Raw genomic sequence first — 57,671 nt, forward strand, 5'->3', positions numbered from 1 at the left:
GCCACTCGCTACGACAAGACCCGCGAGTCCTACCAAGCCGCCGTCACCATCGCCTCAATCCTGCTCTGGATCTGACCTTTGAAGACGATCTCTAGGGCCTGTCCGGCGGATTCGGGTCGCGGGAAGGCGACGTCGCCTCGCCTGGGCGGGTCAGCGGGGACCGGTGCGTCCAGCCGCACGGCGGAGGAGGGCGCCGACGCGGAGCGTCGGCAACCCGCGACAACGCCGCGGACGAGCGGACCGGCCCCCGCGTCCGCATCCGCTGCATCCGCATCCGCATCCGCATCCGCGGCATGCTCCGCCGGACCGGCCTAGGGCCGGGCCAGCAGGGTGCGCACGCCGTCCGACGTGAGCGTGAGGCGGTGCTCCGAGCCCGCGTCGATGGACAGGGACAGGTCGTCGGCCGGCCACTGCGCGGCGAGGGCGCCCAGCGGCACCATGCGGTAGCGGGAGACGTACGGCAGCAGGTCGGCCATCTCCAGCTCCGAGGTGAACACGGGCACCACCTGACGGCCGCCCTGCTGTTCCAGCACCGGCAGTGCCAGCATCCCGGGGTCGGCGGCGTCCTGGCCGTTCGCGTCGTCGGGTACCGGGACGAGGACGTCGCTGCTCGCGAGTGTGTCGAGCGCCGCCGTGTCCTCGGTGTTCTCGGCAAGTGCGTCCAGCGCCCGCTGGGCGGGCGAGACGGTGTTGTCGTTCGCGGGTGTTTCCATGGCAGATCCCTGGTCGCGGCGGTGGTGGGGCCCGCCCCGGTGGTCGGCACGGGGGCGGTCCAGCCTCGCGTACCCGATCGTCCTGGGCGCAATCATGTTCGACTCCAGGCGCTGCCGCGACCGGGTCCGGTCGGGGTCGGCTTCGATCCGGACGATGGAGAAGGAAACGGTATGCGCGGGATGTGAGTAGTGGGGCGCATGCGGTTACCCGGGAGGTTCCGAAGGCCCCGGAGGTCCGCCGGACGGACCCCGGGAGTCGAGCCACCGACTGGGAGCAGTGCTCATGTCCCACACCATCAGCGCCCGAGAGGTGGTCGACGCCATCAAGGACGTCGGCTTCCCCGCGGGCAAGGACGATCTGATCCGGGCGGCGCGCGAGTCGGGCGCATCGCAGGACGCGGTCGCCGCGCTGCGCGGCATTCCGCCCGAGAGCTACGCCAACCGCGAGGAGGTGGCCCGGTCGGTGCGCGTCGACCCCGCCTCCGACCTCGGCACGTCTTCCGCGCAGCGTGCCGAGCAGGCCCGCGCGGGCGGCAAACCGGGCCAGTCACAGCATTTGCGCGAGGTGCCCAAGCCGCCCGTGGAGGAGGAACTGGACCGGGACCGCTGACGCGGCCGGCACCGCGGAGGCAAGCGGCCCCGGCCCGGCCCGGACGCCGGGTCCTCTCCGCCGTGCCGGCCGGGACCCCGGGCCGGTGCGCGGCCGACGCGTCGCGCCCCGTGGGAAAATCCGAAGTGCCCCCCACACCGCAACCTTTCGGTCAATCCACTCGTCTCACCCAATACCGGAACCCGCATATCCCCGGGGGGACACGATGCGACGAGGCAGGGCGGCATGGGCGGCGGTCGTGCTGACGGGCACCGCCTTGGGGATGGTCACGGTGGCGGCCGACGCGGCCCCGGTCACCGACGCACGGAGCACCGTGCGGGTCACCGCACACACCACCACGGGGTGCCCCACCGGCTGGGGGAGCCGTGACAAGACCCGCGTCGCGGGCACGACGACTCCGGTCAACGACGTCCGGACCGGTCGCCACGCGTGCTTCGACCGGATGGTCGTCGAGGTGCCCGGGGCGACCGCCGGCCGCCTCGGTTACTTCGTCCGGTACGTCGACCGGCTGCACCAGGACGGCTCGGGCCGCCCGATCGCGGTGGGCGGCGGGGCCGTCCTGGAGGTCCGGGTCGCCGCGCCGGGTTACCGCCCCGAGACCGGTGCTCCCACCTATCCGGGCCGGGCCGGCCGGCCTCTGCCGGGCGTCGACCTCACGGGGTACCGCACCTTCAAGGACACCCGGTTCGCCGGGAGCTTCGAGGGCGAGACACAGATCGGGCTCGGCGTCCGTGCCCGACTGCCCTTCCGGGTGCTGGCACTGGACGGCCGTGTCGTGGTGGACGTCGCCCACTCCTGGAACGGCGCACGCTGAGACGCTGGGCCGGGCGGCCTCACCGCGGGCGCTCGCCGGACTCCACCAGCGCGGCCGGTTCGGCCAGGGCCAGGCGCGTACCCGTTCACGCGACGGGAGACCGGGCCGAGTGCATGACCACCACCCCGCTGGCACTCATCTGATCAGCAGGGGGCCCACTTGATCGATCAGAAGTGCGGTCGGGTTAGCATATGAGCGCCGCCTAGCTCGAAAGATAGAGACGTGACTGCCAACGAGGACTCGTTCACCAACTGGAAGAACCGCGAAGAGATCGCGGAATCGATGATCCCGATGATCGGGAAGCTGCACCGGGAGCAGGACGTCACGATCCTGCTGCACAGCCGTTCCCTGGTGAACAAGTCTGTGGTCAGCATCCTCAAGACCCACCGCTTCGCCCGCCAGATCGCCGGTGCCGAACTGTCGGTCACCGAGACGATGCCCTTCCTGCGGGCCCTCACCACGCTCGACCTCGGTCCCTCGCAGATCGACATCGGCATGCTCGCCGCCACCTACAAGAGCGACGACCGCGGGCTGACGGTGGAGGAGTTCACCGCCGAGGCCGTCGCCGGGGCCACGGGCGCCAACAAGATCGACCGGCGCGAGGGGCGCGACGTCGTCCTGTACGGCTTCGGCCGCATCGGCCGGCTCGTGGCCCGCCTGCTCATCGAGAAGGCCGGCTCGGGCAACGGCCTGCGACTGCGTGCCATCGTGGTGCGGGGCGGCGGCGAGCAGGATCTCGTCAAGCGCGCCTCGCTGCTGCGCCGCGACTCCGTGCACGGCCAGTTCCAGGGCACGATCACCGTCGACGAGGACAACAGCACGATCCTCGCCAACGGCAACGCGATCAAGGTGATCTACGCCGACGACCCGACGCAGGTCGACTACACGGCGTACGGCGTCAAGAACGCCATCCTCATCGACAACACCGGCAAGTGGCGCGACCGCGAGGGCCTGTCGAAGCACCTGCGCCCGGGCATCGACAAGGTCGTCCTGACCGCGCCGGGCAAGGGCGACGTCCCCAACATCGTGCACGGCGTCAACCACGAGACCATCAAGCCGGACGAGCGGATCCTGTCCTGCGCGTCCTGCACCACCAACGCGATCGTCCCGCCGCTGAAGGCGATGGCCGACGAGTACGGCGTGCTGCGCGGCCACGTGGAGACCGTCCACTCGTTCACCAACGACCAGAACCTGCTGGACAACTACCACAAGTCGGACCGCCGCGGCCGCAGCGCGCCGCTGAACATGGTCATCACCGAGACCGGTGCCGCCTCCGCCGTCGCGAAGGCCCTCCCGGACCTCAAGGCGAAGATCACCGGCAGCTCGATCCGCGTCCCGGTGCCGGACGTGTCGATCGCGATCCTCAACCTGCAGCTGGCCCGCGAGGCCACCCGCGAGGAGATCCTCGACCACCTGCGCGACGTGTCACTGACCTCGCCGCTCAAGCGTCAGATCGACTTCATCAGCGCCCCCGACGCGGTCTCCAGCGACTTCATCGGCTCGCGCCACGCCTCGATCGTGGACGCCGGCGCCCTGAAGGTCGAGGGCGACAACGCGATCCTCTACCTCTGGTACGACAACGAGTTCGGCTACTCCTGCCAGGTCGTGCGCGTCGTGCAGCACGTCTCCGGGGTGGAGTACCCGACGTACCCGGCCCCGGCGGCCTGATTCTCAGGCGGAACGGGTGTGCGAGGGGCGGTGGGACGTCGTGTCCCACCGCCCCTCGCGCGCGCCGGGTCAGGACGTGCGGCCGTCCACGAGGACCGGGGCCCGCCGCGGTGCGTCGTGACCCGGCACCTCGCGGTCAACCGCGCGGCGCCGGTCCTGGTGTTCGCGGCCGTCGTGGTGGCCGGCTCGGTCATCGAGGGGGGCGGGGCGCCGCCCAGGCCTCCGGCACCTCGCGCCACCCGTGCACCGAGGCACCCTCGGCAGGGCAGTGACGTGGCGGAGGCGGCCCTGGACGGGGACCGGCCCGCATCGGCCGACCGGGCCGGGGCATGAGTGTCCTGGTGTTCCCCGGACGCCGTGTCGCGCGACGGTCGGCCGGAACGAGAACCCGGATGCCGTGTCGCGCGACGGTCGGCCGAAACGAGAATGGGGCCATGGACGAACTGGTTCGGCGCTCGCCCTGGCGCTCGCCCTGGGGCGAGGTGCTGATCTGGTGCGTCGCGGTGCTGAGCCTGACCGTCCTGGCCGCGGCCGCCGTGGTGCGCAGCACCGTGCTCGATCCGAAGTTCTACGGCCAGGTGCTGGAGGACGAGCGGGCCTACCAGCGGTTCTACGACGAGGTGCTGGTCGACCCGGACAGTACGCCACTGGCCCGCGAGCTGCTGGACCGGCTGCCCGTGCCGCAGTCCACCATCACCTCCAACCTCAAGGTCGTGATCCCTCCGGAGACGCTGCGGGCCATGGGCGACCGGCAGATCGCCGAGATGATCCACTATCTGGAGGGAGACCGCGACCGACTGCGGGTCACCGTCGACCTGGAGCCCGTCGTCGCCAACGTCGAACGGCTCAGCCAGGCCTACTTCGGTGATGCCGTCGCCGCCGTGCAGCAGCGGTCCGAGCCCGATTTCCAGGCCTTCGTGCAACGCCTGTCCGAACTGGCCGGGCGGGTGGTGGCCGGTGAGGCGCCGCTGGAAGGCCTGCCGTCGCTGCCGCTCAGCCACGCCCAGGCGGTCGCGGCCACGGACGCGCTGATGCGACTGGTGCCTCCAACCGCGCGCGCCGACGCCAGACCCACCGTGCAGACGGCGCTGGACCGGGGGGACGTCGTCTCGGCCCTGGCCGCGATCGCGCCGGTCGCGCTGACGGACCAGGTCCGGGCGGCCGCCGCCGAGCTGCTGCGCGAGGCGAACCGGGGCACCTGGGTCATCACCGTCGACCTCGACCCCTCGCGGGAGGCGCTGGCCCCGGTGGAGCGCGCGCGTGCCGTCACCCGGCTCTTCCAGGAGGTGGTGGAACCGGCGGCCGCGGTGCTCTGCGCCGCCGCGCTCACCCTGCTGTGGTTGTCCACACCCTCACCCGCCGGACGCCGGCTGATTCCCCTCGGCTGGGTGCCGGCCGCCGCCGCCTCCCTGATGGCGCTGACGGTGCTCGTCCTGCGTCTCACGCTGGGGGACGCGCTGTTCACCACCCCGTCGTCGTGGCCCCCCGCGGCGTCGGAGCTCCTCGGTGACGTCCAGGCCACCGCTGTCGACCGGCTGCTGACCACCGCCACCGTCGTCGCGGTGATCCTGCTCGCCGCCGGCGCCCTGCTGATCACCGTCGGGTGGGTCTGGCAGACCAGGCCCGGTGTGCCGGTCCTGACCGATCCGCGGCACGGTCCGAGCCTGACCTTCGCCGTCACGGCGTGCGCGCTCGTCGGCACGATGCTGGCGCCGGTGGCGATCACCGGCTCGTCACCGCGCATCTGCCAGGGCAGCGCCGAGTTGTGCGACGCCCGCTACGACGAGATCGCCCAGCTCGCGTCGCACAACGCGATGGCCACGACGGCGGACCGGTTCATCGGTCCCTTGCAGGACCCGGACATCATCGGACAGCTCAACGCCGGGGTACGCGTGCTGCTCCTCGACACCCACCGCTGGGAGCGGCCCGAGGAGGTCGCGGACCGGCTGAGCACCTCGGACTTCTCCCCGGCCCTGCGCCGCCGGCTCACCGCGATCCTGGAGCGGGTGAACCCGCCCCACCCCGGCCTGTGGCTGTGCCACTCGGTGTGCGGCGCCGGCGCCCTCGAGCTGGTGCCGGCCCTGCGGCAGATCGGTGACTGGCTGCGCGCGAACCCCACGGAGGTCGTCACCCTGGTCCTGCAGGACGGCGTCGACTCCGTGGCGAGCCGGAACGCCTTCCTGCGCGCCGGACTGGCCGACCTGCTGTACGAGCCGGACGCGGACCCGGACCGCCCGTGGCCGAAGCTGGGGGACATGATCGACAGCGGCCGGCGCCTGGTCGTCTTCGCGCAGAGGGCCGACGGGCCCGCGCCGTGGTACCGGAACTTCTACCGGTACGGCATGGAGACGCCGTTCGCCTTCCGCAGTCCGGACGAGATGTCCTGCCTGCCGAACCGGGGCGGGACGGACAAGCGGCTCTTCCTGCTCAACCACTTCGTGACGGCCGGCGGCGGACTGCGACTGGACGCCGGGCTCGTCAACTCCCGGCAGCGGGTGCTGGAGCGGGCGCACACCTGCGAGCGGCAGCGCGGCAGACCGGTCAACTTCATCGCGGTGGACTACGCCACGATCGGCGACGCGCTCGGCGCGGTCGACGAACTCAACGCCGAACGCCTCGAGGACGATTCCCGCTTCCCCGCCGGACGATCACCGGACAGGCTCCGCGACGCGCGGGGAACGCGCACGTCAGACGGGGGGCGGGAGAGATGGCGGACGATTCCGCGAGACCCGGGAAGGGCATGAGCGCGGCGGCCCAGGCGATCACCGCGGTGGTCCTGGTCGGCGCGCTGGCGGGCGGTATGTGGACCCTGGCGCGGGCCGACGCGCAGAGCTCCGCCGAGCGCGGGCCGGCCACCTGTTCCACGACGGAGGACGCCCCGCCGTCGGAGCGCGTGTCCGGGGCCCAGTTGTGTACGGCGCTGAACCGGCCCGGCCTGCCGGTGCTCCTGGGAACGCCCGGGGAACCGGCGCAGAACGCCTACGGCAGCGAGAGCTCGACCACCCTCGCCGGCGGCGGGAAGACCGAGACCTCCGAGGCGACCGTCAGGTTCGAGACCTACACGGTGAAACTGTCGGCGGCCTACGACGGTCTCTCGGTCGCCGGGACGGCGGACCTGCTGGGAAAGACCGCGCGGGAGCAGAAGGTCCTGGGACGCACGGCGGTCCTCTACTCGAACCGGACCATCTCGATCTCCTTCGGCGGCGCCGGTGCGGACACCGGCCCGGGCGGCATCGCCCACAGCCTGCCGGCCGCCCTGGACGCGAAGGACACCGGCGGCTCCTGCGAGCTCTCGGTCTGGCGGGAGGACGGCATGCCGCCCGACGACGCGGTGGTGCGCCGCGTCGCCGAGGGGGTGCTGCCGGCGGTCCCGGGCTGGACCGCCGGCTGACCTCACCGGTTGATCTCGAACTGGGACCCCGGTTCGATCCGTACGTCCTCCTCGGCCGAGCCGGTGATCGTGACGTCGGTCAGGGTGGCGCTGCCGCGGGCGCCGCCCATCGCGAGGATGCCGGAGCCGTTGTTCGACTTGTCGATGCGGACATTGGTGATCTTCACGTCCGGCATCGCACCGCCTCCCGTCTTGAACTGGATGCCGTCATAGGTCGAGTCGAGGATGTCGGTGTCCCGGATGGTCACGCCCGGGATGTCCTGGCCCTGCGCGAAGAGGGTGATGGCGCCGAACTCCTGCGCCTCGCCCCAGAACGCGCCCCCGGTCCGGTGCAGGGCGTTGCCCGCGATGAGGGTCTGCCCGGAGAAGGGCAGCGGGTCGTGGTCGGTGGCGAGCATGATGCCCGGGTAGTTCATCGTGTCGGAGATGACGTTGTTCTCGATGGTGTTGCCGTAGCCGCCGTAGACCGCGATGCCGTTGGCCCGCCACGGGAGCTGGATGGTGTTGTTGCGGAAGTGGTTGTCGTGGCCGACGTCCACGGAGGTGTCCTTCACGTACTTGCTGGCCCAGACCGCGAGCGAATCGTCGCCGGTGTTGCGGAAGGACGAGTTGTAGACCGTGGAGTTGCGAGTGCCGTTGGCGAAGTTGATGCCGTCGGCGTACGTGTTGCGGATCCGCATGCCGGTGAACTCCAGCCCGTCACCGGGACCCCACAGCTCGGGGATGTTCGAGTAGTCGCGGCCGGCCCAGACGCCGACGTTGGCGTGCTCGATCCACACGTTGGTGATCTTGGTGTCCTTGCCGAAGCGGCCGTTGAGGCCGACGCCGCCCTCGTGGTTGCCGTCGCCGCCGCGGATGGTGCCCGAGCCGAAGATGGCGATGTCGGAGATCCGGGTGTTGTCGTCGATGTCGAAGCCGAAGTTGCCCTCGTGCGGGTGGTTGATGCCGCCGGCCTCGTGCGGCGGCGTCAGCGTGTGGAGCTGGGAGTGCCACATGCCCGCGCCGCGGACGGTGACGTCGCGGATGCCGACCTGGTTGAACTGGCCGCGGTTCTGCGGGTCGTCGGTGAGGATCTTCTGCTCCTGGCGCCACTGCCCGGCCGGGATCCACACACAGGCGATGTCGCCGTTCTGGTCGGCGGTGACGGCACGCTGGATGGCGTCGGTGTCGTCGAGTCCGTCGCCGGGGACGGCGCCGTACTCGGTGATCGAGGTGCAGTTGGCCGGCCTGGGCGCCGGGGGCGCGACCTGCTCCAGGTCGATCAGGTCGATGACGTGGAAGGCGGCCGAGTCGTCCGCGTCGCGCTGGAGGCGGAACTCGGTGCCCTGTGGGAAGGTCCGGTCCAGCAGTGCGTGGGACTCGTCGAACAGCCGCCGCGCGTCACCGCCGGGCCGGTTGGTGAGGCCCTCGGGGTCGTCGGTGTTGCCGTACAGCCAGCTGTGCTTGGACGACAGGGTCAGCTTCTGTACGAACTCACCGTCGGCGTAGAGGCTGATCGTGGCCTCCGCTCCCCCGCCGCCGGGGGCGTCCGGGACGGAGTTGCGCACCACGATGGAGTTGGTGGGCGTGGTGGAGGTGAACTCGACGTACTCACCGGTGGAGTCGAGCCGGACGGACTCGCGGCCGGACGACTCGGTGCCGAAGTTGGTGTGGCCGAAGGTGCGCTTGGCGTCGGTGGTGAGCAGGGTGCCGTTGTGACGGCCGTCCTCCGCCTCGTACTCGGTGTACGGCACGGCGGCGCCGCGCCCTACGACAAGGGACTTGGCGAGCACGTTGTTGTTCTCGTTGGTCTCGGTGACGACGCCGGTCGCGTCGGCCGTGGCGGAGAGCGTGACGCCACCGCCGGTCGCCGTCCAGGTGCCGCTGATCGGCACGTTCACGGTGGCACCGGCGGCCACCTCACCGGTGGTGCCGTCCAGGGTGGTGGAGCCGGCCTGGACCCGGGTCACCGAGCCGGCCTCGACGGCGCTCGTGCCGCGGTTGTGCACGGCGACGGTGAAGGAGACCTTCGCGCCCACGGCCGGGTTGGCCGGGCTGGTGGTGAGGGAGCGCACCTCCAGGTCGGGTCCGGGGGCCCGGCCGACGACCAGCCTGCCGGAGGCGGTGCGGCTGTTGTTGGAGTCGTCCAGTTCGGCGACCGTGTCGCGCGGGTCGGCCACCGCGGCGACGGCGTAGCTGCCGGCCGCGTGGGTGCCGGTGGCGACGGCGACCTCGGCGGACTCACCGGGGTCGAGGGCGGGTACCTCGGCGCCGCCGGCGGCCGTTCCCTCCACGGTGACGTCCGCGGTCGTCGCGGCCGAACGCGCGGTGCCGGCGTTGCGGACCGTGGCGTTGACGGTGACCTCGTCCCGCTCGGAGGGGGCGGCGGGTGACCAGTCGAGGCCGGTGACGGTCAGGTCCGGCGCGGGCGCGGCGGTCCCGACGACCTGGAACTCGGCGACCTGGCCGCCGGGCGCGCCGGTGTTGGAGAAGAACCGCAGCCGTACGTCGGACACGCGGCCGGTGACCGGGATGGTCACGGTGTTGTCCTTGCCGGGGCTGAAGGAGTAGTCGGTGCGGGCCCGCAGTGAGGTGAAGGCACTCTCGCCCTGCGCACGGCCGAGCACCTGGATGCCCTGGGTCCGGGCGGACCAGACCGGGTCCGGGTTGAGCTTGACGGCCACGGCGCTCACGTCCGCGTCGGCGCCGAGCTTCACGGTGAGGTCGGCGGGGTGGCCGGCCGCCTCCCAGTAGGTGGAGGTGGAGTCGTCGGTGGCGTTGGCCGCGACGTAGGAGTGCACCGACGAGGTGGCCTCGACCGGCTTGTTGCGGGCCAGGTTGGTGCCGGTGGGCGGCGGCTCGGTGACCACGTCCTCGCCGTACACCTCCAGTTCGGCGAGCTGTGCGGCGTTCCAGCCGGTGTTGCCGGTGACGTGGACGCGGACGTAGCGCGCGTCGGAGGGGGAGGCGAGGTCGACGGCGACGGTGTTGGCCCGGTCGGGGCTGAACTCCCGTGCGGCCGATCCCGCGAGGGCGCGGAAGGTGGAGCCGTCGGTGCTGCTCTGGAGGGAGAGGGTCTGGCTGCGGCTCTCCCAGCCGGCGGGCAGTTTCAGGACCACCCGTTCGACGTCGCGGGCCTCGCCGAGGTCGACCTGCACCCACTGGGGGAAGGAGCCGGCCGGGCCCTCCCAGTAGGACGCCTGGGCGCCGTCGGTGGTGTTGCCCGCCGGGTACGCGCCGTGCGAGCCGCCCGCCGTGGCCGGACGGCCGAGGGCGAGGTTGACGTCGGCGGCGGCCGTCGCGGCCTGCGCACCGGCGGCGAAGGGCAGCGGGAGCAGCCCGGCCGTCATCAGCCCGGCCACGACGGCGCCCGTCAGCGGCAGTCGGCCGAGGGATCTCCATCTCATGGGGGTCCTCTGTTCCGTGGGGAGTCGGGGAACGCGACGGGCCGGCGGGGAGCGGAAGTACCGACCATGCGCGCCAATTGAGCAGGACAGTCGATTCTTTGCGGAAAGTGCGTCATCAGATTTCTATCGCGTCACCTGCTTGTCAACGGTCCTTGTTGCGGTGGAATTTGACACGTAAACAGCTTGCGTCGCTTGCAGACCCCTTGCGTTCACGTTGAACTGGGAAGTAGCCGCCATCGAGACAGGAAGGTGCCGTGCGAACCTCATCGCGCACGCAAGTCATGCACCGGCACGAGAAACAGAAGGGCCGGCCCGACACCCGTAGGCGTCGAGCCGGCCCTTGCCGGTGAGGGGTCCCGCGGGGGACGGATCAGTCCGTGCCGAACTCCATGGCGGCGCGGTCCAGCAGCTCGTCGTCGCCGGAGACCTCGCCGCGCGAGGCGATGGCCTGCGCGCCGCCCTCCGGCATGGCGCCGATCAGCCCGGTCGAGGCGGCCTGGGCGGCACCGATGGCGGGGTTGGCGGTACCGATCAGCCCGAGCCCGGCGTACTGCTCCAGCTTGGCGCGGGAGTCGGCGATGTCGAGGTTGCGCATGGTGAGCTGGCCGATCCGGTCCACCGGACCGAACGCGGAGTCCTCGGTGCGCTCCATCGACAGCTTGTCCGGGTGGTAGCTGAACGCCGGGCCCGTGGTGTCGAGGATCGAGTAGTCCTCACCGCGCCGCAGCCGCAGGGTGACCTCACCGGTGACCGCCGAGCCGACCCAGCGCTGCAGCGACTCACGGATCATCAGCGACTGCGGGTCCAGCCAGCGGCCCTCGTACATCAGCCGGCCCAGGCGCCGTCCCTCGGCGTGGTACTGGGCGAGAGTGTCCTCGTTGTGGATCGCGTTGACGAGGCGCTCGTAGGCCGCGTGCAGCAGGGCCATGCCGGGCGCCTCGTAGATGCCGCGGCTCTTGGCCTCGATGATCCGGTTCTCGATCTGGTCGGACATGCCCATGCCGTGCCGGCCGCCGATGGCGTTGGCCTCCATCACCAGGTCGACGGGGGAGGCGAACTCCTTGCCGTTGACCGTCACCGGGCGGCCCTGGTCGAAGCCGATCGTGACGTCCTCGGCGGCGATCTCGACCGACGGGTCCCAGAACCGCACGCCCATGATCGGCTCCACGGTCTCCACGCCGGTGTCGAGGTGCTCCAGCGTCTTGGCCTCGTGGGTGGCGCCCCAGATGTTGGCGTCGGTGGAGTACGCCTTCTCCGCCGAGTCCCGGTAGGGGAGCTCGTGGGCGAGGAGCCACTCCGACATCTCCTTGCGGCCGCCGAGCTCGGTCACGAAGTCGGCGTCCAGCCACGGCTTGTAGATCCTGAGCTGCGGGTTGGCGAGCAGGCCGTACCGGTAGAACCGCTCGATGTCGTTGCCCTTGAACGTGGAGCCGTCGCCCCAGATCTGGACGTCGTCCTCGAGCATCGCGCGGACCAGGAGCGTGCCGGTGACGGCACGGCCCAGCGGCGTGGTGTTGAAGTAGGCCCGCCCGCCCGAGCGGATGTGGAACGCCCCGCAGGTGAGCGCGGCCAGGCCCTCCTCGACCAGCGCCGCCCGGCAGTCGACCAGGCGCGCGATCTCGGCGCCGTAGGTCTTCGCGCGGTCGGGCACCGAGGCGATGTCGGGCTCGTCGTACTGGCCGATGTCGGCGGTGTACGTGCAGGGGACGGCGCCCTTGTCACGCATCCACGCGACCGCGACCGAGGTGTCGAGGCCGCCCGAGAAGGCGATACCGACGCGCTCGCCGGTGGGAAGGGAGGTGAGGACCTTGGACATAGGAAGAGTATGCATGACAACGCATGGCCATGCAAAGCCTGGGTGGTCACCAGGTCGGCATCGCGAGGCGAGCCCGTGCGCTCACCGGGCCGGCATCGCGACGTACTGGTACTCCAGGAACTCCTCGATCCCCACCGTGCCGCCCTCCCGGCCGAGCCCGGACTGCTTGACGCCGCCGAAGGGCGCGGCCGGATTGGAGACGAGACCGGTGTTGAGGCCGACCATGCCGACTTCGAGGCGCTCGCTGACGCGCAGGGCTCGGTCGAGGCCCTCGGTGAAGACGTAGCCGACAAGCCCCCAGGGAGTGTCGTTGGCGCGGCGCACCACCTCGTCCTCGTCGTCGAAGGTGAGGATCGCCGCCACGGGGCCGAAGATCTCCGTACCCATCAGGCGGCTGTCCGGACTGACGTCGGTGAGTACCGTGGGCGGGTAGAAGCAGCCGGGGCCCTCGGGTGTACGGCCGCCGCAGAGGATCCGCGCGCCGCGCTCCACCGCGTCGGACACCAGGTCCTCGACCTTGGCGCGCCCGGTGGCGTCGATCAGCGGACCGACGTCGACACCGTCCCGGGTGCCGGGGCCCACTGCCAGCGCTTCCATCCTCCGGGCGAGGCGCCGCGCGAACTCCTCGGCCACCGAGCGGTGGACGAAGAAGCGGTTGGCGGCGGTGCACGCCTCGCCCATGTTCCGCATCTTGGCGATCATCGCGCCGTCCACGGCCACGTCCAGGTCGGCGTCGTCGAGGACGATGAAGGGCGCGTTGCCGCCCAGCTCCATCGAGGCGCGTACGACCGTGTCGGCGCACTGGGCGAGCAGGAGCCGGCCGACCTGGGTGGAGCCGGTGAAGGACAGCTTGCGGATCCGTCCGCCGCGCAGGAGCGGTTCGCACACCTCCCCCGCCCGGGAGGTGGTGACCACGTTCAGTACGCCGTCCGGCAGTCCCGCCTCCTCGAGGATCGCGGCCAGGGCGAGGCTGGAGAGCGGGGTCTGCGGGGCGGGCTTGAGCACCATCGTGCAGCCGGCCGCGATCGCCGGGCCGATCTTGCGGGTGCCCATGGCCAGCGGGAAGTTCCACGGCGTGATGAGCAGACAGGGCCCGACCGGGCGCCGGGAGAGCAGCATGCGGTTGCGTCCGTCGGGAAGGATTCCGTGGCCGCCGCCGATGCGGACGGCCTCCTCGGAGAACCAACGGAAGAACTCCGCCGCGTACGCCACCTCTCCCCTGGCCTCCGCCAGCGGCTTGCCCATCTCGGACGTCATCAGGCGGGCCAGCTCGTCGGTGCGGTCGAGGATGATCTCGTAGGCGCGGCGCAGGATCTCGCTGCGCGCCCGCGGTGCCGTACCGGCCCACTCCTCCTGCGCCTGGAGCGCCGCGTCCTGGGCGAGCCGGGCGTCCTTGGGGCCCGCGTCGGCGACATGGCAGAGGATCTCGCCGGTCGCGGGGTCGTCCACGGGCATGACGGCGCCGTCCGCGGCGTCCGTCCAGGCGCCGCCGATGAACAACTGTGTCGGTGTGTCGGTCATGAGGTCCTTCCTCGCCGTGTTCATCGGTCCGCCGCTCCCGACGTGCCCGCCTCGACGGCCGCCGTCCACGCCCGGAGCCCCGCGTCGACCTCCGACTCGCCGATCACCAGTGCCGGGATCATCCGGACCACCTGGTTCCAGGCCCCGCAGAGCAGCAACAGCAGCCCCTCGTCCACGGCGGCCCGCTGCACCCGGGCGGCGGTCTCCGGGTCCGGGTCCCCGTCCTCGGTGACGAACTCACTGGCCAGCATCAGCCCCATCCCCCGTACGTCCCCGATGGCGGGGGTCCGGGCCGCCACCGTCTCCAGCCCGTGGCGCAGCCGCGCCCCCATGGCCTCGGCGTTGTCGACGAGCTTCTCGTCGCGTACCACGTCGAGCGTGGCGCAGGCCGCCGCGCACGCCACCGCGTTGGCGCCGTACGTGCCGCCCTGCGAGCCCGCCCACGCCTTGCGCATCAGCTCCTCGGACGCGGCGATCCCGGACAGCGGGAATCCGCTGGCCAGGCCCTTGGCGGTGACGAGGATGTCAGGGGTGACGCCGAAGTGCTCGTGGCCCCAGAACCGGCCGGTGCGGCCGACGCCGGTCTGCACCTCGTCCAGGATCAGCAGGAAGCCGTGCCGGTCCGCGCGCTCCCGCAGGCCTTCCATGAAGGCGCGGGTCGCGGGGACGTACCCGCCCTCGCCGAGTACCGGCTCCACGATGACGGCCGCGGTGTCGGCGGGCGAGGAGATCGTCTGGAGGGTGTAGTCGAGCTCCCGGAGGGCGAACCGGGTGGCGGTCTCCTCGTCCCAGCCGTAGCGGTAGGCCGTCGGGAACGGGGTGACGACCACGCCGCTCATGAGCGGTGAGAAGCCGGACCTGAAGCGGGTGCCGGAGGTGGTCATGGATGCGGCGGCGACGGTACGGCCGTGGAAGCCGCCGTGGCAGACCAGGACGTTGGGCCGGCCGGTGGCCTGGCGGGCCAGTCGCAGCGCCGCCTCCACCGCCTCGCTGCCGGAATTGGTGAAGAACAGGCTGTCCAGGCCGGCCGGCAGCACCTCGCCGAGCTTGTCGACGAGGTGTCGCAGCGGCTGGTGCATGACGGTCGTGTACTGCCCGTGGACCAGCGTGCCCACCTGCTCCCGGGCAGCCGCCACGACCCTGGGGTGGCAGTGCCCGGTGCTGGTGACTCCGATGCCGGCCGTGAAGTCCAGATAGCGGCGGCCGTCCTCGCCATGGATGTGGACGCCCTCGCCCCGGACGGCCACCACGGGCGTGGCCTGGCGAAGGTGCGGCGACAGTGCGGTCATGCTCGTCTCCCGGACTGGTCGTGGGTTCTCCTGCGGTCTTCGGAGCATGCCCGTGGTCCCGCCTCCGGCAACGCCTGATCTGTCCGGCGGGGCCGCGGTGTCCGGACGTTGTGTCAGCCGTCCCGGTCCGTGCGTGCCTCCGGGCGGGCGCCGGGTGTGCCACCCGGGCGCTCTTGCGCAGGTCAGGGAGGCTTGTCAGAGTGACAAGGGCGCGCGCAGGGAGGCACCGTGAGCGAGAACCGGCACCCGGCTCCGGAGTGCGGCCGCGACGGCCCGGACGGCCCCGGCACCCCGGCGAGGGTGCGGTGCCCGGACCCGGCAGGCCGTCCGCTCACCGTGGCGGACGTCCTGGCACTGCCCGTGCTGGCCGGCGGAGATCCGCGGGTGGTCGCCGGCCAGGACCGCACCGACCGTCCGGTCCGCTGGGTCCACATCACCGAACTGACGGACCCGGCCTCCTTCCTCAAGGGCGGCGAGCTCGTCCTCACCACCGGCATGCCCCTGCCCGACGACGCCGCCGGTGTGCGCCGCTATGTCGACGAGCTCGCCGCCGTCGGCGCGGCGGCCCTCGTCATCGAGCTCGTCCGCCGCTACCACCGGCCGCCCGACGCCCTCGTCCAGGCCTGCCGGACGCGTGGCCTGCCCCTCGTCACGCTCGCCAAGGACGTCAACTTCCTGGAGGTCACGCAGGTCGTCCACACGCTGATCCTCGGCAACCAGGCGGAAGCGATGCGCAGGACCCAGCGCGTCCACGACGCGTTCACCGCCCTCACCCTGCGCGGCGCCGGTCCCGAGGAGGTACTGCGCGCCGCGGCGGAGATGAGCGGACGCACGGTCGTGCTGGAGAACCTGGTCCACCGGGCACTGGTCTGCGAAGCCTCCGGTGGCACGGCGGAAGCCGCGCTCACCGGCTGGGAACGGCGCTCCCGGGCCACCCAGCCGGCCGATCACACGGCAGTCCTCGGTCCGGAGGGCTGGCTCGTGTCCCCCGTCGAGTACCGGGGCGAGCCCTGGGGGCGGGTGGCCATGCTCCCCGGACCGTCCGGCGCGACCGCCGCCCCGGCGTTCGGGCCCGAGGACGTCACCGTGCTGGAGCGAACCGCGATGGCCCTCACCATCGCCCGGCTCACCCACGCCGCCCCGTGGGAGCGCACGGCGCACCGGAACGCCCTGCGGGACCTGGTCGAGCAGCGCCACCGCTCCCCCGCCGACGCGCGCGCCCGGGTGGCGGCGCTGGGGCTCCCCACGGACCACACCCGCTTCGTCGCCGTCCTCGTGGACGTACCGGCGCAGGGGGACACGGCGAGAGCCGAGGCCCGCCTCTCCGAGGAACTGGACACGACGGGACACCAGGCACTCGTCGGCCTCCTCGCCCCCACCCGCCTCGGCGTACTGCTGGCGCTGCGCCCTTCCCGGCCCTGGCGGCAGGCCGTCGAGCGGCTGAGCCGTGCCGCGCTCGCCCCGGCCCCGGGCACGAAGGTGAGCGTCGGCTCCCCGGCCCCGGACCTCGCCGACGTCGCCCGCTCCTTCCGGGAGGCGGCCCGGGTGGCCGAGGCCACCGGGCCCGGCGAACCGCTGCCGCCGGACCGCTCCTTCCACGAACGGTCCGACATCGGCCTGCGCCGCCTGCTGTTCGCGCTCCGCGACGACACCCGGATCCAGGAGTACGCGCAACGACAGTTGGGCCCGCTCCTCGACCACGACGCCCGGCACGGCACCGACCTGGTGACGACCCTGCGCGGATACCTGGAGGCCGCCGGCAACAAGACCGACACCGCCCGCCTCGGCGGTCTCTCCCGGGAGACCGTCTACCAACGGCTGCGCACGATCGAGCGGCTGCTCGGCCGGGACCTCGACTCCGGCGACCAGCGCACCGAACTGCACGTGGCGCTCCAGGCACTCGACGTCCTGCGGGGCCGCTGACGCCGGCACGGCGGACGGCCGGCGAACACGTCGGGCGATGACCGATGAGTTTCCCTCCGCCTCCCGGTCGGACATGATGCCGGTGCACCGCGACCGCCAGAGCGGGCGGGAGGCGTACCGGCCCGGCTCGTGGCCCGACATGAACAGTGAGGAACCTTGGATGCGTACCCTGATCAGCACCGCTTTCGTCTCGCTCGACGGCGTCGTGGAGGCCCCGGGCGGGGAGCCCGGCTACCGGAATTCCGGGTGGACGGTCAAGCACGTGGACTTCCTCCCCGAGGCCTACGACATCAAGGGCCGGGAACAGAAGGAGGCCGCGGCGCTGCTGCTGGGCCGGGTCAGCTACGAGGCGTTCAGCCCCGTGTGGCCGGACATGGAGGAGTTCCCCGACTACAAGGTGATGCCGAAGTACGTCGTCTCCACCACCCTCGGCGAGGGTGACCTGGTGTCGAACTGGGGCGAGACCACGATCCTGCGCTCACTCGACGAGGTCGCCGCGCTCAAGGAGACCGAGGGCGGCCCGATCATCGTCCACGGCAGCGCCACCCTGAACCGGAGCCTCTCGGACGCCGGCCTGATCGACCGCTACCACCTGCTCGTCTTCCCGCTCCTGCTCGGCGCGGGCAAGCGGCTGTTCAGCGCCACGGACAAGGACGCCCAGAAGTTGCGGCTCGTCGAGCACGAGGCGTACGCCAACGGAGTGCAGAAGAACGTCTTCGACGTCGTCCGCTGACGGGAGCGCCCGGCGGCCGGCCGCGGGGCTCAGCGGCGCAGGGACCTGCGCAGCAGGAGGCCGCCGAGCCCCGCCAGGGCGGGGAAGCCGCCCTTCGGCATGGCCGCGGTGCCCGCCACCCCCACGGCGGTCAGCACGACGCCCGCGGCGCGCTGGGCCGGGACGTCCCCGTGTTCCTCGGCGGACCGCAGCAGCCGCCCGCCCATCCACAGGGCGGGCGCGGCGGCCAGGAACCAGAAGGCGGTGGCACGGTCGCCCCGGTCGGGCACGGAGCCGAGCAGGTTTCCGCGCGCCATGTCGGCGAGCACGTCTCGGTAGAGCACGGCTCCGACGGCACCGTGCCCCACGCCGACGACCTGGAGCCAGGATCCGGCTGAACGTCGCTTCATGCCTCCATCGTACGAGTGCCCGGGAGGCGGAGCCGCCCCGCACGCCCGGGGGCCGCCGTCCCCAGCGAGCGGTGCTCCCGCCGGAGTTGCCGGGAGCACCGCTCGTCGTACCGCCGGCGGATCAGGTGCCGGCGGTGTCCGCCCGGCCGAAGACGGCGTGCAGGCGCCGTGTGTGGTCGACGTGGCGTTCCGGGCCGGTGAGGGTGACCGTCGCCGTCAGGCGCGGGTCGGTGCTGGAGGCGGCGAACCGCAGCTCCAGCTCGCCCGGTTCGACGACGCGGCGGCCGTCACGGCCGGTGAAGGAGGCGAGGTCGGCCGGGACCGTGACCCGCAGCCGACGGGCCTCGCCGGGGGCGAGCGGCACCCGCGTGTAGCCGATGAGGCGCTGCACCGGCTGGACGACGGAGGCGACCGGGTCGTGCAGGTAGAGCTGGACGACCTCGGTGCCGTGCCGGTCACCGCAGTTGCGGACGGTGATTCCCAGCGCGAACTCGCCGTCCGTGGACACCTCCTCGGTGTCCACCGCGAGGTCGCTCCAGGCGAACGTGGTGTACGTGAGGCCGTGCCCGAAGCCGAAGGCCGGCGTCGGGTCGACGCTGGACACCTCGCTGGCGTGCGCGAGCCGCGCACCGAGGTAGGTGGTCGGCTGGGTGCCCGCGCCGCGCGGCACGCTGACCGGCAGCCGGCCGGAGGGGCCGGTCCGCCCGCTGAGCACCCCGGCGATGGCGGCGGTGCCCTCCACACCCGGGAAGAACGACTGCACGATCGCGGCGGATTCCGCCACGGCCCGCCCGAGGGCGTAGGGGCGGCCCGCGAGCAGTACGGTCACGACCGGCGTGCGGGTGTCGAGCAGCGCGTCGAGGAGCCGCTGCTGGGCACCGGGCAGGGCCAGCGACTCGGCGTCGCAGCCCTCGCCGCTGGTGCCGCGGCCGAACAGCCCGGCCCGGTCGCCCAGGACGGCGACGACCACGTCGGCCTCCCTGGCCGCGCGGACGGCCTCGGGCACCCCGGAGACGTCCGCGTCGTCGACGCCCGTGCCGCGCACCACCGTGAGTTCGGCGTCGGGGAACTCCGCGGCCAGGGTGTCCCGCAGCGTGGGCAGTTCGATGCCGACCGGCGTCCCCGGGTGCTGGACTCCGATGTGCTGGGGGAAGGAGTAGCAGCCCAGTACGGCGGTGGGCTCGTCGGCGTTGGGCCCGACCAGCGCGATGCGGCGCGGCCGGTCCAGCGGGAGGGTGCCGTCGTTGCTCAGCAGCACGACCGCTTCCTCGGCGACCGTGCGGGCCAGCTCGCGGTTCTCGGGGCCGTCCAGGTCGATCCTGCCGCGCAGGGCGTCGGGGTCGTCCAGGTCGGCGCCCTCCAGCGCGGGCGGCAGCGGCTCCCAGTCCGGGTCGAGGAGCCCGAGCGCCGCCTTCTGGGTGAGCACCCGGCGCAGTGCGCGGTCGATCACCGACTCCGGTACGCGGCCGGCCGTGACGGCCTCCACCAGGGGCTCGCCGAAGGTCTTGACGGTGGGCAGTTCGACGTCGACGCCCGCCCGCAGCGCCGCGTCGGCGGCGCCCGCCCAGTCGGCGGCGACGCCGTGCAGCGTCTTGAGGAAGGCGATGCCGAAGTAGTCGGCGACGACGGTGCCGTCGAACCCCCACGTGTCGCGCAGCAGCCCGGTCAGCAGGGTCTCGTCGGTCGCGGCGGGCACACCGTCGGTGTCGGTGTAGGAGTGCATCACCGACCGGGCTCCGCCCTCGCGGACCGCCATCTCGAAGGGCGGCAGCAGGACGTCGGCGCGCTCGCGCGGCCCCATGGGCGAGGGGGCGAGGTTGCGTCCGGCGCGGGATGCGGAGTAGCCGACGAAGTGCTTGAGGGTGGCGACGATCCCGGCGCCCTGCAGCCCTCGGACGTAGGCGGTGCCGATGGTTCCGACGAGGTAGGGGTCCTCGCCGATGGTCTCCTCGACCCGGCCCCAGCGGGCGTCGCGCACCACGTCCAGGACGGGCGCCAGGCCCTGGTGGACGCCGACGGACCGCATGTCGCGGCCGATGGCCGCGGCCATGTCCCGCACCAGGTCCGGGTCGAAGGTGGCGCCCCAGGAGAGCGGGACGGGGTAGGCGGTCGCGCCCCAGGCGGCGAAGCCCGCCAAGCACTCCTCGTGCGCGACCGCGGGGATGCCGAAGCGGTTGGCGGAGGTGATGCGGGACTGGGTGCGCAGCAGGGAGAGCGCGCCGAGCGCCGGGTCGACGGGCGCGGTGCCGAAGGGGCGGGTGAGCTGGCCCAGTCCGCAGGGCAGCAGCGCGTCGAGGTCGACGGCCTCCTCCATGTCGTGCTGGTGCGGGGCCACTTCACCGCCGTTGGCGGACGCGCCGACCCACACGCCGTACAGCTGGGCGATCTTCTCGTCCAGGGTCATCGCGCCGATGAGCGCGTCGACTCTGGCGGCGAGGGGGCGGGCGGGGTCGTTCCAGAGGGGGATTTCGGGGGTGGTCTCTACGGCCACGTTGGGGGTCACTTTCCTCCGACACCCATCAGACCCTGGACCAGGGCACGACGGGCGAACAGGTAGACGAGCAGGATGGGCACCATGGACAGCACCACGGCTCCCAGCAGACCGGGGATGTCGATGCCGTGTTCGGTCTGGAAGTTGTACAGACCCAGGGTGACCACCTTGGTGGAGTCGGACTGGGTCAGGACGAGCGGGAACAGGAAGCCGTTCCACGCCTGGAGTGCGGAGAAGACCACGATCGTGGACAGTCCGCCCCGGGACAGCGGCAGTACGAGCTGGAAGAACATGCGCCGCGGGCCGGCGCCGTCCATGGCCATGGCCTCGTACAGCTCCGGGGAGATGTCACGCATCGCGCCGCTGAGGATCAGCGCCGACATCGGGAGGCAGAACGCGGCCGTGGGCAGGATGACGCCCAGCAGGTTGTCGTACAGCCCGGCTTCGCTGATGAGGTAGAACATCGGCACGATGACGGCCTGGGCGGGGATGGCGAGGCCGAGCAGGAACAGCCGGAAGATCGCCGACGTGGTCCGGCCGCGGCTGCGGACGATCGCGTAGGCGAGCGGCGGGACCAGCAGCAGTACGATGCCGATCACGCAGCCGGTGACGACCAGCGTGTTGAGGAAGTACTGGCCGAAGCCCGAGTCGAAGGCGCCGGTGTAGTTGTCCAGGGTGAAGCTGTCCGGGATCGAGACCGGACCGTTCTCGGCGTAGTCCTGGCGGGTGCGCAGGGTCGCGGCGAGCATCACGTACAGCGGCAGGCCGACCAGGAACAGCCAGAGGAGCGAGCCGGCGCCGGCCACGTAGTTCGGTCGGCGCCTCATGACACTCCCTCCATGGAGCTGCGCATCTTGTCGTAGCCGGAGACCCGGACGACGATCAGCGAGATGACGGTGGCCGCGACGACCAGGGCCAGGGCGATGGCGGATCCGGTGCCGAAGTCGAAGCCCTTGAACGCCTTGTCGTACATGTAGTAGGCGCTGATGGTGGTGTCGGTGCCGGGGCCGCCCTGGGTCAGGATGAGGACGGTCTCGAAGGTGGTCAGACCGCCGACGATCATCAGGATCATCGAGGTGACCATCGAGGTGCGCAGCTGCGGCAGTGTGATGTGGAAGAACTGCCGGTAGCGGCCCGCTCCGTCGATCTCCGCGGCCTGGTAGAGCACCTGCGGGACGGCTCGGGCGGCGCCCTGGTAGATCAGTGTGTGGAAGGGGGTGAACTGCCAGGTGCTGACGAACGCCAGCACCCCGATGGCGGTGGCCTGTTCACCGAACAGGTTGCCGTCGCCGAACAGCCAGGCGGCTTCGGCCGGGATGCCGAAGTTCGGGTCGAGCAGCGCCCGCCACAGCACGGAGACGGCCGTCGCGGACAGCAGCAGCGGGATGAAGTAGATGACGGACAGCACGGCCCGGTTGCGCTGGTGGCCGGCGGCCCAGACGCCGAGCATGATGCTCAGCGGCGTCTGGATGACCACGCCGAGCACGGTCAGGAGCAGGGTCAGCCAGATGCTGTTGAGCATCACCGGGTCGTCCATCAGGCGCGACCAGTTGTCCATGCCGACGAACCGGGGCGAGCCGAGCCCGTCCCAGCTCATGAAGGACAGCACCGCGACCATGATCAGCGGGGTGATCGCGAAGAGGGCGAAGAACACTGCGGCGGGCAGCGCCCAGGCGAAGCCGGGGCGGCCCACCGTCGTTGCGGACGAGGCGGGCGGCCGCCGCCAGGACCCCTCGCGGGGTCCGGCGGCGGGCCGAGCGCTCGTGGTCTTTGTCGTCATGAGCCGTTCGTCACTCGGTCGGGAGGGCCTGCATGGCCTTGATGAAGCCGTCCGCGTCGAGCTGTCCGTTGAAGAACTGCTGGATGGCCTTGTGCATGTCCGAACTCGCCTTCTGCGGGTACGCCTGGTCCCAGGAGAGCTGGAACGACGGGGCGTCGGCGACCAGTTCGTACTGGAAGCGCGAGTACTCGGGGGTGGACGAGGTGTCGATGAACTCGTCGGTGTTGGTCGTGGTCGGCAGGTTGCCGATGTCCAGCTGCGCCTTGACGAAGTCGTCGGAGTACATGAGCTTCAGGAACTCGGCGACGGCCTCTGGGTGCTTGGTCTTCTTCATCACCGAGTAGTAGTTGTTGGTGTTGCCCGCGACGTTGGCCGCGTCTCCCTTGCCGCCTTCGACGGTCGGGAAGGCGGTGTAGCCGAGGTCCTTCTCGGCGAACTCCTTGTGGTCCGTCAGCTGCTGGGAGTAGTACCAGGAACCCATCAGCTCGAAGCCGGCCTTGCCCGAGGCCACCAGCTGGACCGAGCCGCCGTTGGTGTACTTGACGGAGTCGTAGTTCTTGCCGAAGGCGCCGGCGTCGACGAGCTCCCTGATCATGTCCAGGGCCTTCTTGCCGTCCGCGCTCTCCCAGGCGCTCTCGTCGCCCCCCACGGCCTTCTCGAACAGCCCCGGTCCGGCCACGCGGTCGAAGAGGTACTGGAACCACATCTGCGTCGGCCAGATGTCGCCGCCGCCGAGCGCGATCGGCGTGACGCCCGCGTCCTTGAGCTTCCCGACCGCGTCGAGCAGTTCCTCCCAGGTCTTCGGCGGCGTGACGCCCGCCTCCTCGAGGACCTTCTTGTTGTGGAAGAGCAGGACCGGCTGGGTGCCGCGCATCGGGATGCCGTAGGGCTTGCCGTCGACGACGGCGTTGTCGAAGACGGACGGCAGGAAGTTGTCCTTCAGGCCCGGGTCCTTCTTGATGAAGTCGTCCAGCGGCAGCAGCAGATCGGCCTTGACGAACGGCTTGATGCTGCCGCCGCCCCAGTTGAAGAAGACGTCCGGGGCCTGGGGCGTGCTGATGATCGTCTGAAGCTTCTTCTGGTAGTCCGCACCCGGGATGGTGTCGAGGACGACCTTGACGTCGGATGTCTTGTTGAACTTGTCGACGAGTTGCTTCTCGACCTTGTTGGTGGCGTCCCCGTAGACCAGGACATGGATCTTGCCGTCGTCCGACGACGCCCCGCCGTTCCCGCCGCCGCAGGCCGCGAGGCTCAGCGCCAGGGTGAGCGTCGCACCGCAGGCGACCAGTCTGGGCAAGCGCGCACGTGTCTTCATCGTTCGCCTTTCGAAAGTTTCGGCGCCATCACCGAAAGTCCATGCTGTCGGACAGTAAAGTCAGACGGGAATTTTGGTCAATGGGCCTGCACGTGCCGACTCAAAACGTTATCCACGGCGTGGCCTATCCTGCCGGTATGCACGACGAAGCTGAGGTGGACGCGAGGGTGACCCTGGCAGAGGTGGCGAAAGAAGCGGGAGTCTCGCCTTCGACAGTTTCGAAGGTCCTCAACGGTCGTTCGGATGTCGCCAGCTCCACCCGGGCCAAGGTCGAGAGCCTTCTGGAGGTCCACGGCTACCGTCGCCGGACCTCCGCCCCACCGCGCTCCCGACTCGTCGAGCTGGTCTTCCACGAGCTGGACAGCGTCTGGGCGATGGAACTCGTCCGGGGCGTGGAGAGCGTCGCCAGGGCGAACCGGGCCACCGTGGTGCTCACCAGGAGCGGCACCCGGCACGCACCCGCGCCCGACTGGATCGAGGGTGTGCTCCGGCGCAGGCCGCTGGGGGTCGTGCTGGTCTTCTCGTCACTCCCGGCGGAGGTGAAGCACCGGCTTGGATCGCGGGACATCCCCTTCGTCATCGTCGACCCGGTCGGCGACCCCGACCCCGACGTGCCGTCCGTGGGCTCCGCCAACTGGGCCGGCGGCCTCGCGGCGACACGTCATCTCACCGACCACGGACACGAACGCGTCGCGATCATCACCGGGCCCGAGGACATGCTGTGCTCACTGGCCCGGCTCGACGGATACCGCTCGGCCATGACCATGGCGGGCCTGCCGATCGACCCGCGTCTCATCCGCTTCGGCGACTTCGACGTGCAGAGCGGCTTCGAGCACGCCCTGGACCTGCTGAACGGCCCCGAACGGCCGACGGCGATCTTCGCGGGCAGCGACCTCCAGGCCCTCGGCGTGCTGGAGGCCGCCCGGCTGGAGGGACTGAGCGTGTCGGCGGACCTCTCGGTGGTCGGCTACGACGACGTACCGCCGGCCCAGTGGTCGAGCCCGCCGCTGACCACGGTGCACCAGCCGCTGCGGCGCATGGCCGAAGAGGCGACCCGCATGCTCTTCCGCCCGGACGAACCCGGCAGGGCCGCCCAGCGCATAGCGCTGGCGACCCATCTCGTCGTACGGCAGAGCACGGCGTCGCGGAACTGACCGGCGCGCTCGGCGGGCGTGCGGCGGGCGGACGGGAGGCGCCGACGGGGCGGTGGCCGCACCGGCCGGGGGACCCACCCGTGCCCGGACCGCCGCTCACTGCCGTCACCGCGACGGTGAGGCCGTCGAACGCCGGATGCGTTACCGCGCCTCGCGCAGTTCGAGAACGTAGGTCGCGGTGAGCGACACGGCACGGTCCTCGTCCTGTGACAGACCCAGGAGAGCACGTGTCGCCGAGGCCCCCGGGAAGCTCGGCCCTCCCGGGCGAGTGCGTGTGCCGGCGGCCGAGACCGCGTGGTGCGCCGACTTCCGCGGGCCGTGCGCCGTCAGTGGCCGCCTCGCTGTGCGTGGGCTTCGGCGAGGAGGAGGTAGCAGCTGGCGGTCCAAGTGTAGGCACGGTCGCGCAGGCCCGTGCCGGTCAGGGCGTCGAAGTTCTCGGCGAATCCGTGGGTCTCGCACAGGGCGCGGAAGCGGGCGCTGATCTCGTCCGCCAGTGCCCGGTGGCCTGCGCGGCGCAGGCCGTCCTCGATGAGGACCGTGGCGGGGGCCCAGATCGGGCCGCGCCAGTAGCCGTCGGAGAGGTAGTGCGGTGAAGTCGGCAGCTCGGTGGCCAGGCCGTACGGGGTGAGGTGTGCCTCGACGCGTTCGGCCAGCACGCCGCTCATCTCCTCCGGCAGATGCTCGCCCAGCACGATGGGCAGCAGGTCGAGGAGGCTGCGACTGTGCCAGGTACCGCCGCTGCCGACTCCACGGGCGACGAACCGGTCACCGGTCCAGAGCTGGTCGAGCATCGCCGCCTGGGTCGCCCCGGCGGTCCGCGTCCACCGGCCGGCCTCGTCGGGCATATCCAAGCGCGTGGCCAGAGCGGCGAGTTCGTGCAGCTGGAGGATGAGAAAGGCGGCCAGGTCCGCGGTGACGACGACGCGTTCGGGGTCGAACGTGGTGGCGTTGTCCCAGCCGCTGTCGTTGCCGTGCTGGTAGTGGGGCAGGCCGGTGCCGGGGACGCGCCGTGCGGTGAGCCAGAAGTCCGTCCAGCGTTCCAGCCCGCGGTAAGTCTCCGCCAGTTCCGCCCGGTCCGGGGGCGTGGGCAGCCGACGGCGCAGGTGGGCGAACGCCCAGCCGTGGATGGGCGGTTTGACGAAGTTGTGCAGGACCTCGGAGTGGGTGACCGAGTCCGGCAGCGCCCCGGTCTCGTCCTGGTGGTCGAAGGGCAGGTGGTACTGGTCCCGGGCCAGTTCGGGACAGCCGGGAGCCAGGGCCAGGGCGTTGAAGCAGTGGTCCCAGCTCCAGACCTTGTCCATCCAGTGCTTGGACATCAGTACGGCGGGGCGTCCGACCAGCCCTGCCGGGCGTACGGTCGCGGACCACACGACGTAGGCGGCGAGTTCGGCGGCCGGGGTCGCGGACGAGCGCCAGGGGGCCACCGTGTCGGCGAAGTCCGCGAAGGAGTTCCGCGCGGCGGCGACGACCTTGTCGAACGACGCCGTGGAAGCGTACGGCGGTCGGGCGGTGTCGAGTTCCTCGACCGCGATCTCCCACAGAGGCTCGGCATCCGTGCGCTCCGCCAGGATGAGGCCGCGGTCGGCGCCCCCCAGGGCCTGGCTGCCGAACGCGTCGGCCACCGTTCCACAGAGCACGGTGACGCGGTAGCGGCGGCCGGTCTCGTACGACGTGAACACGTACCCGCCGGTGGCCGCGTCGTGGAAGAAGTAGGTGCCGCTGAACGGGGTCAGCGTCCGGGCCGCCGCGCTGACGCGCAGCGGCATCCCCGCGCCGCGCAGGCGGACGGTGTCGGGCGACTCGTAGGCGAGATCGACGCGTCCGGCCGGGCCGGTCCAGCTGAGCAGGCCCGGTGTCGCCTCGACGCTGGTCTCGGCGCGGTCGCCGGTCGCCGCGTCGAGCGGCACCAGGCGCAGCACGGGGTGCATGCCGTTCTGGTGCGAGACGAGGTGGAGGTCTTCGGCGTACGTCTTCTCCGCCACCACGGGCGAGATGCCGAACCAGGATCCGTACGTGCTGAACGGGATGTCCTGGACGGAGAAGGCCGGGCCGGATCGGTCGGCGGTCATGGGGTGTCACTCGTTTCTCGAGCAGGGATCGTCGGAGAGAAAGGGGATGCGTCTCGGGACCGCCGTGTGGGTGTCAGTCCTTGACGGCACCGGCGGTCACGCCGGCGGCGACGTAGCGCTGGGCGAGGACGAGGATGACCGCGGCCGGCAGCGAGGCGACGACGGCGGTGGCCATGATGGCGTTCCACTCCTGGTTGTTGTTGCCGATGTAGTGGTAGATGCCGAGGGTGATCGGCTCGTGGGCGCCGCCGTTCACGAGGGTGCTGGCGAAGACGAAGTCGGACCAGGACCACAGGAAGGCGAACAGGGAGACCGTGACGACGGCGTTGCGGCTCATCGGCAGGACGATCGACCGGAACGTGCGCAGGGCACCGGCACCGTCCGTCTTCGCGGCCTGGAGCAGTTCCCCGGGGATGCCGGACATGAAGGCGGTGAAGATGAGGACCGCGAAGGGGACGGCCAGGGTGGAGTCGGCGACGATCAGGCCGGGGACGGACTGGAGCATGCCGAGTTGCAGGTAGATGGCGTAGAAGCCCATCGCCATGATGATGCCGGGGATCATCTGGGCGACCAGGAGGAGGAAACTGAGCAGGCCTCCGCCGCGTGGGCGCAGTTTGGCCAGGGCGTAGCCGGCGGGTGCGGCCAGGGCCACGGTCAGCACGACGGTGCCCAGGCCGATGACGAGGCTGGTCCCGAGGTAGGGCAACTGCTCGCCGAGGACGGTGCGGTAGCCGGCCAGGGTGCCGTGGACCGGCACCAGGTCCGGAGGGCTCTTGCGCATGTCCTGGTCGCGGGTGAAGGACACGTTGAGCATCCAGTAGACCGGGAAGAGCATGACCGCGGTCAGGAGCAGGCCGATGGCCGTCTTCCACCAGGTACGGGGGGTGCCTCGGCTCATGACAGCGCCTGCTTTCGCTGGACCCGGACGTAGACGAGGCCGAAGACCAGGGCGGCGACGACGAGCAGGTTGCCGACGGCCGCTCCCGGTCCGAAGGCGGGCAACAGGTTGCCGAAGCCGAGCTGGTACGACCAGGTGGCGAAGGTGGTGGAGGAGTCCGCCGGCCCGCCCTTGGTCATGATCCAGATGATGTCGAAGACCTTGAGCGTGTACACCAGACCCAGGAGCAGGGTGATCGCGGACACCGGGCGCAGCAGCGGGAAGGTGATGCGCCAGAAGCGCTGCCAGGCGTTCGCCCCGTCCAGCGCGGCGGCCTCGTGGAGGCTCGCGGGGATGGACTGCAGGCCGCTGTAGAGCACGACCAGGTTGAACGGGACGCCGATCCAGATGTTGGCGATGATGACCGAGGCCAGCGACCAGGAGGGCGAGGTCAGCCAGTTCACCGGGCCGATACCGACGGCGTGCAGAGCGGCGTTGACGATGCCGGAGTCGCTGTTGAGCATCCACGACCAGGTGGAGGCCGACACGATCAGCGGTAGCAGCCAGGGCACCAGGAACAGGGCGCGCAGGGTGGCGGAGAGTCGGAAGTGCTGGTTGAAGAAGACCGCGAGCGCCAGGCCGATGGCGTACTGGAAGACCAGGCACACGGCGGTGAACACCACGGTGTGCACCAGGGCCGGGCCGAACGTCGGATCGTCGAAGACCGTCCGGTAGTTCCCCAGACCCGTGAAGGGCGCGTCGCCCTGGACGAACGAGCGGACGGTGTAGTTGCGCAGGCTCAGGTCGATGTTGCGGTACAGCGGATAGGCGTAGAAGAGGACGAGGTAGAGGGTCACCGGGGCGAGGAAGGCCCAGGCGGCCCACTGCGGGGAGCCGGGGCGGCGCCGTGCCCTGGCCGGCGCGGCGGGGTCCGCCCCGCTGTGGCCGGGCACGGGCCGGCGAGGCGGCACTTGGGTCGTACGGCTCATCGAGGGGCTCTGACGTGTGGTCACTTGACGGCGGACTGGGCGGCGGCCAGCGCGTCCTTCGGGGACTTCGAGCCGCTGAGGGCGGTCTGGACGGCCTTCCACATCTGCTCGGAGATCTTGGGGTACTTGGTGCCCAGGTCGTCGCTGGTGCGTCCCTGGGCAGCCTTGACCGCGTCGACCCACGGCTTCAAGTCGGGGTTCGCCGCCACCTGCTTGTCCTGGACCTCGCTGGTGGGGGCCACGTAGGACAGGGTGGTGTCGGTGTCGTACAGGTTCTGCGTGCTGGTCAGGCAGGTCGCCAGCTTCTGTGAGGTGGCATAGCGGCCGGTGTCGCCCTGGACCGGGATGGTGACGAACTCGCCGCCGATCGGGGCCGCCGCGTTGCCTCCCGCGGAAGCGGGTATGGGCAGGACGCCGTAGTCGAAGCCGGCCTTCTCGGCGTTCGCGAGCTGCCAGGTCCCGTTCTCGGCGAAGGCGTAGTCGCCGCTCGCGAACTCCTGCCAGCTGGTGGTCTGGGTGTTGTTGAGCACCGAGTTGGGCGCGTAGCCCTTGCCGAGCCAGTCCTTCCACAGGGTCAGCGCGGAAACGGCCTGGGCGGAGTCGAGTTCGGTCAGCTCGGCGCCCGCGCCCCAGAACCAGGGAAGGAACTGGAAGCTGCCCTCCTCGGTCCCGATGGCGGAGAAGGTGATGCCCTTCTTACCGGCCTTCTCGACCTTCTCCAGCGCCGCCGTCAGCGACTTCCAGTCCTTGATCGTGGAGATGTCGACCCCGGCCTCCTTCAGCACCTTCTTGTTGTAGTAGAGGGCGAGGGTGTTGGCGCCGATCGGTGTGCCGTACGTCTTCCCGTCCGACTGACCGGCTGCCAGCAGGTTGGCGTCCACCTTCGAGGTGTCCAGCCTGTTCTCGGCGGTCGTGGTGAGCACACCCGCCTCGGCCAGGGTGGAGACGACCGGGTTGTCGACGACGAGGAGGTCCGCGGAGTTGCCCTGCTGGGCCGCCAGCAGCGTCTTGTTGGCCAGGTCGCTGGTGTCGAAGCCGGTCCGCTCGACCTTCACTCCGGCCTCGGTGCCGCACTTGTCCAGCAGCTTCACCCATGCCGACCCTTTGGTGAACTGCGGGTACGGGTCCCAGACGGTGTACGTTCCGCTGTCCGCGTCCTTGGCGTCGGTGCTGCCCGAGCCGGAGCCGCAGGCGGTCGCACTGGTGCCGACAGCCAGGACGGTCACGACCGCGGCGGTCAGACGGCGCTTTCTGGAGATGCTGCTCATGGCGGTTCCTTCGTTTGAGGCATGCACGTGCCGAGGGCGCGGGTCGCCGAGGGCGCGGGTCGCCGAGGGCGCGGGTCGCCCAGGGCGCGGGTCGCCCAGGGCGGGAACGCCGAACAGCGCCGGTGGCGATTCGAGCGTTCGGCGGGCGGGGCGGAAAGGCGGGCAGGTGTCCGGTGGCAGGTCAGGGAGCCGGGTCGGGCCGGGCGTCGGTGGGAGGTGTGGCACCTGCGGGGCCGGTGCTGGCCCGCAGGGAGATCGGCGGCACGAGGAGATGGTGCCGGGGCGGTACGCCGGGGTGGTCGAGCCGCTCCACCAGCAGCTCGACGGCGCGCCGGCCCATGTCCTCCGCCGGCACGTCCGCCGCGGTGAGCTGCGGTGTCACCGTCTCCGCCCACCGGCTCGCCACCACTCCGGTGACGGAGAAGTCACGCGGCACGTGGCGGCCCGTGTTGGCGAGCCCCCGGTAGAGACCGCCCAGAGCGGCCTCGTTGAGCGTGACCAGGGCTGTGGTGGCCGGGTCGTCGTGCAGGATCCGCTCCACACAGGCCTGGCCCGAGGCGGCGTCGTCACCACAGCAGTACGTCCGGACCGTCAGCCCCCGCTCGGCCGCGGCCTTGGTGAATCCGTCCAGCCCTCGGTGCGCGGACTCGTACCCGGCCCGCAGCAGTTGTTCGGGGCGGTTGACGAAGGCCACCCGGCTGTGGCCGAGATCCGCCAGGTGGTGGACGCACGCCGCCGCCAGCGCGGTGTGGTCCAGGCCGACCCACCAGCCGCTCTCCGAGTCCGCGGTGCGGCCGATGGCGACGGAGGGGAAGTCCAGGGCGGCCAGGTGATCGACCCGGTCGTCCTCCAGCCTGATCTCCATCAGGATCGCGCCGTCCACCCGGCGCTCCCCCAGCAGTCGCTGGAACGAACGGTCGCTGTCCATGCCGCTCGGTGACAGCAGTACGTCGTAGTCGTAGGCCGCGGCGGCTTCCACGACGCTGCCGATGAAGTCCAGCTGCATTCCCGTGTAATGGTTGCCGGCCGGCGGGAAGACGAGACCGATCGTGCTGGTCCGGCCATTGGCCAGGGCACGGGCGCTCGCGTTCGGGCGGTAGCCCAGTTCGTCGATGACCCGCTGGATCTTCTGGCGTGTGTCGTCCGAGACGGGGCGCTTGCCGCTCAGTGCGTAGGACACGGTGCTCCGCGAGACACCGGCCCGTCGAGCGATCTCACCGATGTTCACGGGAACTCCCTGCTAGAAGCTCGAACCGGTTCGACGCTTCGGAGAAAAGCGCCCGTCGGCCTTGGGGACATGGAATGGAGCCAGATGCGACGGCCGGCTGTCGAACCGGTTCGCGTGAAGTGACGGTAAGAACTGCCCATGCGCCTGTCAACACCCCGGACCACACTGACGCGCCTGGGCCGGAGACCGGAAAAACCTGGCGTCCGAGGGATTGATGGTGCGGTTCCCCGGTGTTAGCTTCCCCGAACCGGTTCGATGAAGCGCTCCTTGCGAGGACCAACCCGAACAGCCGCCGAGTGCCCCCGTCCCCGCCCCCTTGCAGGGTTCTCGCCCGTGCGTGGTCGAACCGGTTCGACGTGCGCTGCTCCCCCGGGTTCTCCGCCGCACCGGAACCACCACGTGGCCGCGTCGGACCGAGGGGGCCGACCGGAACTCGTTACTCGAGGATTGAGGACGCTACCCATGCCATCCGCTGACAGATCCGCCCGGCGCCGGGCCCCGGCCGCCGTGGCACTGACCCTCGGAGCGGGCCTGCTGGCCGCACCCGCCGTCCCCGCGCAGGCTGCCGAGGCGCCCCGGCCCACCGCCCGCTACACCTTCGACCAGGACGACCTCGCCTCCGGCAGGATCACCGACAGTTCCGGCAACGGCCTGACGGCGAGCCTGGTGAACGCCTCCACCGCCCGGTCCGTGGAGGGCACGGGCGGCGGCAAGGCGCTCGCTCTGCCCGGCGGCGCGCCCGACTCCAAGGGCGCGTACGTCCGCCTCCCCCGCGAAATCCTCGGCGACGCCACCGACCTGACGGTCTCCGCCCGCGTGAAGTGGAACGACGACAAGTCCGCCTGGCAGCGGATCTTCGACCTGGGCACCGACAACACCAGATACCTCTTCACCACCCCGTCCAACGGCAGCGTGCTGCGCACCGCCGTGACCACCGACGGAGGCGGCGCGGAGGGACAGGTCAGCGGCTACGCGGCGCTCCCCGCGGACGGATGGCGGACCGTCACCGTCACCCTCGACAGCTCCGCCCGCCGGGTCACCACCTACCTCGACGGCGTGGCGGTCTCCTCCGCCGCGACCGAGGTCAAGGCCAAGGATCTGCTGGAGGGTTCGGCCACGACCGCCGGCTACATCGGCAAGTCCTTCTGGCCGGACCCGCTGCTCAAGGGCTCGATCGACGACTTCACCGTGTGGCACTCGGCGCTCAGCCCCGAGCAGGTGGCCGGTACGGTCGCAAGCGTGCCCACGCTCCAGGAGCTCTCGAAGACGTCTTTCGAGGTCCGCACCACGTCCGGCACCGCCCCGTCCCTCCCCACCGCCGTCCGCTCCGCCTTCTCCGACGGCTACGACCGTGACACGCCGGTCACCTGGGACGCCGTACCGGCCGACGCGTACGCCCGGCCGGGGACGTTCACGGTCGCCGGCACCGCGGCCGGACGCGCGGTGAGGGCCACCGTCACCGTGGTCCGCGAGGGGCAGCTCACCGTCGACCTCGGCTCGGACACCGGCAAGTTCCACGGCGGCGCCTCCGGCACCCTCTACGGCGTGTACGGACCGGACGTCCCCACCAACAACCTCATCGAGGGCATGGGCCTGCGCACGGTCTCCACCAAGGCCCAGGACGGGCCGCAGCACCCCGGTGCCGACGCGCTGGAGGTGGTCAAGCCGCTGGCCGACTCCACCGACGGTGATGTGTACATCTACATGACCGACATCCACCGCGGCTTCCCGTACCAGTGGCCGGGCGACACTCCCGAGGAGAAGCTCAGGCTCTACAAGGAGAAGGTCGCCGAGCAGGTAGACCAGGTCCTGAAGCTGCCCAGGCAGTACCAGGACAACGTGGTCTTCGTGCCGTTCAACGAGCCCGAGGGCAACATGTTCGGCACCGGCGAGTGGAGCTACGACAGGGTCAGCTGGCTCGACGACCCGGACGACTACTTCGCCGCCTGGGACGACTTCCACCGGCTCATCAAGGGCAAGATGCCCGAGGCCCGCATCGCCGGCCCCAACACCAGCGTCCTCTACGACCAGGTGAAGGGCTTCCTCACGCACACCCTGGCCGCGGGCACCCTCCCGGACGTCGTCACCTGGCACGAACTGAGCCACCCGGAGGCGGTACGCGACAGCGTCGCCACGTACCGGGCCTGGGAGAAGGACCTGTTCAAGGGCACCGACCGCGAGGGCACCCAGCTCCCCGTCAACATCAACGAATACGCCTTCAATTACCACACCTCCGTCCCCGGCCAGATGATCCAGTGGGTCTCCGCGATCGAGGAGTCCAAGGTCGACGCCGACATCGCGTACTGGAACATCGACGGCAACCTCTCCGACTCCGCGGTGCAGTCCAACCGCGGCAACGGCCAGTGGTGGCTGCTGAACTCCTACGCCTCGATGAGCGGGCACACGGTGAAGGTGACTCCGCCGTTCCCGGGCGAGAACTACACCATGCAGGGCGTCGCCACGCTCGACGAGAGGAAGAGGCAGTCCCGGCTGATCTTCGGCGGCTCCACCGGCAAGGGCCACATCACCTTCGACAACGTCCCCAAGAAGCTCTTCGGCGACCGCGTGCACGCCTGGGTGAAGGAGATCGAGTGGAGCGGGCAGGTGGGCGACAACTCCGGCCCGAAGCTCCTCTCGGAGCAGAACCTGAAGGTCGGTGACGACGGCAAGGTCGTCGTCGACTTCGGCGACGGCGCGCTGCCGGAGCTGAAGGAGTCCTCGTCCTACGAGATCGTTCTCAGCCCGGCGGGCAAGGCGAAGGACACGCAGTCCCCGCCCGTGCGCTGGAACGCCTCGTACGAGGCGGAGGACGCCGCCCACACCGGGGCCGGCTACTCGAAGAACGGCCCGGAGGGCTCGCCCCGCGACGTGTCGAAGTTCTACACCTCCGGCGGCCACGACGTGGGCGGCCTGCGCACCGGCTCGGACGTCACGCTCGACTTCACCGTGGACGTGCCCGAGGACGGCACCTACGACCTGAGCGTCTTCGCCAACTCCCTCAACACCTTCGACAAGGTGAAGGAGCAGGGCCCCACCAACGTCTTCCTGCGCGTGGACGGCAAGGCGGACAGCGAGCAGGAACTGCATCTGCCCCCGGCCTACAAGTGGGTGGTGTGGGACCACACCGACACCACGGTACGGCTCACCAAGGGTGAGCACACCCTGACCCTCGCCGCGAAGAGCGCCGACGGCAAGGGCGCCACCAAGGGCGACGCCATCGTCGACCGCGTCACCCTCTCCCTCCCCGCGGCATCGGCCGGCACTCGGGTCTACGAGGGCGAACTCGCCTGGCTCGGCGGCGGGGCCGGGCCCGTCTACGGTGAGCCGGAGCGCGCCGAGGCCCCCGCCACCGGCTCCGGCGCGGTCCGCCTTCCGAAGAACGGGACCGCCACGTTCTGGGTCTACTCACCCGCCGACCGCGAGGCGACTCTCGAGGTCGACACGCTCGGCGCCGCCAACGCCCGGCTCTCCGTCAACGGGAACGAGGTCCTACGCGTCTCGGGGAGCAAGCGCAGTGTGGCGGTCTCCCTCTCGGGCGGCATCAACAAGGTGACCCTGACCGGAGGTTCGTCCGCCACCCTCGTCGACCGTCTCTCGGTCACGGCCACCGACGGCACACTGCCGGCTCGTACCTACGAGGCACAGGACGCCAAGCTCGCGGGCTCGGCCACGCTCAGCCCCCTCTCCCTGGCCACCGGCGGCACGGCGATCACCGGCATCGGCGGCGGGCCGGGCAACGGCAACACGGCGACCTTCGCCGTCGACGCCGACCGGGCCGGTCTGTACGCGCTGCGCATCCGCTACTCCAACCCCGAGCAGTCGGAGGCCACCCACTACAACCCGGACCCGCTCGCCCGCCACGCCGACATCTCCGTCAACGGCGGGGACATGAGGCGCGTCGGATTCCCGCACAGCTTCCACCAGAACAACTTCTGGGAGCTGACCGTCCCCGTCCGCCTCGTGAAGGGGCAGAACACGATCGCCTTCCGGTCCGAGGAACTGCCGAACTTCGACGGCACCACCTACGCCTCGCAGACGTTCCCCGGGATACTGCTCCGCTCCCGCTACGCGCCGCTGATCGACCGGATCACCGTCGCTCCCTACGCGCGGCAGGTGCGGTGACCGGCGACGGCGGCGACGTGGCGAGCCCAAGGGCCGGGTAAGCGGGGCCCTGGGTCCCGAGCCCCGCCTGCCGGGCGCTCGCCCTCGTCGCCGGTGCCGCCCTGCCGCCCGGGCCCGCCACGATCGGCGGGTCCGGGCGGCCGAGCATGTCCGCGGCGGCCGGGGAGATGTCCCCGGCCGTCCGGCCGAGGCTCGCGAGGGTTCACTCACCGCACTTAATGCAAGCCAAAAGAAAAGCCGTGTTAGGAACCTTGACCGCGACGGGCGGGGCAGGCAAGGTTCCGGAGAGCGCTCTCCCATCCATTCCGTGTCAAGGAGGCTCTCCATGCCCACTGTCGGCATACTCCCGGCGGTGCCGGTGCCGCGCAGACCCGGACGCCGCGGGCTCGTCGGCGTCCTGGTCACCGCCCTGGCCGCGGCACTGCTCGCCGTCGTCCCCGCCACGCGGGCCCAGGCCGCGCCGGTGCTGTTGTCCCAGGGCAAGCCGGTCACCGCCTCCAGCCAGGAGCACCACGGCACCCCGGCGACCGCGGCCGTCGACGGCGACGACGGCACCCGCTGGTCCAGCGCCGCCGCCGACCCGCAGTGGATCCGCGTCGACCTCGGCGCCCCCGCCTCCCTCAGCCGGGTCGAACTGCGCTGGGAGGCGGCCTACGCCAAGTCCTACCGCGTCGAGACCTCCCAGAACGGCACCGACTGGTCGACGGCCTACTCCACCACCACCGGCGCCGGCGGCACGGAGAGCGTGACCGTCTCCGGCACCGCCCGGTACGTCCGCGTGCTCGGCACCGCCCGCGCCACCGGGTACGGCTACTCCCTCTGGGAGTTCAAGGTGTACGGCACCTACGGCGACGACCCCGGCCCGGCCATCCCGGGCGGCGGCGACCTCGGCCCGAACGTGCACGTCTTCGATCCGTCCACGCCCGGCATCCAGGCCAAGCTGGACCAGGTCTTCGAGGAGCAGGAGTCGGCGCAGTTCGGCTCCGGCCGGCACGCCTTCCTCTTCAAACCGGGCACCTACGGCAACCTCAACGCCCAGATCGGCTTCTACACCCAGATCCTCGGTCTCGGCCTGCGCCCCGACGACACGACGATCAACGGTGACATCACCGTCGACGCCGGGTGGTTCAACGGCAACGCCACCCAGAACTTCTGGCGCGGCGCGGAGAACCTCGCCGTGAATCCGGTCAGCGGCACCAACCGGTGGGCGGTCTCGCAGGCCGCCTCCTTCCGCCGGATGCACGTCAAGGGCGGCCTCAACCTGGCGCCCAACGGCTACGGCTGGGCCAGCGGCGGCTACATCGCCGACAGCAAGATCGACGGCCAGGTCGGCAACTACTCGCAGCAGCAGTGGTACACCCGCGACAGCTCGATCGGCGGCTGGTCCAACAGCGTGTGGAACCAGACCTTCTCGGGTGTCGAGGGCGCTCCCGCCACCAGCTTCCCCGAGCCCCGCTACACCACGCTCGACACGACCCCGATCTCCCGCGAGAAGCCCTTCCTCTACCTGGACGGCGACGAGTACAAGGTCTTCGCCCCCGCCAAGCGCACCAACGCCCGCGGCACCACCTGGGCGAACGGCACCCCGCAGGGCGAGTCGGTCCCGCTGGACCGGTTCTACGTCGTCAAGCCCGGCGCCACCGCCGCCACCATCAACGCCGCCCTCGCCCAGGGCCTGCACCTGCTCTTCACCCCCGGCGTCTACCACGTCGACCAGACCATCAACGTCAACCGGGCCGACACCATCGTGCTCGGCCTCGGCCTCGCCACGATCATCCCGGACAACGGGGTGACCGCCATGAAGGTCGCCGACGTCGACGGGGTGCGGCTCGCCGGCTTCCTCATCGACGCCGGGCCGGTCAACTCCCCGACCCTGCTGGAGATCGGGCAGCAGGGCGCGTCCGCCGACCACGCGGCCAACCCCACCACCGTGCAGGACGTCTACATCCGCATCGGCGGTGCCGGGGCCGGCAAGGCGACCACCAGCATGGTGGTCAACAGCCACGACACGATCATCGACCACACCTGGGTGTGGCGGGCCGATCACGGCGAGGGCGTCGGCTGGGAGACCAACCGGGCCGACTACGGCGTCCGTGTCAACGGCGACGACGTCCTGGCCACCGGACTGTTCGTCGAGCACTTCAACAAGTACGACGTCGAGTGGTACGGCGAGCGCGGCCGGACGATCTTCTACCAGAACGAGAAGGCGTACGACGCCCCGAACCAGGCCGCCATCCAGAACGGCGCGACGAAGGGGTACGCCGCCTACCGGGTCGACGACTCGGTGGACACCCATGAGGCGTGGGGCCTGGGCAGCTACTGCAACTACAACGTCGATCCGGGCATCCGCCAGGACCACGGCTTCAAGGCGCCCGTCAAACCGGGAGTGAGGTTCCACAGCCTCCTCGTGGTCTCGCTCGGCGGCATGGGCCACTACAACCACGTCATCAACGACACCGGCGCCTCCACGGTGCCCGCCGGCACCACGACCGTACCGTCCACCGTCGTGTCCTACCCCTGACCGGACCCCATCGGTCACAACTCCCCTCCGGGCCGCACGACGTTCCCGCGCCCCGGCCCGGAGGGGCCGTCACGCGGTGCTCCCACCACCCCGCCCGTCGGCTCCCACCACCTCACCCCGCCGGCTCTCCCCGACCCGCCAGGAGCAGATGTGTCCCCAGCACTCCCGTACCGCAGACCAGGCGGCCGCCGCGCCGTCCCCCTGCTCGCCCTCGGCGCACTGGTGGCGTCGTCGCTCGCCCTCGCCGCCCCGCCCGCCCAGGCCGCGGAGACCCTGCTCTCCCAGGGCAGGCCCGCCACCGCCTCGTCCCAGGAAGGCGACGGATACGCCCCCTCGGCGGCCGTCGACGGCAATCTCACCGGCACCCGCTGGGCCAGCCAGTGGAGCGACTCCCAGTGGTTCCAGGTCGACCTCGGACAGCGGGCCGACCTCAGCCGTACCGTGCTGACCTGGGAGGGCGCGTACGGCAAGGGCTATCAGATCCAGGCGTCCGACAACGGCACGGACTGGCGGACCCTCAAGACCGTGACCGACGGTGACGGCGGCACGGACGAGGTCGCCGTCTCCGGGTCCGGCCGCTACGCGCGCATGCTGGGCACCGAGCGGTCCGGCGGCTACGGCTACTCCCTGTGGGAGTTCCAGGTGTACGGGACCACGGACGGCACACCGCCCGCCACCGGAGCCGTGGAGGTCACCGGCTCCCAGGGGGACTGGCAGCTGACCGTCGGCGGCCAGCCGTACACGGTCAAGGGCCTGACCTGGGGCCCCGCCATCGCGGACGCCCCGAAGTACATGCCCGACGTGAAGTCCATGGGCGTCAACACGATCCGCACCTGGGGCACTGACGGAGGCACCAAGCCACTGCTCGACAGCGCCGCCGCGAACGGCATCCGGGTCGTCAACGGCTTCTGGCTGCAACCAGGCGGCGGGCCCGGCTCCGGTGGCTGCGTCAACTACGTCACCGACACGACGTACAAGAACGACATGCTCACCGAGTTCGCCAAGTGGGTGGAGGCGTACAAGAGCCACCCGGCGACCCTCATGTGGAACGTCGGCAACGAGTCGGTCCTCGGCCTGCAGAACTGCTACAGCGGGGCCGAGCTGGAGGCGCAGCGCAACGCCTACACCGGCTTCGTCAACGACGTCGCCAAGAAGATCCACGGCATCGATCCCGACCACCCCGTCACCTCCACCGACGCCTGGACGGGAGCCTGGCCGTACTACCAGCGCAACGCGCCCGACCTCGACCTGTACTCGATGAACTCCTACGGCGACATCTGCGGCGTCCAGGAGGACTGGGAGGAGGGCGGCTACACCAAGCCGTACATCATCACCGAGGGCGGCCCGGCCGGTGAGTGGGAGGTGCCCGACGACGCCAACGGCGTCCCCGACGAGCCGACCGACGTGCAGAAGGCCGAGGGGTACAGCAAGGCCTGGGACTGCGTCACCGGCCATCAGGGCGTCGCGCTGGGCGCCACCCTCTTCCACTACGGCGTCGAGCACGACTTCGGCGGCGTCTGGTTCAACCTCGTGCCGGACGGGCTGAAGCGGCTGTCCTACTACGCCGTCAAGAAGGCGTACAGCGGATCGACCAGCGGTGACAACACCCCGCCCGTCATCACGAACATGGCCGTCTCCCCCGCCTCGTCGGCCGCGGCAGGCGAGGAGTTCACCGTCCGCGCCGACGTGCGCGACCCCGACGGCGACCCGATCTCGTACAAGGTCTTCCTCAGCGGCAACTACGCGAGCGGTGACAAGCGGTTGGTGGAGGCCGAGTGGCGGCCCACCGGCAACGGCACCTTCGCCGTGCGGGCCCCGGAGAAGCTCGGCGTGTGGAAGGTGTACATCCAGGCCGAGGACGGCCGCGGCAACGCCGGCATCGAGACCAAGTCGGTCAAGGTCGTCGCCCCGCCGGTCACCGGCACGAACGTGGCGCTGAACAAGCCCACCACCGCGTCCTCCTTCCAGCCGTCGTACGGCGACTGCCCGTGTGAACCCGCCAAGGCGACGGACGGCAGGGCGGACACGCGCTGGGCCAGCGACTGGAGCGACCCGCAGTGGATCCAGGTCGACCTCGGCGCCGCCACCCCCATCCGCGAACTCCAGCTCGTATGGGACCCCGCCTACGCCAAGTCCTACAACGTACAGGTCTCGGACAACGGCACCACCTGGCGCACGGTCCACACCACGACCGCCGGCAACGGTGACATCGACACCATCGACGTCGCTCAGACCGCGCGGCACGTGCGGCTGCACCTGACGGCGCGTGGCACCGGCTGGGGCTACTCGCTGCACGAGTTCGGCATCTACAGCTGACGGCGGAGGGCGTCCGGCGGCGCCCTCCGCACCACCCCCACTCGGCACCTCGGCGGGCAGGAGGCCCCATGAGACCACGTTCGAAACTCCCCGCGCTGCTGCTCGGCACCGCACTCGTCGCAAGCGTGCTCGGCGTCGGCACCGTCGCCACGGCGGCCGGTCCCGGCGGCGCCCCGGCCGCCTCGGCAGGCGCCCACACCGGGCACCCGACGGCGGTGTCGATCCAGGCGTCCGCCGACGATCCCGACGGCGACGGATACATACCGGCCGTTCCCCCGGTCACCGGCGTGACCCCGTCCGAGGCCACCCCGCCACCGCGCTACCACAAGGAGTTCCAGGCCAACTGCGCCGTCACGCACACCGCGCCGGACGACCCGATCGTGTACCCGGGGCAGCCGGGCAAGTCCCACGACCACACCTTCATGGGCAACACGTCGACGAACGCCGGCAGCACGACGGCGAGCCTCTACGGCGGCGACACCACCTGTCTCGCACCGGCCGACGCCTCCGCTTACTGGATGCCGTCCCTGTACAAGGGGGACGAGAAGATCCTCCCCGTCGGGCCGCAGGTCATCTACTACAAGGCCGGTGTCACCGACTACACCAGCGTGCGGCCCTTCCCCAAGGGGCTGCGGTACGTCGTCGGCAGCCCCATGCAGAGCGCCCAGGAGTTCCGCGGCCACAAGGGCTTCGTCGAGGGCTGGGAGTGCGGTGACAGCTTCTTCAACGTCGACTTCCCGGCGAGCTGCCCGAGCCGGCCCGACGTCCAGCTCAACATCCGTTTCCAGGCGCCCAGTTGCTGGGACGGCAAGTACCTCGACACCCCCGACCACAAGAGCCACATGGCCTACCCGGTCGTCAAACCCGGCACCAACGACAACATGTGTCCGGCGTCCCACCCGGTCGCCCTGCCGATGATCGAGTTCAAGATGGCCTTCCCGGTCAACGGCGACATGAGCGACGTCCGCCTGGCCAGTGGACGCGGCTACTCCTTCCACTACGACTTCTTCAACGCCTGGGAGGAGCGGACCCTCAAGGCGCTGGTCGACCACTGCCTCGTCGGCGGCCTCCAGTGCGACACGCGCGGCTACGACCAGAACCACCCGGAGCGCGGCGCGGTGCTGAACGAGGACCACCGGCTGCCCTGACCCGAACGGTTCCCAGGGGCCCGGCCATCCGCTCGGCGCGGGTGCCGCCGGGCCCCTTCCGCCGCCCGCGGTCCTCCGTCCGCCGGTGGCCCGAGGGTCTTGCCGGGAGAAGGAGAAGCGCACCGAGCGGCTTTCGGAGCACCTCCACAGGGTGGAGGGGGAAGGAGTGGGCGGGAAATGGACGACGAGACACTCGACCGGCTCATCGGCGGGCTGAGCCTCGAGCAGAAGGTGCGCCTGCTCACCGGGACGACGACCTGGCGCACCGCCGGGGAGCCCGGGATCGGGCTGCGGGAGATGGTGACGTCGGACGGACCCGCCGGGGTGCGCGGGGAGGCATGGGACGAGCGGCGCACGTCGGTCCTGCTGCCCTCCGCCTCCGCCCTGGGCGCGATGTGGGACGAGGACCTGGTGGAGCGGCTCGGGGGCCTGCTCGCCGCCGAGGCCGCCCGCAAGGGCGTCGATGTGGTACTGGCTCCCACCCTCAACCTCCACCGGAGCCCGCTGGGCGGCCGGCACTTCGAGTGCTTCTCCGAGGACCCGGAACTGACCGGCCGCACCGGGGCCGCGCTGATCCGGGGCGTTCAGACCCTCGGGGTCGCGGCCACCGCGAAGCACTACGTCGGCAACGACTCCGAGACCGACCGGCTGACCGTCGACGTCCGGATGTCCGAACGCACTCTGCGGGAGGTGTACCTCGCGCCCTTCGAGGCAGCCGTCGAGGCCGGGGTGTGGCTGGTCATGGCCGGCTACAACGCCGTCGGCGGCACGACCATGACGGCCAGCCCGCTCCTGGCGGAACCCCTCAAGGGTGAATGGGGGTTCGACGGGGTGGCCGTCTCGGACTGGGCGGCCGTGCGCACCACCGAGGAAACCGGTCGCGCCGCCCTCGACCTGGCGATGCCGGGCCCGGACAGTCCCTGGGGCGCCTCGCTGGTGCGGGCGGTGAAGGACGGTCTGGTCGCCGAGGCGGCGGTCGACGAGAAGGTGCGACGGCTGCTCCGGCTCGCCGGCCGGGTGGGTGCGCTGGAACCGCGGCGCCCCCGTCGGGTGCCGCCGACGGCATACCGCGACCACCGGGCGCTGCTGCGCCGCGCCGTCAGTGCCGGTTCGGTCCTGCTGCGCAACAGAGCCGTGCTCCCGCTCGACCCCGCCGGGCTGTCCACCGTCGCGGTCGTCGGCGTGCACGCCGCTTCCCCGCGCGTCCAGGGCGGCGGCAGCGCGGGCGTCTTCTGCTCCGACGTGGTCACCCCGCTGGCGGGCATCGGGGCCCGGCTGCGGGGGCGGGCCCGGGTGGTGTACGAGCCCGGTCCGGCACCGGGGGCCCCGCCCGTCCCCCTCGACGCCGACCGGTGCACCGACCCGGAATCGGGTGCCCCAGGCGTGCTCCTGCGGGTGCTGGACTCGGCGGGGCGGGAGCTGTACGCGGAGCACCGGCTCTCGGGCCGGCAGCTGGAGCCGGACCTGCCCCCCGGCGCCCACACCGTGGAGATCGGCGCGGTGCTGCGTCCCCGCCGGTCGGGAGAGTGGACGTTCGGTGTCGGGGGCTTCGGTCGCATGACGCTCACCGTCGACGACCGCACGCTGCTGGACGGTGAGTTCCCCGGTGACACGGACGACCCGGCCGTCGTCCACGTCAACCCGCCCCTGCGCACGGCGCGGACGGTACTGACCGCCGAGCGGCCCGTGCGCGTGGTGGCCCGGCGCGAACTGGTGCCCGGCCGCGGACGCGCCACCGTCGTCGCCGCGGCGCCGCCGGAACCGGACCCGGCGACCGCGTTGGAGGACGCGGTGCGGGCCGCCCGGGTCGCCGACGCGGCGATCGTGGTCGTCGGCACCACCGAGCACGGCGAGACCGAAGGGTACGACCGCGCCGGACTGTCGCTCGGGGGGCACCAGGACGAGCTGGTCCGCGCGGTGGCCGCCGCGAATCCGCGCACGGTCGTGGTCGTCAACAGCGGCGGTCCGGTCGAACTGCCCTGGCACCGGGAAGCGGGCGCCGTGCTGCTGACGTGGTTCCCGGGTCAGGAGGCCGGCGCCGGGCTGGCCGACGTCCTGTTCGGCCTCACCGAACCCGGCGGCCGGCTCCCCACCACGTGGGCGACGTCCCTGGCGGACGCGCCGGTCACCCGTACCCGGCCGGTCGACGGCCGGCTCGACTACGCGGAGGGGCTGCACATCGGCCACCGGGCGTGGCTGCGAGCGGGAGGCGAGCCCGCCTACTGGTTCGGCCACGGACTCGGCTACACGACGTGGGAGTACGCGGCCGTGCAGGCTCCCGCGCACGTCGCGGCGGGCGAGCCGTTCACGGTTCGGGTGACGGTGCGCAACACCGGTCCCCGCGCCGGGCGCGAGGTCGTACAGGTCTACCTGGCCCGCCCCGATTCGGCGGTGGAGCGTCCGGTGCGCTGGTTCGCCGGATACGCGGCTCTCCGGGCGGAAGCGGGCGGGACGGCAAGCGCCGAGGTGGTGGTGGGCCCGCGCGCCTTGCGGCACTGGTCGGAGACGGACCACGGCTGGGCCACGGAGCCCGGCGCCTACCGGCTCATGGTGGGCAGGTCGGCGGGGGACACGCGGTGGGAGGGGAGGGTGACGGTCAGCGGCCCCTGACGGAGGGGGCGGCCCGCCCCTGACGGGTGGGGCCCTGACGGGTGGGGCGGTCCAGGCGGAGCGTGGCCGGGGTCGCCGCGCCGGCCATGGCCCGTGCCGTGCCGTGCCGTGGGGAACTCCCGGGCGGCGGGCATCGCTCACCGCGCCGAGCGCTCCCGCAGGGCCGTGCGCCACGCCGGGTCCCGTTCCACCGGTCCGGCCTCCTCCGGTCGGCCGCCACGCGCGAAGAAGCCGGCGAGCGGCAGGACCGCGGCGCCCACGGTGACGGCGTCCGGTCCCAGGGTGCCGAGGTCGATGCGGACGCGGGCGGCGGGGTAGGCGAGGGCGTGCGAGGTGGCGTGGGCCGTCACCGAGTCCAGGAAGCGCCGTCCGAGCTGCAGTCCGGCCCAGCCACCGACCAGGATGCGTTCGGGCTGGAAGAGGTTGATCAGGTCGGAGAACCCGGCGCCGAGGTACTCGGCGGTCTCCTCGAGGACGGCGAGGGCGGTGGCATCGGGTTCCGGGCCGGCTCCCGGCGCGTCCGGATCCGGGTACGCGGCCGCGAGCATCGCGGTGAGCGCGGTCTCCTCGTCCACACCCGCGGGGGGCCGTCCGCCCGCCTCCGCCCAGCGTTGGAGCAGCGCCTCGGCTCCCGCGTACGCCTCCAGACAGCCCTGGGCGCCGCAGCGGCACCGGCGCCCGCGCACCCGCACCGTCAGATGCCCCCATTCCACGGCCCGGGCCGGGCCCATGTCGTCACCGACGACGCAGGCGCCGACGCCGGAGCCGAAGAGCACCACCGCCACGCTCTGCGCGCCCCGGCCTGCCCCGAACCACATCTCCGCCTGGCCCAGCGTCTTGGCGCCGTTGTCGATGTAGTAGGGCACGGTCTCGGGCAGGATCCGGGACGCGCGCAGCAGCCGCTCCAGGGGGACGGCGTCCCAGCCGATCGTCTGGCCGTGCACGACGGCGCCGTCCTGCGGGGTCCCGGCGACGATGCCCGGCACTCCGATTCCGACGCCGAGCAGCCGCTCCGCCGCGATGCCTGCCTGCTCCAGCACCTCGCGGATGCCCTCGCGCAGGTGTGTCACGACGACGCCGACGTCGTAGCGGTCGAGGCGGTTCGGGCCGTCGGTCTCCAGCGGTTTCTCGGCCCGCGCCAATTCGGTGAGGGCGAGGTCGAGGAGTTCGATCCGCACCCGGGTCTCACCAATGTCGACGCCGATCAGGTAACCGCTCCGCGCGCTGACGCGCAGCAGCGTGCGGGGCCGGCCGCCGGCCGAGTCGACGCTGCCGGCCTCCTCCACCAGTCCTTCGGCGACCAGTTCGGAGACCACGTTGCTCACCGAGCCCGAACTCAGTCCGGTGGCGGGCCCCAGAGAGAACCGGCTGAGCGGCCCGTCGAAATACAACCGTTGCAATACGGCGGTGCGGTTCTCCCGCCGCAGGTCACGCACTGTACGGCCACTGCGCACTTTCACCCGGTCCCCTCGTTCCGAAGTCGTCACCGCAACTTGCCTGCGGCCGAGCCCTTGACGCGCCCTTCACCTGAAGCTTAACTCACATCCTAAATTAAGCCGTGGGGGCTTCAGGGGGCGCGGGGCGCGCTGCCCCGGCCCGCCGCCACGAGCGATCTCGTCACCTCCCGGAAGGCCTCTGGAGTCATGCGCAGAATCAGAGCCGCAGCCGTCGGCGCCATCACCCTCTCGTTCGCCCTCACCGCGGCGGCCTGCGGCGGGGGCTCGTCCGGCACCGAAGGTTCCAACGAGCAGCCGAAGACACTCACCTACTGGGCCTCCAACCAGGGCGCGAGCGTGGAGGTGGACAAGAAGGTCCTCCAGCCGGAGCTCGACAAGTTCGAGAAGGAGACGGGCATCGAGGTGAAGCTGGAGGTGGTGCCGTGGTCGGACCTCCTCAACCGCATCCTCACCGCCACCACCTCCGGGCAGGGCCCGGACGTCCTCAACATCGGCAACACCTGGAGCGCCTCGCTCCAGGCCGGCGGAGCCCTGCTGCCCTGGGACGCGGAGAACTTCGAGGCGATCGGCGGCAGGGACCGCTTCGTCGAGTCCGCGCTCGGCTCCACCGGCGCCCAGGACCGGGACCCGGCCGCCGTACCGCTGTACTCCATGGCCTACGCGCTCTATTACAACAAGAAGATGTTCGCCGACGCCGGCATCGAGAAGCCGCCGGCGACCTGGGAGGAGCTGGCCGAGACCGGCAGGAAGCTCTCCGAGGACGGCAAGTGGGGCCTCGGCGCCGAGGGCGCCAACCTGTCGAACAACATCCACCAGGTCTTCGTCCTCGCCAAGCAGCACGGCGCGGACTTCTTCACCGCGGACGGCGAAGCGGACTTCACCTCCGACGGCGCCGTGGCGGCGGTGAAGCAGTACGTCGACCTGATGGCCAAGGACAAGATCGTCGCACCGGGCAACGCCGAGTACGCGCAGAACCAGTCCCTGAGCGACTTCGCCAAGGACAAGACGGCCATGGTGCTGTGGCAGACCGCGTCGGCCACCTTCGAGTCGCAGGGCATGAACGAGGACGAGTGGGGCGTCGCCCCGGCCCCCGTGCAGTCCGGCGAGCCCGGCCCGGGCCGGGCCACCAACTCCATGGTCGCCGGCATCAACATGGCCGTCTTCAAGAACACCGAGAACATCGACGGCGCCAAGAAGTTCGTGAAGTTCATGACCAGCGACGAGGAGCAGGTCATCCTGAACAAGGCGTACGGTTCCATCCCGCCGGTCAAGGCCGCCCAGCAGGACCCGGCCTTCGACGCCCCGGCGCTCACCGTGCTCCGGGAGACCCTCGCCACCAGCGCCACCGCGCTGCCGCAGGTCCCCGAAGAGTCGCAGTTCGAGACCGTCGTCGGCACCGCCGTCAAGGAACTCTTCGCCGACGCCGCCGCCGGCCGTGCGGTGACCACCGAGTCGGTGCGGGCCAAGCTCGAGAAGGCCCAGCAGCAGATGCCCAAGAAGTGAGCACGGACACCGACATGACCACCACCGCTGCCCTCAGCGCAGGCGAGCGGACGGCGCGGAAGAAGGACCCCGGGGCGGCGCCGCGCAGACGCCGCCCCGGACGGCTGCGCCGCGTCGGACTGCCGTACCTGCTGCTGCTCCCCGCACTGCTGCTGGAACTACTGGTCCACCTCGTGCCGATGGTGATCGGCATCGTCGTCAGCTTCAAGGAGCTGACCCAGTTCTACATCCGCGACTGGGGCACCGCTCCCTGGGCCGGCCTCGACAACTACTCCCTGGCGGTCGACTTCGACGCACCCGTCGGCGAGGCGCTGCTGAGTTCGTTCCTCACCACCTGCCTGTTCACCGTGCTCTCGGTCGGCCTGTGCTGGCTGCTCGGAGTCGCCGCGGCGATCTTCATGCAGGAGACCTTCCGCGGCCGGGGCGTCCTGCGCACGCTCTTCCTCGTCCCGTACGCACTGCCCGTCTACGCCGCCGTCATCACCTGGTCGTTCATGTTCCAGCGGGACAACGGCCTGGTGAACCACGTGCTGCACGACCAGCTCGGCCTCACCGCCAGTCCCCCGTTCTGGCTGATCGGCGAGAACAGCTTCATCGCCCTGCTCGTCGTCTCGGTGTGGAAGGGCTGGCCCTTCGCCTTCCTCATCATCATGGCCGGGCTCCAGAACATCCCGAGGGACATCTACGAGGCCGCCGCCCTCGACGGCGCCGGCGTCTGGCAGCAGGTCCGCCGCATCACCCTGCCGGCACTGCGTCCCGTCAACCAGGTCCTCGTCCTGGTGCTGTTCCTGTGGACCTTCAACGACTTCAACACCCCCTTCGTCCTGTTCGGCAAGGCGGCCCCGGAGGCCGCGGACCTGATCTCCATCCACATCTACCAGTCCTCGTTCCAGACCTGGAACTTCGGGACGGGCTCCGCGATGTCGGTGCTGCTGCTCCTGTTCCTTCTCGTGGTGACGGGCGTCTACCTCCGGTTCACCTCCCGAGGAAGGAAGGCCACCGATGCCTAGCCCAGCCGTCCGCCGGCCCCGGTCCCCGATGGCCGCACCGCGGTCCTTCCTGTGGAGCCGGCGGATCTTCCTGACCCTCCTCACCGTCTTCGTGCTGCTGCCGGTGTACGTGATGGTCTCCAGCTCGCTGAAGCCGCTGGAGGACGTCTCGGGGAAGTTCGCATGGATCCCGTCGGGCCTCACCGTCCGCCCGTACTTCGACATCTGGGACACGGTTCCGCTGGCGGACTACTTCGTGAACTCGCTGATCGTGGCCGGGGCGGCGACCGTCTGCTCCGTCACCGTCGCCGTGTTCGCCGCCTACGCGGTCAGCCGCTACTCCTTCCGCGGCAAGCGCGTCTTCACGGTGACGGTGCTGTCGACCCAGATGTTCCCCGGCATCCTGTTCCTGCTGCCGCTGTTCCTCATCTACGTCAACATCGGCAACGCCACCGGCATCGCGCTCTTCGGCTCCCGCGGCGGCCTGATCCTCACCTACCTCACCTTCTCGCTGCCCTTCTCCATCTGGATGCTGATCGGTTACTTCGACTCGGTGCCCAGGGACCTCGACGAAGCGGCCAAGGTGGACGGCTGCGGGCCGCTCGGCGCTCTGTTCCGGGTCATCGTGCCCGCCGCGATCCCCGGCATCGTCGCCGTCGCCGTCTACGCGTTCATGACCGCCTGGGGCGAGGTCCTCTTCGCCTCCGTCATGACCAACGAGACCACCCGCACCCTCGCCGTCGGACTGCAGGGCTACGCCACCCAGAACGACGTGTACTGGAACCAGGTCATGGCCGCCTCACTCGTCGTCAGCCTGCCCGTCGTCGCCGGCTTCCTGCTCCTCCAGCGCTACCTCGTCGCCGGCCTCACCGCCGGCGCCGTCAAGTAGCCGCCGGGCCGCCGACGGCACCCCCTTCCCATCCGCCCACCCCAGAGAGGCTCTCTGTGTCCGAATCGCTCGACCTCGCCGCCTTCCCCACCGACTTCACCTGGGGCACGGCCACCTCCGCCTACCAGATCGAGGGCGCCGCCACCGAGGACGGCCGGGCACCGTCGATCTGGGACACCTTCTCCCACACCCCGGGCAAGGTCGCGGGCGACGACCACGGCGACGTGGCCTGCGACCACTACCACCGGTGGCCCGAGGACATCGCCCTGATGAAGCGGCTCGGCACCGACGCCTACCGCATGTCCGTCGCCTGGCCCCGTGTGCTGCCCGCCGGTGACGGACCGGTCAACGCGGCCGGCCTCGACTTCTACGACCGCCTCGTCGACGCCCTGCTCGACGCCGGCATCTCGCCCAACATCACCCTCTACCACTGGGACCTCCCCCAGACCCTCCAGGACCGCGGCGGCTGGACCGTACGCGACACCGCCGAACACCTCGCCGACTACGCCTCCGTCGTCGCCGCCCGGCTCGGCGACCGCGTCACCCAGTGGGCCACCCTCAACGAACCGCTCTGCTCCGGCTGGATCGGCCACCTGGAAGGCCGCATGGCACCCGGCCTGACCGACCTGACCGCCGCCGTGCACGCCTCGTACCACCTGCTGCTCGCCCACGGCCTCGCCACCCGGGCCATCCGCGCGGCGGCCCCGGGGGCGCAGGTCGGCCTCGTCACCAACCACTCCCCCGTCGAGGCCGCCTCGACCCGCCCGGAGGACATCGCGGCGGCCACCCGCATGGACGGCCACACCAACCGCTGGTGGCTCGACCCCGTGTACGGCCGCGGTTTCCCCGCCGACATGCGGGACCTGTACGGCGTGGACCTGCCGGAGCAGCCCGGCGACCTGGACACGATCGCCGCGCCCCTCGACTGGCACGGCCTCAACTACTACTTCCCGGCGACCGTCACCGACGACCCCCGGGGCCCCGTCCCGTACGCCCGCGAGGTCCGGCTGCCCGACGTACCGCGCACCGGCATGGACTGGCAGGTCGACGCCGGGGGCCTGGAGGCGCTGCTGCTGCGGCTGACCGACGACTACGGAGTCCGCAAGCTGTACGTCACCGAGAACGGCTCCGCCTTCCCGGACACCGTCTCGCCCGGCGGCGCCGTCCACGATCCCGACCGCGCCCGCTACCTCGAGCAGCACGTGAACGCCTGCGCCCGGGCGGTCCGCAAGGGGGTGCCGCTGGCCGGCTACTACGCCTGGTCCCTCCTCGACAACTTCGAGTGGGCCTACGGCTACGACAAGCGCTTCGGTCTCGTCCACGTCGACTACGCGACCCAGGCCCGGACCGTCAAGACGAGCGGCCTGCGGTACGCGGAGATCATCCGTGCCCACCGGGACTCCCACGCCTGACCGCGCCGCACCCGGTGTCCTGTCGCCGGCTGCCGCGAGGGCACGCCCGCAGGGCACCGAGGGGCATCCGGCGGTGGCCGCCCGGCGGAGGGCACGCCGGGTCAGGCGGACTCGCGTACGACCAGTTCCGGTTCGAAGACGAGGGTGCGGGGTTCGGTACGGGTGCCCTGGACCTGCTCGCCGAGCATCCTCGCCATGGCCGCCGCCATGTCCTCCACCGGCTGGCGCACGGTGGTCAGCGGCGGCCTGCACGTCACGGCGACGCTCGAGTCGTCGAACCCCACGACGGCGACGTCCTCCGGTATGCGCCTGCCCAGTTCCCGCAGGACCTGGCAGGCGCCCTGGGCCATCAGGTCGTTGGCCGCGAACACGCCGTCCACGGTGGGCCGCTCGTGCAGCAGCCCGGCCATGGCCGCCGCCCCGCTGTCCAGCGTGAAGACGCCCTCGACCGCGGCAGGGCCGTCAAGCCCCGCGCGGGCCAGGGCGTCGCGGAACCCCGCGAGGCGCTCGCGGCCGGCCCGGAGATCCAGCGGAGCGCTGATCACCGCGATACGGCGGCAGCCGCGAGCCAGGAGATGCTCCCCGGCCAGGCGGCCGCCCGCGTAGTGGTCCAGGTCCACGCAACTGACCGGTGTCGCCCGGCCGGGACGTGCGAACAGCACCGTGGGTACGCGGGCGGACAGGAGCATGTCCGGCAGCGGGTCGTCCGGTTGCACGGAGACCACCAGCGCGCCGTCCGCGCTGCCCTGCCGCAGGTAGTCGACCACCTGCGTCCTGGCCGCCTCCGACTCGGCGAACAGCAGCACCGGCTGCATCGTGCGCGCCCGGAGATACCCCACGGCGCCGTTGACGACGCGGCCGAAGAACGGGTCGGCGAACACACGGCCGGCGAAGGCGTCGCCTGCGCCGGAAACGATGAGGGCCACCGTCCCGGTACGTCGGGTGACCAGTGCCCGCGCCGCGCGGTTCGGCGTGTAGCCCGTCCGTTCGATCGCGCTGCGGACCAGGTCCTGGATGCTGGGATCGACATTGCGTACGCCGTTCACGACCCGCGACACGGTGGCGCGGGAGACCCCCGCCTCCCGCGCGACATCCTCCAGCGTCGGGGCCTGCCTGTTCATGGGGGAACTCTAACTCCGGGCACTCCCACGGGCACAGAGCGGCAGACCTGCCTCCGGCCTACGCGCGACGCCGGCCGAGCCGGCGCGGGGCCGCCTGTCGGGGAGCGGGGAAGGAACCGGCGGACAAACCCTCCCCGAGGGCCGACGGGGCGCCCGGGCAACGTCCGGGCCCCGGGTCCACAGGACGACTCCGGCGGTGGCGGTGCAGCGCCCGCCCGACCGCGCCGCCCGACACCGAGGCTCCTCACACCCGACTGCCCCGGGCGAGCCGTACGCGCCGCAGCCACGACCACGCCCGCGCCGCTCCGGGACCACGTCGAGATCGGCGCGGGACCACTCCCCCGAGGAGCAGCGCGGCAAGGCGCGACGGGGGCGGCGTGGGGAGCGGCCGAGTCGCGTCAGGAGGCCGCCCATGGGGCCGTGTCGTGAATCCGGACGATGCCGTAGGACATGGCCATGCCCGGCCCCACCGCGAACATCATCACGTGGTCGCCGGGGCGCAACTCGCCCGCGCCGACCAGATGGTCGAACCCGGCGACCAGGTCGCTCGCGCCCATGTGACCGTTCCAGCGGCCGAACTCGAGCGTGCCGTGGGAGGAGTCGAGACCGAGGGGCTTGAGGAAGTGCTCCAGGTACATCTCGTTGGCGGCGGCGGGGTGGAGGACGCGCGTGATGTCGCCGATCTCCACGCCCGCCTCGGCCAGCACCTGCTTGACGGCCTCGGCCTCCGCCCGCCCGGCGATCACCGCCGCCTCCTGCGGGGTCACCTCGCCGGGACGCGAGGTGGCCTGCCGCTCCAGGGTGAGCTTGCGGCCGACGGTGCAGCCGGGCGGGAAGAGCGGCTCGTCGCCGCGGGTCACGCTCTCCAGGGCGGGCACGGAGAAGGAGTTGACGGCGAGCAGCTCGGCGAAGCCCTCGCGCCTGGAGAGGAGGGCCGCCGAGCCGCCGTCGCCGAGGACGAGGCCGTGGTGCGAGCGGTAGCGGTCGATCAGCGGGTGGCCGAAGTTGTCGGCGCTGGTGATCAACGCGGCGGTGCGGCCGGGGGACGCCGTCAGATAGCAGGCGGCCAGCTCGGCACCGGCCAGGAAGCCGTCGCAGCCCTGCCGCAGGCCGATGGCGGGGATCTCCCGGTCGACCGTGTTGCGCAGGATGTAGTGCTGGGGCATCCAGGAGTCGGGGCCCTGGTGCGAGGTGAAGGTGTGCAGCAGCAGGTCGACGTCGGCGGGTTCGTGTCCCGAGCGGGCCAGCGCCTGCTTTCCCGCCTCGATCGCCATGTCCGGGGCGGGCATGGAGCCCGCGACCCGGGCCGCGCGCCACCCTGTGGTCAGTTGGGACTCGTCGCAGTCGCCACGGGCGACGGCGTCCTCCAGGGTGTCCTGTTCGGGCAGGTGGACGCCCACGCCGGTGAGATAGATGCCGTTGAACTTCATGGATACGCGTTCCCTTTCGGTCGGGCGGGCGTCCGGTTCAGCTGTTCCGCCGGGCGGCGACGGTCAGTCGCCTGGGGGCACAGATCGAGTTGTTCTCGTACCAGTCGACGCCGGTCACCTCCCATGACCGGTAGCGGTCCAGCAGCACCTCGAGCGCGACCTTCCCCTCCAGCCGGGCCAGATGGGCGCCCAGGCAGACGTGGATGCCGTGGGTGAAGGCGAGCTGTGGGTTGGGGGTGCGGTGGATGTCGAACCGGGCGGGGTCGGGGTAGGCGCGTTCGTCCCAGTTGGCCGAGGTGAGGGAGATCAGGACGAACTGGTCGGCCGGAATGGTCGCCCCGCCCAGCGTCACCTCCTGGTTGGTGACCCGTCCGGCGTCCGGCACCGGCGGGCGGTACCGCAGCACCTCCTCGACCGCGTCGGGTACGAGGGAACGGTCCGCCCTGATGTCGGCCAGGGCGTCGGGGTGCTCGTCGAGGCAGGCCACCATGCTGCCCAGGAGCCCCATGGTGGTGAGGTGGCCCGCGAGCAGCAGCAGGACGGAGAAGTTGACGATCTCGCTCTCGGTCAGCCGTCGCCCGTCCATCTCGGCGTGCACCAGGCGGCTGATCATGTCGTCCCGGGGCCGGGTACGGCGTTCCCGCGCCTGGTCCCGCAGATAGTCGAGGATCTCCCGCATGGCCTTCTCCCGGTTCTGGATGAAGGCGTCGTCGGTGGGGTCCTCCGTGGAGAGGGTGAGCTGGGCGTCGGAGCAGCGCCGGAGCACCTCGCGGCCGTCGCGGTCGACGCCGAGGAGTTCGGAGATGACGTTGAGGGGCAGCTGGTAGGCGAGCCCGGCGGCGAGGTCGAACTCTTCCTGCTCCTCGAGCTGCTCGAGGAGCTCGACGACGAGGCTCTCGACGCGAGTGGCGAACGGTGCCAGCATCCGCGGGGTGAAGCCCTGGCTGAGCAGGCCGCGCAGGCTCTTGTGCTCCGGCGGGTCGAGGGCGGACAGGTTGCCGTCCTTGAACTCCTGCGCGGGCATCACCCGGTGCATGTCGTTGGAGAAGGTGGACCAGTCGGAGAAGACCCGGACCGCGTCCGCGTGTCGCAGGACACGCCAGCTGTGCATCGTGGTGTCGAAGTACACCGGCTCGTGGTCCCTCATGTGCCGCAGCCAGGCGTGCAGCGAGGCGCCGCGGTCCACGTGGAACGGCTGTCGTGGGGGTGCGGTCTGGGACGTCATCGCGGTTCTTCCCCTCGGTTCGGCGGGTGGTGGGTGGTGGGTGGTGGCTGGTCGACGGGTGTGCGGGTCAGGGAACCAGGCAGCGGAACAGGTCCAGGGCGAGGGCGTCCAGCAGTTCCTGCCGCCGGGTGTGCAGGAAGAAGTGCCCGCCCGGCAGCATGCGCAGCCGGAACTCCCCCGTCGTCCGCTCGCCCCAGGCCATCAGGTCCGCCGGGCGGCAGTCGTGGTCCTCGGTGCCGCCGAACGCCGAGACAGGACAGTCCAGCGGCGGTCCGGGACGGTAGCGGTAGGTCTCCAGCACCGCGGTGTCGGCCCGCAGGACGGGCAGGTACAGCGCCTTCATCTCGGGCGAGTCCCGGATCACCGGGGGGATGGCCCGGAACCGGCGGTCGAGGACGTCGAGGAAGAGGTCGTCGGGCAGGGTGTGCATGGTGGGGTGGCGCAGCGGTGTCTGCGGGGCGGGGCGGGCCGCGACACCGAGGTGCGCGGCCCGCAGGCCGTACCGGTCGCGCAGTTCCCGTACGAGTTCGAAGGCGATCCAGGCGCCGACGCTGTAGCCGAACACCGCGAAGGGCTCGGCCAGTTCCTCCGCGAGGGCGGCTGCCGCCTGCTGGACGATGTCGTCGGCGCTGTGCAGCAGCGGCTCCCGCAACCGGGCCTCCCGGCCGGGGGGCCGCAGCAGCCACAGCTCGGCGCCGTCCCGCAGTTCGGCTGCCCAGCTGTGGTAGGCGGCGGGGCCGCCGCCGGCGTAGGGCACGCAGATCAGCCGCAGCGGGGCGTCCGGGACGGGTCTCGGACGCAGGACCCACCGTTCGAAGGGGGTCACGGGCGGCGGACCTCGAAGGTGAGGCGCTTGGGGCTGCACAGCGCGTACGACTCGTACCACTGCATCCCGGTGAAGGTGAGGTCGGAGTAGCGGTCCAGGACCGCGTTGAGCGCGATCTTCGCCTCCAGGCGGGCGAGATGGGCGCCGAGGCAGTAGTGGATGCCGGTGGTGAAGGCGAGCTGCGGGTTGGGCAGGCGGTGGATGTCGAAGCGGTCCGGGTCGGGGTACTTGCGCTCGTCGCGGTTGGCGGAGATCAGCGAGGTCAGCACCATACGGTCGGGCGGGATGGTCACGCCGCCCAGTTCGACCTCGACGTTGGTCACCCGGCCGCCCTCGGGCACGGGCGGGCGGTAGCGCAGCACCTCCTCGACGGCGCCGGGCACCAGTTCGCGGTCGGCCCGGACCTCGGCGAGCTGGTCGGGGTGCTCGCTGAGGGTCAGCATCATGTTGCCGAGCAGGGACATGGTGGTCAGGTGGCCCGCCAGCAGCAGCAGGACGGTGAAGTTGACGACCTCCTCGTCGTCCAGGGAGCGGTCGCCGACGGTGGCGGTCGCCAGTTTGCTGACGAGGTCGTCCCGGGGATCGCGGCGCCGGGCCGGGATGAGTTCCTCCCCGAGGTAGGCCTGGAGTTCGCCCATCGCCTTCTGCACACCGACGACGAAATCGGGGTCGGCGGGGTTCTCACAGGTCAGGGCGAGCTGGGCGTCGGCGGTTCGGCGGAGCACGGTGCGCTCCTCGCGGGGCACGCCGATCAGTTCCGCGATGACGTTCAGCGGCAGCTGGTACGACAGGTCGCGGGTGATGTCGATCTCGGTGCGGTCCTCGACCGCGTCCAGCAGTTCCTTGACGATCCGCTCGATGCGCGGGGCGAGTTCGGTCAGGGCGCGGGGGGTGAAGCCCTGGGCGAGGACCCCGCGCAGCTGCTTGTGCTCGGGCGGGTCCATCGTGGAGAGGTTGCCGCGGGTGAAGCCGTGCTCGGGCATGATCCGGCACATGTCGTTGGAGAACACCTGCCAGTCGGAGAGCACCCGGTGGACGTCCTCGTACCGGTAGACCTTCCAGGACTGGGACGCCTCGTCGAGCATGACCGGGGTGTTGTCCCTGGCGGTGCGCATCCACGCGTACAGCGCGGTGCCCCCGTCGGCGAAGAACGGCGGCGCGGCGGCGGACGGGTCAGCCATGTGGTCTGTCTCCTCTGGTGTGCTGTGCGGTGCGCGGGATGAGGGGAGGTCCGTGCGGGTCGGCTTCTCGCGTCAGTCTGGGTGGCGGTGGCTGCGGGGCGCCCCCGGGGAAGACCCCGGCAGCACCCCGGTGCCGGCGCCGGGGGACTCCCGGGGCCGCCGGGCGTCAGCGACCGGCGCCCAGGCGCGCGGCTCCGTCGATGCGGAGCACCTCACCGTTGATCATGGGGTTCTCCACGATGTGCCGGACCAGGTCCGCGAACTCCTCGGGCCGGCCCAGCCGTCGGGGGTGCGGGGCGGCGGCGGCCAGCGTGGCGCGGGCGCGGTCGGGCAGCTCGGCGAGCATCGGGGTGTCGAACAGCCCCGGCGCCACCGTCACCACCCGCACCCGGTGGCGGGCCAGGTCACGGGCGAGCGGCAGGGTCATCCCGGCGATCCCCGCCTTGGACGCCGCGTACGCCGCCTGGCCCTGCTGTCCGTCGTAGGCCGCGATGGAGGCGGTGCACACGATGACTCCGCGTTCCTCGTCCGCCGTGCCGGCGCCGTCGCCGACCATCGCGGCCGCGGCCGTGCGCACCACGTCGAAGGTGCCGATCAGGTTCACCCGCACGATCCGCTCGAACTCCGCCAGCGGCAGGGGACCCGCGCGGCCGACGACCCGCCCGGCGGCGGTGGCTCCGGCGCAGCAGACGGCGATGTGCGGTCCGCCTCTGCGCCGGGCCTCCGCCACGGCGGCGGCCACGTCCGCGGGGCGGGTGACGTCCCCGGGCACGAAGGCGGCTCCCTCGCCCAGGTGGGCCTCGGCCTTGGCGCCGCGTTCCGCGGAGCGGCCGGTCACCACCACCTCGGCGCCCGCCGCGAGCAGCCGGGCGGCCACGGCGAGACCCAGTCCGGATGTGCCGCCCGCGACGACGGCCACCTTCCCGGTGATGACCATCTAGCGGGCCGGGTCCAGGAAGTCGCTGTCGGCGGGCCAGTGGATGACCGTGCCGCCGTGGCTCATGCCGGCTCCGAAGGAGGCGAGGACGACGGTGTCCCCGGGCTTCACCCGGCCCGTGTCGACGGCTGCGCGCAGGGCCAGCGGCATGCCCGCGCCGGAGCTGTTGCCGAGGTGCCTGACGTTCTCGGCGGTGCGCTCGGCGGGCAGGCCGAGTTTTTCCCGCAGGATGCGGAGCAGGTGGTGGTTGGCCTGGTGGAAGACGAGCAGGTCGATGTCCTCGGTGGACATGCCGTGGTGCTCCAGGAGTTCCAGGACGAAGCCCGGCATGATGTCGAGGGCGAACTCCCGTACCGAACGGCCGTGCATGTGGAGGAAGTTGTCGCCGAAGTGGGACTTCTTGAGGGTGCCGTCAGTGGACCAGACGCGCTGCTCCCGCTTCACGAAGGCGGTCTCGTAGGCGCGGGGGTCGCTGCGCAGCAGGGCGGGGGCCACCCCGGTGCCGACGGCGCAGGGTTCCAGCAGGTAGCAGGCGGCGGCGTCGCCGAAGATGACGCCGG

40 protein-coding genes (1 of these 40 running past the window's edge) are annotated in these 57,671 nt (G+C 71.4%); 17 read left to right on the forward strand and 23 right to left on the reverse strand.

What is annotated here, in order from left to right; genetic code table 11:
* Positions 1 to 311 precede the first annotated feature (311 nt).
* Positions 312 to 713, reverse strand: a complete 402-nt coding sequence (locus ACZ4V1_RS07790; RefSeq protein WP_468330987.1) for an SseB family protein — start codon at positions 711 to 713, stop codon at positions 312 to 314.
* 283 nt (positions 714 to 996) lie between these two features.
* Here ACZ4V1_RS07790 and ACZ4V1_RS07795 point away from each other — a divergent pair, with 283 nt between their 5' ends.
* The 5 genes from ACZ4V1_RS07795 (at position 997) to ACZ4V1_RS07815 (ending at position 7,196) form a co-directional block, all read left to right on the forward strand.
* Positions 997 to 1,323 (forward strand): DUF2795 domain-containing protein, encoded by a 327-nt coding sequence (locus tag ACZ4V1_RS07795; protein WP_468330990.1) that lies wholly within the window; start codon positions 997 to 999, stop codon positions 1,321 to 1,323.
* Between the two features lie 205 nt (positions 1,324 to 1,528).
* The gene (locus ACZ4V1_RS07800; protein ID WP_468330993.1) at positions 1,529 to 2,137 is read left to right on the forward strand and encodes an AMIN-like domain-containing (lipo)protein; all 609 of its coding nucleotides are present in this window, start codon (positions 1,529 to 1,531) and stop codon (positions 2,135 to 2,137) included.
* Positions 2,138 to 2,359: 222 nt separating this feature from the next.
* Positions 2,360 to 3,805, forward strand: coding sequence for a glyceraldehyde-3-phosphate dehydrogenase (locus tag ACZ4V1_RS07805; RefSeq protein ID WP_468330996.1), 1,446 nt, complete (start codon positions 2,360 to 2,362; stop codon positions 3,803 to 3,805).
* A 434-nt stretch (positions 3,806 to 4,239) separates the two neighbouring features.
* Entirely contained in the window at positions 4,240 to 6,549 is a 2,310-nt protein-coding gene (locus tag ACZ4V1_RS07810; RefSeq protein WP_468330999.1) for a PI-PLC domain-containing protein, read from the forward strand.
* A complete protein-coding gene (locus ACZ4V1_RS07815) occupies positions 6,546 to 7,196 on the forward strand; it encodes a DUF6215 domain-containing protein (protein ID WP_468331002.1) in 651 nt (216 codons plus the stop codon). Before ACZ4V1_RS07810 ends, ACZ4V1_RS07815 begins: the two co-directional genes overlap by 4 nt.
* A 2-nt stretch (positions 7,197 to 7,198) precedes the next feature.
* Here the strand turns inward: ACZ4V1_RS07815 and ACZ4V1_RS07820 are convergent, their stop codons facing one another.
* The 4 genes from ACZ4V1_RS07820 to ACZ4V1_RS07835 all read right to left on the reverse strand — a co-directional run bounded on the left by ACZ4V1_RS07820 (position 7,199) and on the right by ACZ4V1_RS07835 (position 15,208).
* On the reverse strand, positions 7,199 to 10,582 hold the full coding sequence (locus ACZ4V1_RS07820) for a CARDB domain-containing protein (RefSeq protein ID WP_468331005.1): 3,384 nt from the start codon (positions 10,580 to 10,582) through the stop codon (positions 7,199 to 7,201).
* Positions 10,583 to 10,952: 370 nt separating this feature from the next.
* The gene (argG, locus tag ACZ4V1_RS07825; RefSeq protein WP_468331008.1) at positions 10,953 to 12,398 is read right to left on the reverse strand and encodes an argininosuccinate synthase; all 1,446 of its coding nucleotides are present in this window, start codon (positions 12,396 to 12,398) and stop codon (positions 10,953 to 10,955) included.
* Between the two features lie 81 nt (positions 12,399 to 12,479).
* On the reverse strand, positions 12,480 to 13,919 hold the full coding sequence (locus tag ACZ4V1_RS07830; protein ID WP_468331011.1) for an NAD-dependent succinate-semialdehyde dehydrogenase: 1,440 nt from the start codon (positions 13,917 to 13,919) through the stop codon (positions 12,480 to 12,482).
* Positions 13,920 to 13,939: 20 nt separating this feature from the next.
* Entirely contained in the window at positions 13,940 to 15,208 is a 1,269-nt protein-coding gene (locus tag ACZ4V1_RS07835; RefSeq protein WP_468331014.1) for an aspartate aminotransferase family protein, read from the reverse strand.
* 228 nt (positions 15,209 to 15,436) lie between these two features.
* Here ACZ4V1_RS07835 and ACZ4V1_RS07840 point away from each other — a divergent pair, with 228 nt between their 5' ends.
* Together ACZ4V1_RS07840 and ACZ4V1_RS07845 are read left to right on the forward strand one after the other, a co-directional pair.
* Positions 15,437 to 17,131: a PucR family transcriptional regulator gene (locus ACZ4V1_RS07840; protein ID WP_468331017.1), complete on the forward strand. Its 1,695-nt coding sequence runs from the start codon at positions 15,437 to 15,439 to the stop codon at positions 17,129 to 17,131.
* A gap of 160 nt (positions 17,132 to 17,291) precedes the next feature.
* Positions 17,292 to 17,864: a dihydrofolate reductase family protein gene (locus ACZ4V1_RS07845; protein ID WP_468331020.1), complete on the forward strand. Its 573-nt coding sequence runs from the start codon at positions 17,292 to 17,294 to the stop codon at positions 17,862 to 17,864.
* A gap of 29 nt (positions 17,865 to 17,893) precedes the next feature.
* Here ACZ4V1_RS07845 and ACZ4V1_RS07850 read toward each other — a convergent pair whose 3' ends face one another.
* From ACZ4V1_RS07850 to ACZ4V1_RS07870, 5 genes are all read right to left on the reverse strand, one after another.
* Positions 17,894 to 18,253, reverse strand: coding sequence for a DUF6463 family protein (locus ACZ4V1_RS07850; protein ID WP_468331023.1), 360 nt, complete (start codon positions 18,251 to 18,253; stop codon positions 17,894 to 17,896).
* A 121-nt stretch (positions 18,254 to 18,374) separates the two neighbouring features.
* Complete coding sequence (locus ACZ4V1_RS07855) at positions 18,375 to 20,756, reverse strand: beta-xylosidase/alpha-l-arabinosidase (RefSeq protein WP_468331026.1); 2,382 nt, start codon at positions 20,754 to 20,756, stop codon at positions 18,375 to 18,377.
* Positions 20,753 to 21,571: a carbohydrate ABC transporter permease gene (locus ACZ4V1_RS07860; protein ID WP_468331029.1), complete on the reverse strand. Its 819-nt coding sequence runs from the start codon at positions 21,569 to 21,571 to the stop codon at positions 20,753 to 20,755. Before ACZ4V1_RS07860 ends, ACZ4V1_RS07855 begins: the two co-directional genes overlap by 4 nt.
* A complete protein-coding gene (locus tag ACZ4V1_RS07865) occupies positions 21,568 to 22,524 on the reverse strand; it encodes a carbohydrate ABC transporter permease (RefSeq protein WP_468331032.1) in 957 nt (318 codons plus the stop codon). The genes ACZ4V1_RS07860 and ACZ4V1_RS07865 overlap by 4 nt, the downstream gene beginning before the upstream one ends.
* Before the next feature lie 10 nt (positions 22,525 to 22,534).
* Positions 22,535 to 23,839 carry an ABC transporter substrate-binding protein gene (locus ACZ4V1_RS07870; RefSeq protein WP_468331035.1) on the reverse strand — a complete coding sequence of 435 codons (1,305 nt, stop codon included), beginning with the start codon at positions 23,837 to 23,839 and terminating at the stop codon, positions 22,535 to 22,537.
* Positions 23,840 to 23,976: 137 nt separating this feature from the next.
* Here ACZ4V1_RS07870 and ACZ4V1_RS07875 point away from each other — a divergent pair, with 137 nt between their 5' ends.
* Positions 23,977 to 24,993, forward strand: coding sequence for a LacI family DNA-binding transcriptional regulator (locus ACZ4V1_RS07875; protein ID WP_468331038.1), 1,017 nt, complete (start codon positions 23,977 to 23,979; stop codon positions 24,991 to 24,993).
* Positions 24,994 to 25,319: 326 nt separating this feature from the next.
* Here the strand turns inward: ACZ4V1_RS07875 and ACZ4V1_RS07880 are convergent, their stop codons facing one another.
* The 5 genes from ACZ4V1_RS07880 to ACZ4V1_RS07900 all read right to left on the reverse strand — a co-directional run bounded on the left by ACZ4V1_RS07880 (position 25,320) and on the right by ACZ4V1_RS07900 (position 31,424).
* Positions 25,320 to 27,062: an amylo-alpha-1,6-glucosidase gene (locus tag ACZ4V1_RS07880; RefSeq protein WP_468331041.1), complete on the reverse strand. Its 1,743-nt coding sequence runs from the start codon at positions 27,060 to 27,062 to the stop codon at positions 25,320 to 25,322.
* Positions 27,063 to 27,135: 73 nt separating this feature from the next.
* Positions 27,136 to 27,960, reverse strand: coding sequence for a carbohydrate ABC transporter permease (locus ACZ4V1_RS07885; protein ID WP_468331044.1), 825 nt, complete (start codon positions 27,958 to 27,960; stop codon positions 27,136 to 27,138).
* Positions 27,957 to 28,928, reverse strand: coding sequence for a carbohydrate ABC transporter permease (locus ACZ4V1_RS07890; protein ID WP_468331047.1), 972 nt, complete (start codon positions 28,926 to 28,928; stop codon positions 27,957 to 27,959). Before ACZ4V1_RS07890 ends, ACZ4V1_RS07885 begins: the two co-directional genes overlap by 4 nt.
* A 20-nt stretch (positions 28,929 to 28,948) precedes the next feature.
* A complete protein-coding gene (locus ACZ4V1_RS07895; protein WP_468331050.1) occupies positions 28,949 to 30,196 on the reverse strand; it encodes a sugar ABC transporter substrate-binding protein in 1,248 nt (415 codons plus the stop codon).
* A gap of 181 nt (positions 30,197 to 30,377) precedes the next feature.
* Positions 30,378 to 31,424 (reverse strand): LacI family DNA-binding transcriptional regulator, encoded by a 1,047-nt coding sequence (locus ACZ4V1_RS07900; RefSeq protein ID WP_468331053.1) that lies wholly within the window; start codon positions 31,422 to 31,424, stop codon positions 30,378 to 30,380.
* A gap of 462 nt (positions 31,425 to 31,886) precedes the next feature.
* Here ACZ4V1_RS07900 and ACZ4V1_RS07905 point away from each other — a divergent pair, with 462 nt between their 5' ends.
* The 5 genes from ACZ4V1_RS07905 to ACZ4V1_RS07925 all read left to right on the forward strand — a co-directional run bounded on the left by ACZ4V1_RS07905 (position 31,887) and on the right by ACZ4V1_RS07925 (position 44,141).
* A complete protein-coding gene (locus ACZ4V1_RS07905; RefSeq protein WP_468331056.1) occupies positions 31,887 to 35,546 on the forward strand; it encodes a LamG-like jellyroll fold domain-containing protein in 3,660 nt (1,219 codons plus the stop codon).
* 325 nt (positions 35,547 to 35,871) lie between these two features.
* Positions 35,872 to 38,067 carry a discoidin domain-containing protein gene (locus tag ACZ4V1_RS07910; protein ID WP_468331059.1) on the forward strand — a complete coding sequence of 732 codons (2,196 nt, stop codon included), beginning with the start codon at positions 35,872 to 35,874 and terminating at the stop codon, positions 38,065 to 38,067.
* Between the two features lie 150 nt (positions 38,068 to 38,217).
* A complete protein-coding gene (locus ACZ4V1_RS07915) occupies positions 38,218 to 40,383 on the forward strand; it encodes a discoidin domain-containing protein (protein WP_468331062.1) in 2,166 nt (721 codons plus the stop codon).
* A 68-nt stretch (positions 40,384 to 40,451) separates the two neighbouring features.
* Positions 40,452 to 41,531 (forward strand): DUF1996 domain-containing protein, encoded by a 1,080-nt coding sequence (locus ACZ4V1_RS07920; protein ID WP_468331065.1) that lies wholly within the window; start codon positions 40,452 to 40,454, stop codon positions 41,529 to 41,531.
* Positions 41,532 to 41,708: 177 nt separating this feature from the next.
* Entirely contained in the window at positions 41,709 to 44,141 is a 2,433-nt protein-coding gene (locus tag ACZ4V1_RS07925; RefSeq protein ID WP_468331068.1) for a glycoside hydrolase family 3 protein, read from the forward strand.
* Between the two features lie 137 nt (positions 44,142 to 44,278).
* Here ACZ4V1_RS07925 and ACZ4V1_RS07930 read toward each other — a convergent pair whose 3' ends face one another.
* A complete protein-coding gene (locus tag ACZ4V1_RS07930) occupies positions 44,279 to 45,601 on the reverse strand; it encodes an ROK family protein (RefSeq protein WP_468331071.1) in 1,323 nt (440 codons plus the stop codon).
* 183 nt (positions 45,602 to 45,784) lie between these two features.
* On the opposite strand from ACZ4V1_RS07930, the gene ACZ4V1_RS07935 reads away from it, so the two are divergent.
* From ACZ4V1_RS07935 to ACZ4V1_RS07950, 4 genes are read left to right on the forward strand one after another with little or no spacing between them, the layout of a single operon-like run.
* Positions 45,785 to 47,101, forward strand: coding sequence for an ABC transporter substrate-binding protein (locus tag ACZ4V1_RS07935; protein ID WP_468331074.1), 1,317 nt, complete (start codon positions 45,785 to 45,787; stop codon positions 47,099 to 47,101).
* A gap of 14 nt (positions 47,102 to 47,115) precedes the next feature.
* On the forward strand, positions 47,116 to 48,111 hold the full coding sequence (locus ACZ4V1_RS07940; protein WP_468331077.1) for a carbohydrate ABC transporter permease: 996 nt from the start codon (positions 47,116 to 47,118) through the stop codon (positions 48,109 to 48,111).
* 28 nt (positions 48,112 to 48,139) lie between these two features.
* On the forward strand, positions 48,140 to 48,979 hold the full coding sequence (locus ACZ4V1_RS07945; RefSeq protein WP_468332288.1) for a carbohydrate ABC transporter permease: 840 nt from the start codon (positions 48,140 to 48,142) through the stop codon (positions 48,977 to 48,979).
* 56 nt (positions 48,980 to 49,035) lie between these two features.
* The gene (locus ACZ4V1_RS07950) at positions 49,036 to 50,391 is read left to right on the forward strand and encodes a GH1 family beta-glucosidase (protein ID WP_468331080.1); all 1,356 of its coding nucleotides are present in this window, start codon (positions 49,036 to 49,038) and stop codon (positions 50,389 to 50,391) included.
* A gap of 101 nt (positions 50,392 to 50,492) precedes the next feature.
* Here ACZ4V1_RS07950 and ACZ4V1_RS07955 read toward each other — a convergent pair whose 3' ends face one another.
* The 7 genes from ACZ4V1_RS07955 to ACZ4V1_RS07985 all read right to left on the reverse strand — a co-directional run.
* The gene (locus ACZ4V1_RS07955; RefSeq protein ID WP_468331083.1) at positions 50,493 to 51,512 is read right to left on the reverse strand and encodes a LacI family DNA-binding transcriptional regulator; all 1,020 of its coding nucleotides are present in this window, start codon (positions 51,510 to 51,512) and stop codon (positions 50,493 to 50,495) included.
* Positions 51,513 to 51,910: 398 nt separating this feature from the next.
* Positions 51,911 to 52,942, reverse strand: coding sequence for a ketoacyl-ACP synthase III family protein (locus ACZ4V1_RS07960; protein ID WP_468331085.1), 1,032 nt, complete (start codon positions 52,940 to 52,942; stop codon positions 51,911 to 51,913).
* Between the two features lie 37 nt (positions 52,943 to 52,979).
* Complete coding sequence (locus ACZ4V1_RS07965) at positions 52,980 to 54,167, reverse strand: cytochrome P450 (protein WP_468331088.1); 1,188 nt, start codon at positions 54,165 to 54,167, stop codon at positions 52,980 to 52,982.
* Between the two features lie 67 nt (positions 54,168 to 54,234).
* Positions 54,235 to 54,993 carry a thioesterase II family protein gene (locus ACZ4V1_RS07970; protein WP_468331090.1) on the reverse strand — a complete coding sequence of 253 codons (759 nt, stop codon included), beginning with the start codon at positions 54,991 to 54,993 and terminating at the stop codon, positions 54,235 to 54,237.
* Positions 54,990 to 56,174: a cytochrome P450 gene (locus ACZ4V1_RS07975; RefSeq protein ID WP_468331093.1), complete on the reverse strand. Its 1,185-nt coding sequence runs from the start codon at positions 56,172 to 56,174 to the stop codon at positions 54,990 to 54,992. The genes ACZ4V1_RS07970 and ACZ4V1_RS07975 overlap by 4 nt, the downstream gene beginning before the upstream one ends.
* 166 nt (positions 56,175 to 56,340) lie before the next feature.
* The gene (locus ACZ4V1_RS07980) at positions 56,341 to 57,111 is read right to left on the reverse strand and encodes an SDR family NAD(P)-dependent oxidoreductase (protein WP_468331096.1); all 771 of its coding nucleotides are present in this window, start codon (positions 57,109 to 57,111) and stop codon (positions 56,341 to 56,343) included.
* Positions 57,112 to 57,671 carry the 3' portion of a 3-oxoacyl-ACP synthase III family protein gene (locus ACZ4V1_RS07985; RefSeq protein ID WP_468331099.1) on the reverse strand. The gene runs 484 nt beyond the window's last position, so the window shows 560 of its 1,044 coding nt (coding positions 485–1,044); its start codon lies beyond the right edge, outside the window — the gene reads right to left on this strand; the stop codon is at positions 57,112 to 57,114. It lies immediately after the preceding gene.

The sequence above is a fragment of the Streptomyces sp. NPDC028991 genome, from assembly GCF_055564775.1.

Excerpts from the sequence above, each read along its gene's own strand:
- ACZ4V1_RS07790 (WP_468330987.1), bottom strand. The coding sequence starts at position 713 with ATGGAAACACCCGCGAACGACAACACCGTCTCGCCCGCCCAGCGGGCG.
- ACZ4V1_RS07795 (WP_468330990.1), top strand. The coding sequence starts at position 997 with ATGTCCCACACCATCAGCGCCCGAGAGGTGGTCGACGCCATCAAGGAC.
- ACZ4V1_RS07800 (WP_468330993.1), top strand. The coding sequence starts at position 1,529 with ATGCGACGAGGCAGGGCGGCATGGGCGGCGGTCGTGCTGACGGGCACC.
- ACZ4V1_RS07810 (WP_468330999.1), top strand. The coding sequence starts at position 4,240 with ATGGACGAACTGGTTCGGCGCTCGCCCTGGCGCTCGCCCTGGGGCGAG.
- ACZ4V1_RS07815 (WP_468331002.1), top strand. The coding sequence starts at position 6,546 with ATGAGCGCGGCGGCCCAGGCGATCACCGCGGTGGTCCTGGTCGGCGCG.
- ACZ4V1_RS07820 (WP_468331005.1), bottom strand. The coding sequence starts at position 10,582 with ATGAGATGGAGATCCCTCGGCCGACTGCCGCTGACGGGCGCCGTCGTG.
- argG (WP_468331008.1), bottom strand. The coding sequence starts at position 12,398 with ATGTCCAAGGTCCTCACCTCCCTTCCCACCGGCGAGCGCGTCGGTATC.
- ACZ4V1_RS07830 (WP_468331011.1), bottom strand. The coding sequence starts at position 13,919 with ATGACCGACACACCGACACAGTTGTTCATCGGCGGCGCCTGGACGGAC.
- ACZ4V1_RS07835 (WP_468331014.1), bottom strand. The coding sequence starts at position 15,208 with ATGACCGCACTGTCGCCGCACCTTCGCCAGGCCACGCCCGTGGTGGCC.
- ACZ4V1_RS07845 (WP_468331020.1), top strand. The coding sequence starts at position 17,292 with ATGCGTACCCTGATCAGCACCGCTTTCGTCTCGCTCGACGGCGTCGTG.
- ACZ4V1_RS07850 (WP_468331023.1), bottom strand. The coding sequence starts at position 18,253 with ATGAAGCGACGTTCAGCCGGATCCTGGCTCCAGGTCGTCGGCGTGGGG.
- ACZ4V1_RS07860 (WP_468331029.1), bottom strand. The coding sequence starts at position 21,571 with ATGAGGCGCCGACCGAACTACGTGGCCGGCGCCGGCTCGCTCCTCTGG.
- ACZ4V1_RS07865 (WP_468331032.1), bottom strand. The coding sequence starts at position 22,524 with ATGACGACAAAGACCACGAGCGCTCGGCCCGCCGCCGGACCCCGCGAG.
- ACZ4V1_RS07870 (WP_468331035.1), bottom strand. The coding sequence starts at position 23,839 with ATGAAGACACGTGCGCGCTTGCCCAGACTGGTCGCCTGCGGTGCGACG.
- ACZ4V1_RS07875 (WP_468331038.1), top strand. The coding sequence starts at position 23,977 with ATGCACGACGAAGCTGAGGTGGACGCGAGGGTGACCCTGGCAGAGGTG.
- ACZ4V1_RS07880 (WP_468331041.1), bottom strand. The coding sequence starts at position 27,062 with ATGACCGCCGACCGATCCGGCCCGGCCTTCTCCGTCCAGGACATCCCG.
- ACZ4V1_RS07885 (WP_468331044.1), bottom strand. The coding sequence starts at position 27,960 with ATGAGCCGAGGCACCCCCCGTACCTGGTGGAAGACGGCCATCGGCCTG.
- ACZ4V1_RS07890 (WP_468331047.1), bottom strand. The coding sequence starts at position 28,928 with ATGAGCCGTACGACCCAAGTGCCGCCTCGCCGGCCCGTGCCCGGCCAC.
- ACZ4V1_RS07895 (WP_468331050.1), bottom strand. The coding sequence starts at position 30,196 with ATGAGCAGCATCTCCAGAAAGCGCCGTCTGACCGCCGCGGTCGTGACC.
- ACZ4V1_RS07905 (WP_468331056.1), top strand. The coding sequence starts at position 31,887 with ATGCCATCCGCTGACAGATCCGCCCGGCGCCGGGCCCCGGCCGCCGTG.
- ACZ4V1_RS07910 (WP_468331059.1), top strand. The coding sequence starts at position 35,872 with ATGCCCACTGTCGGCATACTCCCGGCGGTGCCGGTGCCGCGCAGACCC.
- ACZ4V1_RS07920 (WP_468331065.1), top strand. The coding sequence starts at position 40,452 with ATGAGACCACGTTCGAAACTCCCCGCGCTGCTGCTCGGCACCGCACTC.
- ACZ4V1_RS07925 (WP_468331068.1), top strand. The coding sequence starts at position 41,709 with ATGGACGACGAGACACTCGACCGGCTCATCGGCGGGCTGAGCCTCGAG.
- ACZ4V1_RS07935 (WP_468331074.1), top strand. The coding sequence starts at position 45,785 with ATGCGCAGAATCAGAGCCGCAGCCGTCGGCGCCATCACCCTCTCGTTC.
- ACZ4V1_RS07940 (WP_468331077.1), top strand. The coding sequence starts at position 47,116 with ATGACCACCACCGCTGCCCTCAGCGCAGGCGAGCGGACGGCGCGGAAG.
- ACZ4V1_RS07945 (WP_468332288.1), top strand. The coding sequence starts at position 48,140 with ATGGCCGCACCGCGGTCCTTCCTGTGGAGCCGGCGGATCTTCCTGACC.
- ACZ4V1_RS07955 (WP_468331083.1), bottom strand. The coding sequence starts at position 51,512 with ATGAACAGGCAGGCCCCGACGCTGGAGGATGTCGCGCGGGAGGCGGGG.
- ACZ4V1_RS07960 (WP_468331085.1), bottom strand. The coding sequence starts at position 52,942 with ATGAAGTTCAACGGCATCTATCTCACCGGCGTGGGCGTCCACCTGCCC.
- ACZ4V1_RS07965 (WP_468331088.1), bottom strand. The coding sequence starts at position 54,167 with ATGACGTCCCAGACCGCACCCCCACGACAGCCGTTCCACGTGGACCGC.
- ACZ4V1_RS07975 (WP_468331093.1), bottom strand. The coding sequence starts at position 56,174 with ATGGCTGACCCGTCCGCCGCCGCGCCGCCGTTCTTCGCCGACGGGGGC.
- ACZ4V1_RS07980 (WP_468331096.1), bottom strand. The coding sequence starts at position 57,111 with ATGGTCATCACCGGGAAGGTGGCCGTCGTCGCGGGCGGCACATCCGGA.